This window comes from Stagnihabitans lacustris, assembly GCF_025950525.1.
In the GTDB taxonomy this organism is placed as follows: domain Bacteria; phylum Pseudomonadota; class Alphaproteobacteria; order Rhodobacterales; family Rhodobacteraceae; genus Stagnihabitans.
The window spans coordinates 447,275-504,945 of record NZ_JAPDGS010000003.1; the positions used below are offsets into that span (position 1 = coordinate 447,275).

Genomic DNA, 57,671 nt, shown 5'->3' on the forward strand with positions numbered 1-57,671 from the left:
CCGCAGCCGTGGAACCAATAGGAATGCAGGGCTGCCCCTTTCGAGACATGACTCCGCAAATCCTTTGGCACGATGGCTTCGACCCCAGAGCCAAGCGCCGTCATGATGCAATGGCGGACGATGGTGTTTTCGCTGCTGCCCCCGATGAAAAGCACGGCGTCAAGGTCGTCGGCCGCAAGCCCGGACTTCTCCAACGCGTCCTGAACCGGGGCGAAGACATGGGGGGTCCGATCATCGGTCGGCAGGGGAAAGCGGGTGAAGGGCTCCAGCGCATTGGCAAGGTCGATCAGGGTGGCCCCCGGCTTCGGCACCTGGAATTCGTCTTCGCCGATCCGGAATGGCTCGATGTCCAATGCCGTTACCCGCAGGTCCGTCGCCTGACGCAAAGCCGCGATGGTCTGGATGTTCTTGTCGCGGGCATGCTCCAACAGGCGGATCTTCAAAAGCTCTGCCGTCGGTTGCAGGCGTGGCAAAATACGCTCTTCGATGTCGCGTTCCGAGGGGACCGCCGGGCTGGAGGCCTCCAGCAATTGCGGCAACAAGACCTTTCGGGCGATGGCCAGGTCGATATCGTCGCCGCCCAGTGCCGTGAACCGCGAAATCGCAAGGTTGCGCGATTCGAGCCCCTCTGGCCGCCGCTCCAGTTTCAGGGCGGAGACATCGCAAGTGCCCGCGCCAAAGTCGAAGACGATGACATTGACGGGGCGGTCTTGCAGAAGCGTCAAGAGCTTGGCATCGGACTTCCCCTGCGCGGCCTCGAACAGATAGGACAGAAAGGCCGCGTTCGGTTCGTCGATCAGGGCCACGTGGGTCGAGACGATGCCAGCCTCGCGCAAGGCGACTTCAAGGTCCTTGCGCTGGTTTGCCTCGAAAGAGGCCGGCACCGAGACGCACCATTCCGCCGTTTTGGGCAGGCTGGCCGCCTCGATCGCCTTTTGGGTGCCAAGCTTGATGAAACGGAAGAACATCGCGGCCGCATCTTGCGCTGATTCGATCTTGTTGCCGGATTTCAGCACACCGCTGCGCAGGGCCGTTTCCGGGTAGGTGGGGCCGATGTCGACACCCAGCCGCATCTTGAAAGAGGAAAACACATTGCGTCCGTCGTGCAGCAGGGACCTTTGCCGATAGGCCTCGCGCCCAAAGATCAGGCGGTCGCCGACATAGGCGATGACAGTGTTGACCAGGTGGTGACGGGTCGTGACGCCATATTGGTCGGGCTGTTCGATCACCAAGGCGGCAACCTCTTCGCCAACCGCCCCCATCGAAACCGCGCTGACGACCGTGGTTGACGTGCCGAAGTCCATCCCGAGGTAGGTGCGCCTTGCAAGAGACTTTTCGTCCAGCAGCGGTCGCGGGTGCCGAAGGACCGCAAGCCCACTGCCGGACGATGGTGGTGCAGCCGGTTGCCGAACTGTGGCCCGCGCCGCCATCTCCTTGGCCGCCTGACGCATTTGGTCTGGCAGAGCGGAGGAGGGGTCGATGCAGCCAATGAATGCGGCGCTGGTTTGCAGGTCGCCGATCTCCACCGCGACGGGGACCCCATCGGCCGGTGCATGGGCGTGCCGATTCCGTATGGCTTTCATCTCTTGCAGCAAAGGGGGCCAAGCGGCGGGCGCCCGCTTTTTGAGGATCATCTCATCGCGGCTTGCCAAGGCCACCCGGATCAGCGCTGCAAGGTCCAATTGTCCCAGTGACGCTTCCCCGGCCTTCTGCATCCGCTGGGACTGATAGGGGTTCAGTTGATCAAGAACATAAAGTTTCCACCAGCGGGGTCCGCCGATGTCAGGCAGGGTCCTGGAAAGGAACGCCGCCAAAGCAACACCGATTTCTTTTTGAAAGGCCGACCAATTGTTCAAGTAAAATGCCTCGGACTGTCTGCATGGGGAATGCCGGATGGGATTTCACCCAACCTCCGGGATCGACTTGATCCGAGGAATGCGACCCTGTCGTGTCGACAGAAGGGAAGCCCTGTGGCGTCCGATCATGCGCAGTCCCGGGGCGGGCAATAAATTTTCATCACCGTCAAACTATGGAGTGACCCTTTATGCCATCGGGCGTCAAGGCTCGCCCATATCAGTCCAGCCCCCATTTCGTCCGATGCTGGGCAAGATAGAGGGCTCGTCCCTCCGACATTGGCAGCGCGCGGGCCTCAGTGATGCGTGCCTCAAGGGCAAGGCGCGCGCTCTTTGTCAGCGCGTTGGCGTAGAGCACCTGCCCTTGGGCGGAATAGCCCACCAGCCCACGGTCGAAAGCCGCATCCCACAAGGCCGACAGAAGTATCCCGTTCTCCGGGTCCAGCCGCTCGGCCGTCGTCGTGCAATCCGCCCAGGCCTTGATGTGGCTGGCCCGCAGAAGGGCCGAGTCGGTGATCCCTGTCATCGGGCAGGCAGGCCCCCAGCGGCTGACCAGACGGGCGCGGAAGATATCCTGTCCGATCCTTTGCACCACCAGGCGCTCGGCCTCGGTCGTCTGAGGCAGACCCGCAACCCGCGCATCAAAGGCCGCCGAAGCATCGAAGGGCAGGGTCTTCATCAGGCCGTGAAGCTTGAACAACAGCGCGGTCAAGTCGCCCGCGCCTGTGATCGTCAGCGACCCGCCCTTGGCCCCGATCGCCTCGGCCGCCGCAAGATGGTCAAGCCGCAGCGAAAACAGGCCCGCCGCCCCCGTCAGCCAGATCGTCCCCTCGGCCACAGGGGCGCGGAACCCCATCGGCTCCCCGCCCAGTTCCACGGTAAAGCCGGTGTCCAGCGCCGCCTTCTGGCAGGCCATCGCGTGGTAAACATCAATCATTCTGTCCAGCAATCCCAGTCAACGGTGAGTCGCACGCAGTTTGACACGCCGTCATCCCACAGAGCGCCATTTGCCATCCTGCGCCCTTTCACCGTGAAAGCCGCCTCAATCCTTCAAGAAGACGCAGGAATTGCCGAAGCGTCTCCAGTTCGGTTTCCTCCAGTTGGTCAGGGTGGAAATGCAGCACGCTATTGCGCAACTCCCGCACCGAATCCAATCCTTCGCAAAACGTCTTGCGACAGGCATTGAACTTCAACTTGTCCCAGTTCTCCGGCTTTTCCAGAACGCGCTTGTATTCACCGAATGTCATTTGTGAGGCGTCGGTCAACTGCTCCTTTCTTTCGGCGTCGCCATCAAAACAAGCATCCCGCAGTGTCGGGGTGTCAAAAGTTTCCATTAATATCAGGCGGATGTGGTGTTCGATCTGTCCTATCAACAAGAACGGCTCGGATAGCTCCTGGAACCGCTCACTCAGGTCGGTCGCTGTGACGATTCCGACAATCTTCTTGTCCTTGGCGCGGACGAAGACATAGTCGGATTTGATGATCTTCGGCGTAACCTCTGCAAGATCGTCGTCCTGGTAAACCTCGATCGGCTTCTGATCCATGACCTCGGACACAAGTTCGGGACGCTTTCCCTGGCTGATCCGGCTGCCGATTGTTTTCCAGCTGATCACACCCCTGAGGTCGCGCTCTTTCTCGATCACGGGCAGCTGTGAAAAATCATAAGACATCATCAGAGTGATGGCCTTTGCGATTGTGTCGCTTGGTGCCACCGAGACCACCTTGCGGTTCGCGGCCGCCAGCATTCGGACCAAATGCTTTTGTCCTTTATCCTGGATATCGTCGATCGCCGAGGCTGCGACGGAACTCGTGGCCTTCGCCGGAGGGATAACCTTCTTGAACACGATCTCGGCATCAATCCACGCCGTCCCAAAGTAAGGGTCGGTGCAAAGCCCGGCTTTCGCAAGCTCCGCCTTGATCCGCGACACCACATTGTCGCGACGCCGTTTGGCGTCGAACCAGCTCAACAGAACCCTGACCGTGCGTGTCGGTTCAACATTCTTGTCGACCTCGGCGATGATTTCCCGAAACCCTTTTGGGACGGTATGTGCGTTCATTGTCACAACTCCAGTTTTGCAAATGATCCATCCGACACCATCCGGTCCCAGGCGGCCAGGACCAGTCTTTGGGTGCGGTATTCGCCGTGGTGGCGGGTCTCTTTTTCCTTCAGGACGCGGAAGGTTTCGGAGGGGTAGTCGGGGCCCATGACCTCGGCGGGGTCGAGGATATAGGCCAGGTCCTGACGGGCCAGCCCATAGGCGCGGGCGAAGAAGGCGTCGAGCTCGGCGCGCAGATTTGCCCTATTGGCCTCGTCCCAGGCGAAGGGCGGGCCGTCATAGCCCAGGTCGCGGGCAAAGGGCGCCAGCGCGTGGGAGGTATAGGTGAGCCGCAACACCCGGGGGGTGAGGAAAGCCAACCGCTCGGGCGTGTAGAAGCTGGGGGGCAGGATGGGGAGTTGTGCCATCATGAAAACGGCCAGGGTCGTCGCGCTGACCTTCTGGCGGGCGAGGTAGTCAACCACAAGCGAGTTCAGGCAAGCGGTGAAGGCCGCCTGAACCTGCGGTGCCGCCGGAAGAAAAAACAGCCGGATCTTGTGGTTCACCGCAACATCGGGAACCAATGAGGCAATCAGGGTGCGTTCGTCAGTTGCGCGGGCAATGTCTCGCCATCCGGTGAGCCATTTCCGCCGCCATCCCATCGATTCCGCGCGGGCGTCCCGCAAGGCGGCGTCGATCCAATAACGGGGCGGGGGCTCGAAATCGGGTGAGGCCTTTTTCAGGACATCGAATTCGACCATCTCGCCGGACTCGTCATATCCTGCCCAACGGTGGTCGAATTGGTGCGCCATCTTCGCTTCGAAAAGGGGAAGCCAGGTTTCAAGCGGCGGGGCCTCGTAGGGTGCGTGATCCTCACGCACCCACCCGCGCACCCAATTGGCACCTTCGCGGGCAAAACCCTCGGCCTGCAACTGCGTGGCGGTGCGGAACAAGTGGCTGCTGTCCGCCATGTCGAACATTTTCGTCATGTAGGTGAAACCCCACGGATTCCCCGCCTCGCCCTTGGATTCTTCGATCAGGACCGGGGCGGCCTCGTAGATCTGGGCGGTCAGTTCGGCGTCCTTGCGGCTGCGGAAGACCGGGGCGGTTTTCGTGTTGGGGTTCAGGCGGGCGATGGCGCCGGGGGTCAGGGTAAAGTTCCGCTCGGGCTCGGCCAGTTGGGCGGGGTCGGTCAGGAAAAAGGCAAAGCGCGCCGTGCCCTCGTCCTGGCCAAGGGTCAGAAGCGAGAATTTCATGCGGCTGTCGACGGCGGGGAAAAGGCCGGCGCGGTTCTCGAAATCGACCAGCCGGGCCAGGCGGCGCTTGGCGACCAGATGGGCAAAGAAGGGCGCGGTCGTGGCATCGGTGGCGATGCCGGTGGGCACGATGACCCCGGCGCGGCCCTGGGGTCCGGTCATGCGGGCAAAGTGTTCGGCAAACAGCGCATAGGTGTTGACGTCGCCCCGGCCGGTCAGGGGGAAGCGGCCGCCGACGGGGCGGGTGGTGACCTTGCGGTCGCGGCCCACGAATTCCTCGACCTCGGGCGTGCGGGCAAAGGCGGAGGTCGCCTCGGCGATGCGCTTGGCGGTGACGAATTCGGCGTGAAGCGCGCGGTCGGGGCTGCCCTCGGGGGCCAGGGCCAGGGCCTTGATCAGCGTCTCACGCGCGGCCTTGTTTGCGGCGCCCGCGATGGCCGGAGAGCGGGTGGCAAAGAATTCCTGCTCTTGCAGCTTGATCCGCTCCCATGGCGGGTTGCCCAGGACGGCATCGAAGCCGCCATTTGCGAAGACGTCGGGGAATTCCAGCGGCCAGTGGAAGGCGCGGGCGGTGCGGGCGATCGAGGCCTGGCCCAGAAGCGGGCCCCAGACGGCGCCGTTGTCCAGCGCCTGCCAGAGGTCCTCCGAGGTGGGGACCAGGCGGGCGCCGCGTGAGGGCGGCGGGCCGCCGGTCTTGGGCAGAAGATAGGCCGCGACGTAAAGGTCGCAGGCGGTCTCATATTTGTGGAAGGTCGGGTCGGCGCGCAGTTGGGCATAGCGGCGGGACTTGGCCTCGACTTCCTCGACGGTGTCTTCGGTCAGGTTGCGAAAGCCGGTGTATTCGGTGGCGAGGGGGCGGGTGGCGGGCAGGCGGCGGGAGGCGCCCAGAAGGTCGCCCTGGCCGTCCTTGGCATCGCGATTGGCCTTGGCGTAGTATTTGGCGGTGGGTTTGTCGTCGCCGGCAAGGGGGGCATAGGCCTCGTCGGGGATGCCCAGTTGCAGGACGTTCAGGTCAAAGACGCCCAGCAGCGCGTCGCCGCAGCGGATCTGGGCGTCGAAATAGCCAAGCGGTTTGCCGGGATCGACGGTCTCGATCCAGAGGGCGACCTTGGTGAGTTCGACCGCCATGGGGTTGCGGTCGACGCCGTGCAGGCAGGCGCGGGCGGCATCGCGAAGGGCGTGGCGGAAGTCGGCGGCGGAGGGGGTGCCCCCGGCGCGGTAGCGGGCAAGGCGGGTGGCGATGCGGCGGGCGGCGGCCAGCAGGAAGTGGCCCGAGCCCACGGCGGGGTCGATGACGCGGAGGTCCAGCAGGGCTTTCTCGGGGTCGGGCTTGGCAAAGCAGGCGTCGAGGACAGGGTTCAGTGCGGTGTCCAACAGGGCCTGGACCAGGCTGTCGGGCGTGTAATAGCTGCCGGTGGTCTTGCGCTGGTTGCCCCGGGTCTCGGCGGCTTCGGTGGCAAAGGTCAGGCGGGCGCCGTCCAGCTGCGGTTGCAGTTCAAGGAGGGATTCGTAGACCGAGCCCAGCTCCTCGGTCTGCATGGCGCGCCAGTTGACGGGGACCATGGCATTGCCGTCTGAGAGCCAGGAGAGCTTCCACAGGGCGTGCAGATAGGCGCGGTTTTGCAGTTTGGCGCCGCGCAGGTGGTGTTCGGCGAGGGGGGAGAAGAGGCCGCCCAAAGCGGTAAGGCCAAGGCGGGGTTCGCCGCGCGTGAGGGCGCGGAAGGCGATCTGGGTGGTCTCATAGCGGTCGGTGTGGCGGTCCCAGGCGGCGCGGCGGGTGGCAAGCTTGCGCAGGCGGGTGAGGGAGTAGCCTTGAAGGTAAAGGTCGCGGGCGTCTTGGGGGGTGGCTTCGGCGTGCAGCAGGTCGCGGTCCTCGGCCACCATGACGAAGATCAGGCGGTAGACCAGGCGCAGGAGCTCGTTGAACCAGTCGGTGAGGGGGATCTTGCCCGATAGGACATCGGCGCGCAGCTGGGGATTGGCATCGAGGAAGCCGGTGCCGAGCAGTTTCAGCGCCTCTTCGACCTGGCCCGCCAGGCGGTTGCGGGCGGTTTCGCCGGCCCTTGTGCCCTCGTCGCGCCAGCGTTCCAGGGCGCAGTCGGGGGCGGGGGTTTGGGCTGCGCCAAAACGGGAGCGGTGGATCAACAGCCAAAGCGCGGTGAAGGAGGCGATGTCTTCGGTCGTGAAGATCTGGCGGAGGTCGGCTTCGACATAGGCGGGACGGGTCAACGAGGCATTGTCGCGCATCAGCCGCAGGGTATGGCCGTTGGAGGCGAGGCCCCAAAGCGCCTCGTCATGGGCGTTCAGCTGGTCCTGGACGGCGAAGGCGGCAGAGCGGGGGCGGTCTTCGGACAGCCAGGGGGAGCGTTTGTCGAGCGCGTCCGAGGGGGGGACGACGGCCAGGGGGACGCGGCCCTCTCCGGCGGTCAAGGCCAGCGGGAAGGCGGCAGGGGTCAGGTCGTGGAAGCCGAAGGCCTCGGAGAGCAGGCCTTTCAGGAAGCGGGTTGTGGCCTCGGGCGCGGGCAGGGACAGTTTCGCGAAGTCGTCGAAATGGGCCTGGCCGATGCGGAAAGCGAGGGAGATTTCCTCACGGATCGTCAAGCCCTTGCGCAGGCCGTAGCTTTCGGCGCGCGCGCTTGCGGTTTCGGGGTCGGTGATCTCGGCCAGCATCGCGGGGGCGATGAGGTTGCCTTCGAGGGTCAGGGAGGGCCAGACGATGGCGGAAGAGGGTTTGCGGGCCATGGTCAGTCCTCGGACGGCAGAAGGGTAAAGAGGCCGATGACATCGGGCGGGAGGGCAGGTTCGACGGTCACGCGGGTGACGCCCAGGGCCTGGCGGAGGCGGCCGTGGTCCTCAAGCAGCGTTTCGGCCCTGGCTTGGGCATGGGCAGAGATGGGGGCCATCAGCTCGGCCAGGGCGGCATGGGATAGCGCCATTTGGCGGTCACGGGCCGAGGGGGCGATCTCGCCGCTGACCGGGGCGGCGATCAAGGCGCGGGCGGCGTCTGCGGTGGCGATGATCGTGGCGCCTTGCAGGGCGACGATGGCGGCCTCTTCGGCCAAGAGCAGGCGTTCGCGCCGCCCGTGGATCGTCAGTTTGAAGCGCAGGCGCAGCAGAACGACGCGGGTCAGGCGGGATACCGCAGCCGTCTCCCAGGCGCCGATGCGGCCCATATCCAGGTCGGGCAGCGACTTGGGGTCCAAAGCGCCTTCGACCAGCGCTTCGGCCAGACATTCGGTCAAGGGATGGGTGCGGGTCAGAAGCGTGGCATCCGAGGGGCAGGGCTCGGATACCGCCAGCCGTTTGGTGCCTTTCAACCCGCGTTCTTCCAGCCTTTCGCGCAGAGTTTGCGGCAAGTGGGGCAAGGGCGCCTCGAAGCCCGTCTTGCGCGCCGTCATCGGCGCGTCGAAGAGTTTCAGCGCGGAGCCCACGAAACCCAGAACCGCCGCGCCGTCGCCCATAAGGTCTCGGGCCTTTTGCCATTCCGGCAGGACCTCGGAGGCGCGCATGGCGTTTTGCGCAAAGATCGTGCGGGAGCGTTTTTCCTTTTCCTCCGCGTCATGCCAGCGAACCGCCATGGCCTGGGTTCCATCCTCCAGCCGCAGGTCGAAAGCCATCTGTTTGTGCCCCCGTTTCAGCATCATGGCGGCCATCAGCGCATCGGTCACTGGGCCACGCTCGTCTGGTAGGGGGACGGTGACGCCCGTGGCCTTTTGGATGGCGCGGGCCTTGTTCAGGATGACGTCCAGCACCGCCCCGTCGATGGCGCTGTCGGGCGAGAACATCAGGAGCGAATGGACCTCTTCGGCCGCCTGGCCAAAGCGGTCGACGCGGCCTTCGCGCTGTTGATGGCGGGTCGGGTTCCAGGACAGGTCATAATGCACGACCGTGTCGAAATGCTGTTGCAGGTTGATGCCCTCGGAGAGGCAATCGGTGGCGACCAACAGGCGCTGCGGCGCCTCGCCCATCAGAGCCACGCGGTCGCGGCGGTCGTCAGGGGTAAGCGCGCCTGTGACGGCCTGGATCTCCAGCTTGGGAAAGGCCTTGCGCAACGCATCGCGCACGTGGTCGGCCGTCGCAATAAAGCGGCAGAAGACGACAGGGTTGGCGCCTTTGGCGATCAGCGGTTTCAACAGCGAGACCAACGCCTGGACCTTGGGGTCGGGAGCGGTTTTCAGGGTCTCGGCCAGGGACAGGAGACGGGAAAGGTCAGCATCGCCGGTAAAGGGCACGGGTTCGACATCAGTCCCGTCTTCATCGTCCTCGTCGTCATAGATCTGCGGTTCAAGCCGCTCTTCGGCCCCCGCCCGGGTGCGCAGCGCCGACAGCGCGGCTGCGGGCGAAGACCCCACGCAGCGCATGATGGCGAGCGTCCCCCAAAAGGCGAGGCGTCTTTCGCGCTGGCCCTCGCCCGCGCGGTTCACGACGCCGAGGCAGTAATCCAGCACCGCTTCGTGAAACAGCCGGTGATCGGCGTTCAGACGATAGGGCGCGTCGGTGGACATGTGGCGCGGGAAGGTGCGGCCCTCGTCCCATTCCGGCGTCGTCACATCGACGCGGCGGCGCTGGACGAAATGGCGGGCCAGGCGTTCGCGGTATTTCGCGTCGTCGAAACGCGCCACGGCGAAATCGGGATGGATCAGCGAAAGAAGGCGCGAAAAGGCTTCTTCGTCGCCCGAATGCGGCGTGGCGGTCAGCAGGAGAAGGGCGCGCTGTTCCTTTCGCACCAGACCTTGCAACAGGGCAAATCGCTGGTGGCGACCCTGGGTCGTGCCGGTGCAGGAATGCGCCTCGTCGACAATGACGAAATCCGGGCAGGCGCGGGCAAAATCCTCGCGGCGCTTTTCCGCCTTGATGTAGTCCAGCGACACGACCGTGAAGGGATTGGCGCTGAACAGCGTCTGATCCAGTGGCAAGCCCCGCTCCAGCCGCGCGGCGGAGGAGGAGGTCACGGCAACCGCATCTATGCCAAAGCGGTTCTTCAGCTCTCGCACCCATTGTTCCACCAGATGCGGCGGACACAGGACGGCAAAGGCATCTACCTCGCCCCGGTCGATCAACTCGCGCAGGATCAACCCCGCCTCGATCGTCTTGCCGATCCCCACGTCATCGGCAATCAACAGCCGCGGCACGGGCAGGCGCAGCGCCATCATCAGGGGGACAAGCTGATAGCCCCGCGGCTCGAAGGTCAGGTGGGCGGCAGAGCGGAAGGGACCCGCGCCCCGCCGCAGGGTCAGGCGCAAGGCATCCGCCAGAAGTCCAGCACGCTCCGACCTCGTGGGGATGGCATCCACCGGCAGGTCGAAGCGGGCGGGTTTGACCTCGGTGATCTCCAACCTTGGGTCCAACAGAACGGCATCCTCTTCGCTGCCCGACAGGGGGCGCAACGCCAAGAGGTGATCCGCGGGCGAGGGCAAAGCCACCCATTCGCGGCCACGGGCGAAAACCAGGTCTCCAGGCGAGAAACGATGTCCCATGGGTCAGTCCTTCAACAGATCGGCGAGGCCGGGGGGCAGGTCATCCCCGGTCTGGGCAAGAAGTGTCCAGCCGCGCTCGTCGGCCTCGGCCTGGGCTTCGGGCGGGATCGGGGCGGGGAAAAGCGCCAGGCGGTGGCTGCGCCAGGCCGTCAGCGAGAGCCCGGCCAGGGTCAGTGGCTTGTTGTCAGGCGGGGGGATATCGCCCATGGGGGCCGCCTTGGCCTCGGGACGCAGGTCCCCCCGCGCCAAAGCGATCAGCAAGGCGCGGACTTCGGTGTCGGTGCGGTCGATCAACTCGTGATCGGGCTGGTTGAAGTAAGACAAAAGGCAGCGATAGCAGCCCTTGACGCAGGGCACATCGGTTTCGACCAAAAGGCTGGCATCCTTGGCCGCGATGGCCGCCTCGATCCCGTCCAGGTGCATGATTTTCAGCGCTTCGCGGGCGAGCGCGGGCAGGACGGAAGGGTCCTGGGCCAGACGCGCCAGGACACCGGCGCCGCCTTCGGTCGCCTCGTAAAACAAAAGCGCCCGGCGGTCGGTGCGGGCGGGCAGAGGCTCGCCCAGCATCTCGCCCTCTTCCAGCTGGAAGCTGCGCTCGATGGCGCGCAACAGCGCCTGTTGCACGGTCGCCATGACCCCCGCCGAGGGCGGTTTGCCGGCAAACCGCAGGTGCAGCGCGTTCTTGTTGTCCTTGACGATGGGGACGATGCGCAGCGCCTTGGCCTGGTCGGGAGCTGCGGCAGGTTCTTCTTCGCCTTCGCCGGGCAGGGCCACCCAGCGGCCCGATTGCGGATCAATGCCAAAGCCCGTGAGGTCCTTGTTGGCGCGCCGTTTCAGGCCGAGGTTCAATCGGCTGATCTCGGCACCCTGGCCATATTGCAGCGCCAAAAGCGGCGCGCCATCGGCATGGACCTGCGCCTTCCAGGTGTCGCGCCGCCCATCGCGCAAGGCCCAGGCGAAGACGGTCTGGATCTCGAAGCCCTGGCGGACACGCTCTTCGTCGTTGGCGGTGATGCGATCTGCCGGCAGGGTTTCGACATTGTCGATGCGCAGGGCCTTTTTGATCTCGGGCGCGCCGACCAACGGCGTGCCGCAGGCGTGGCAAAGCTCGCGGTCGTCCTCATGCGCGGCGCCGCACTCCGGGCAAATGATGATCCGCTGCGTCGACAGCGAGGTCCCGTCATCCGAAGCCGCCCCGGGCGCCAGTTTCGCGCGGTGCACGCGGTAGGCGCGGCCTTCATGATAGATCAGGCTGCGAGGTCCGAATTCCGAAATCGCCAAAAAGCGGGCGCGTTGCAAGAAGGCACCTGCGCCACCCGCGCCGGGAACCCAGGCGTAAAGTGGCAGGCGGGGGAAGTTGTAGCCCGGCAGGAAGCCCTCGGTTGCAAGATAGCGGTAAGAATAGAAATCCGACCCATTGCTTTGCTTGCCCTGTTCCAGGATCCCCAGCTGTTCATTGGCCTGGGCCTGGGCCGCCTTGATCCTTTGGCGGTCGGCACCCGAAAGCCCGGTCTGCATCGACCGGTCGTTGGCTTGCTTCAACTGTTCTTGGGCGCTGCCATAAAGCCCGCGCCAGCGGTCGAAGGCGTGGTCGAGCATCCTGGGCGCCTCGGCCGCCACCCGGGCCACGAAGGCTTGCGCGTCCTCCATCCAGGGCGGCAGGGTCTCGCCCATCACCTGGGTCAGGACGCGGGTCATGGCGGGGATCGCCTTGGCAGGAAGCTCGGGCGCCTGGGCCGTTGCTGCGATCTCGGCGCGCAGGGGGGCGCCGGGAAGCGTCAGGTCCAGGATATGCGGGATGTCGGCGGCCAGGACCAGACCCGCTTCGGCCATCCACACGGCATGCAGATGCGAGGTGATCAGCTGTTCGTTCGTGATGTCCAACGCGGGCGCCCGGACAGAGCCCGCAACCATGGCCTGCCGGTCGTTGAAGAAATACTGGTCATGCGGGCTTTGCGCCGCGCAATAGGTGACGACCAACGCCGCCTGGCCGGAGCGCCCGGCCCGACCTGCGCGCTGGGCATAATTGGCCGGTGTCGGCGGCACGTTGCGCAGATAGACCGCATTCAGGGCGGAGATATCCACCCCAAGCTCCATGGTGGGCGAACAAAAGAGCGCGGGAAGGAAGCTTTCGGCCTCGCGGTCGGGCGCCAGTTCGGCCAGGTTCTTGGGGTCTTTCAGATAGGCAAGATCGGCGGTCTCGCGGCGGAACCGCGCCTCACGCCATTGCCGCAGCTTTTGCGTGACCTGGGCTGTGTGTTCCCGACCCTCGAACCCAAGGAAACGCTCTTCGCCGCGGCCAAGCCCCCCTGCGATACCGGTGTAAAGGTCATGGAAATAGGCGTTGCCCTTGGTGGTTGGATCGGCCAGCGCTGGCCCGGGCACCAGCCGCACCGCGGAGGGGGCCAACTGCCAGCCCGGGAGGTCAAGGCCGGTCATGACATCGGTCAAGAGGCCATATTCGCGCAGAAGCGCAAGCAGGCGCTCGACCATGTCCAGGTAATCGTCGGCTTTCAGCTTTTCGCCGAACCATTTCGCCTGATTGATCGCCTTGCCGATCCGCGACCTTGCCCCGCCACGCAGGATCGTCACCTCGTCGCGCAGCCGCGTATCGGCCTTGCCGGGCGGGTTCAGGATCAGCGCAGAGGCCTGGCGCGGGTCCTGGTCACGCTCCATCGACCAAGGGCTGCGCAGTTCGTGGCGGGATTTCTGCGCCAAGGGGTCAAGATGCAGCGGGTTCAGGTCCTCGGTCTGCACGGCCAAGGCTTCCAGCATGACATCCAGCGCCGCCCGACAAAATGCCTTGCGGGCCTCGGGCTTCAGCGCGCCCAGTGCCGGGTGAACCGCGTCAAAGCGTGCTGTCTCGTGGCACAGGTCAGCCAAGGCAGGGTAGTCGACCCCGATCAGCTTCAGGACCGAAAGGCTGGGGTTGGTAAAGCGCCAGCCGCGCCGCAGGTCGGTCCAGACCAGGTGCGACAGGACGCGGGTCAGCGTCTTTTCGGCATCCAGCCGCGCCTGACCGAGTTTTTCGGGTTCAGCCATCCAATAGCCGCGCCGGGCCGCATTTTGGCTGGTGAAGCCCAGCGCCTTGGCGACACGCCGGCCGAAGTCCTCGGGCTCGAGACCCCCTGTATCCTGAACGGCCCGCAGGATAGCGCCGCGCAACAGGCTGACGAAAAGAAAGTCGTTGAAATGGCCCGCCTGCAGCGCTGCATCCTGGCGGTTGTCGGTAAAGCCGAGGAGCTTCCGTTTGGCCTCTGGGATCGCTTGGTCGGGATCGTTCAACGCCTCCAGGATCGCGGTGGCAATCGTCGTCGTGGCAGAGCTGCGCCCCTCGGCCGAGAGGCCGCCCAGTTTCGAACGTTCCCGGGAATTGGGCGAGGGCTGGTCGTGGCAGGCGGGGCAAAAGGCAAAGCGGCCGGGCAGGAACCAGAAAGGCTGACCTTCATCCGTGATCCTTCCGTCGGGGGTGACGTTCTGCGCCAAGGGCACGCGGTCCCGGCGGGAGGGTTTCACCGCCGGGCCGGAGGGGCGGAGCTCTTGCCAATCCTCGGGCAGGCTGGTCGCAGAGCCGTCGAAAAGCTGGTCCTCCGTGCCTTTGGGCATCAGATAGCCCGCAACCACCTCTCCGTCGTTGCGGGGCTCTTCGTCGATGGGCCGGGGCAAATAGATCGCCTGGCCGTCCTCTTCGGCGCGGGTGACCGGGTAGAATTCCTGGCCGCACTCCCGGCAGAAACGCGCAGTATAAAGGCGGTCGGTCGGCGCCTTGGGGTCGTTCAGCTGCCCTTCGAGGTAAACGTTGCGCGGCGCGGGCCGCAGGGTCGTGAAGACCTCGCCCGAGCCCGAGATGAAACGGTGCAGCTTGAAGGCCAGGAAGGCGCGGTCATGGGTGCCACCGCGGGCGTGCTCTGGCAGCGAGGCGCGGGTCAGGAAGGCTTCAAGCGCGGGTCGGCAGGTCTGGGCCGGGATGCCCGAGGCCTGGGACAGCAGCGTCACCGCGTCCCCGAAGGCCACCGGTTTGCGCCGCTTCAACGCGCCGTCATTGTCCAGACCCAGCGCCATTTCGGACCAGATCGCCAAGGGGTGTTGGCGCAAGACCGCATCTGGCAAGTGATCGGGCAGGGGACCCATGGCCGCCGCAAGGTAGGGCATCACCTTTTCCAGCGAGATCGCGTCATCGGTTGCTCGCCGCAGGCTTTCGCCGATCACCGCATCCACGCCGATGTCGGCGCCGAAGATCTTGGAGGCGACAGCGGCCACGGTGGCCTGAATCTCGACCTCGCGTCCTTCGTTGGCCATGGTGGCAGAGGTCCCGATCGACAGCGCCTTTGCCCCGGTCCGGTCGCGCAGCCGCCTCACCAAGACCGCGACATCCGCCCCCTGGCGGCCACGATAGGTGTGCAGTTCATCCAGGACAATGAAGCGCAGGCCCTTGGCATTGGCGATGACGGTCTTATCCTGCGCATCTTGCCGGGTCAGCAGCAGTTCCAGCATCATGAAGTTCGTCAGCAGGATATCGGGCGGATTGGCCGCTGCGGCTTGACGTTCTTCGGCATTCTCCTGGCCGGTATAGCGGGCGACGGTCGGACGGATGTCGTCGGGCAGGCCAGACTCGGTCAGGAACTTGTTGACCTCGCCCAGCTGGCTGTTGGCCAGGGCATTCATCGGATAGACGATGATCGCCCGGGTCTTGGCGCCCTCGCCGGCCTTGCGGGCGCGGATGCAGGCATCGATGATCGGCACGAAAAAGCACAGGCTTTTGCCCGAGCCGGTGCCGGTCGTCACCACAAGGCTTTTCCCCTGTGCCGCGGTAGAGATCGCCTGTTCCTGATGCAGGTGAAAGGTAAAGGGCGCGCCGCCCGCCCGAAAGACCTGCGCCGTCTCGGGCAGGATCACCCCAGAATCGGCCAGTTCATCCGAGGTTTTGCCCCGTTTGAAGGCCGGGTTCAGCGACAAGAGCGCGTCGGGCCAAAAGCGGCCCTCGGCATATTGTGCATCGACGGCGGAGGCGATGTCGGGCGCGCGGATCGTGCTGAAAGAGCGGGAGAAGCCCTGGTAGCTCTCAAGGACCTTGCGGTCGAGGTCAAAGGCCTTCACGGTAAAATCCCCCAGATATCAATCCCCTCTGGGATATGAGCCCAGAGCCGGTCGCCGCGCAACCCCTCGTTGAAGGCCGCGCGGAACGTGCGACCGTTTCTGTCACCCAAGGCCTGGGCGGGCTTGGATCAGGGCATCTTGCCCGGCATTGCTGATGGCTGCTCGTGTGATTGTTGAAAGACAGGCCTCCGGTGCGCGAACGTGTCTTCCCGGATGCCCCTTCGGTACATGGCTACGAAGCGCAAGAGCGCTCCGGCTTGGCAATGGATTGACTTCTCGGGGCGATCAAGGTTCGTATCGCTCTCCTGAAACGCCTCACAGCCCTCGACATCCATTTCACGAAGGTCATTGGGTAAGGCAGTCCCCCAAAAGCAAAGGTGCGGCCGTCAGACGATTTGCGCAATGAAGTCGGTCGCTGGCGCGGGCTAGTTGCGCGCAAGAAATGGCGTCACGGCTACGATCTCTGCCTCGAGCCAGGTGAGGAATTCCGGGCCAGCCAGCTTGAGAACTTCGGCCCGCAGCAGCGGGTCTTCCGTCACAGCCTTTACCGCCGCCACGAATTCCTTGCGGTAGGCGGCCAGTTCATCGAAAGCCCAAGAGCGAATGGCGGAATTGTTGGGCAAGCGGATTGGCGTTTGTCTTTCCACGAGCCGCGGCCAAGGGCTACGTTCCGTCTCTGATGCCGACGCCTCTTCCATCCTCGCCAATACCTCGCTGTATATTTGGCGAAAGCGCAAACTACCCTTTAACCTTCTTTCGATGTCGGCCGATTGCCGGGCTACCCTAAAGGTTGCTTCGACATGTGATCGCTGATCCTGAAATTGGGCAGAGAAGCTGACCTTAGCCTTGGCCTCCTGCATCGCCGCCTCAACGGCCTCTGCCCCGCTTTCGATCACCGATACGAAGGCGGCCAATCCAGCTGCGGGCGTTGCGCGCTCGGCCTTGAGCGAGAGCGCCACAGGTTCAGCCTCTGCGACGGTTTCTTTTGGCAGCATCAAGCCCACAGGAATCCAGATCGTCGCCAGTTGCAAAAGGACCAGCGGGCCGAAATACAGCATCGCCAGCGTCCAAAGTGTCCAGAGGATAGCCACGATCGAAAGGGCTGTGGTCGAAAACAGCCGCGCAATGACCAAAGTGGCAAGGATCAAGAGCTGCCAGCCGAGAATGAGTTCCATGGGTAAAAACCTGAAAGAAAGAGCCATTGCCTCCTTCGGTTGCAATCCAACCGAAATCAGGCGCTTGCATGGCGTTTCAGCAGAGCGCCACGGAAAGTGCAAGCGCACGCCTTGAGGATTGAAGGATTGCGTCTTCGCATGTTAGCCAAGTCGCACCCTTGTCATTCCCGAGATTTCAGATGCCCGTTGCCACGTTCAAGACCAATCCCATCGCCCTCGAAGAACTGCTGAAATCCTGTGGCGCGGGCAAGATCCAGTTGCCCGATTTCCAACGCAGCTGGGTTTGGGACGAGGATCGGATCAAGGGCCTGATCGCCTCGATCTCGCAGGCCTTCCCGGTTGGCGCCTTGATGACATTGGACGTCAAGGCGGGCACGGGAACAGGCTTTGCCCGCCGCCCGGTCCAGGGCGCGGCGCCCGAGGCTGCCAGTTTCACGCCCGAACAGCTGCTCCTTGATGGCCAACAGCGGATGACCTCGATCTACCAAACTTGCCTGCGGGGCGAGGTCGTGCGCACCGTCACCGCTCGGCAAAAGCTGGTGGATCGGTGGTTCTACCTGGATATCCGCAAATGCCTTGACCCGGCAGCCGACCGCGTGGAAGCGGTGGTCTCGGTGCCTGCCGACCGCAAGATCAAGGCTGATTTCGACAAGGTCACCAAGCTGGACCTGTCCTCGCCCGCGCTGGAATACGAACAGCTGATGTTTCCGCTGAACCAGGTCTTCGACTGGGACAACTGGCAAGACGGTTTCGACATGCACTGGCTGGGCAAGGGCGACACGGCAACCCGAACCCTGTTCCGGACCTTCAAGAACGAGATCCTGCAAAGCTTCAAGGCCTATCAGGTGCCGGTCATCACGCTGGGGGCCGATACGACCCACGAGGCGGTCTGCCTCGTCTTCGAGAAGGTCAATACCGGTGGCAAGCCGCTGGATGCCTTCGAGCTGGTGACGGCAATCTATGCCGCCAAAGGGCATCGGCTGCGCGACGACTGGTTGGGGGCGTCCGGCGCGCCGGGGATGCAGACCCGGCTTGCCACCTTTGGTCATGCCGCCGGTCAGAAGTTCGGTGTGCTGGAAAAGCTTGCACCCACCGATGTCTTGCAGGCCATTGCTCTCCTGCACTCGGCTTGCGAACGTCAGAAGGCCGAAGCTCAGGACAAGACGGACAAGGATTTGCCGCCGGTCCGCGCCACGCGAGCTTCGCTTCTGGAATTGCCGCTCGACGCCTATCTGACCTGGCGTGACCCGGTCGAAAAGGGCTTCGAGGCCGCGGCCCGCTTCCTGCGCGAACACCACATTTACCGCGTTCTTGACCTGCCCTATCAGGGCCAACTGGTTCCCATGGCCGCCATCTTCGCCACTCTGGGCGATAAGGCCGAACACACTACGGTGCGCGAACGTCTTGCCCGCTGGTTCTGGTGCGGCATCTTTGGCGAGCTTTATGGCTCTGCCATCGAGACCCGCTTTGCCAAGGACCTGATGGAGGTGCCCGCCTGGGCGCTGGGCCAAGGGCCGGAGCCCGCCACGATTTTCGACGGACGCTTCCGCCCCGACCGCCTGCAAACCATGCGCTCCCGTCTGTCGGCCGCCTACAAGGGGATCCACGCCCTCTTGATGGGGGCAAATGCCCGCGATTTCCGGACCGGCAAGACCTTTGAAGCCGCCAGCTTCTTTGACGACAATGTCGACATCCACCACATCTTCCCCCAGGCCTGGTGCAAGAAAACGGGGCTCCCCGAAGCGATTTATGACAGCGTCATCAACAAGACGCCGCTGACCGCCCGGACCAACCGGATCATCGGCGGTCATGCGCCCTCGACCTACCTGCGGCGTTTGGAAAGCGGCAAAGCCGAGGACGAGGCGGGGCCGGCGCTGGATATCGCACCCGAGGTGCTGGACTCCTATCTGCAAAGCCACCTGATCGCCCCTGGTATGCTGCGCGCCGATGCCTTCGACGCTTTCATGGCCGATCGCGAACGCCAGCTTCTGGGTCTGATCCAGAAAGCCACCGGCCATCAGATCCTGCAAATTGCCCCGGAAGAGGGTGAGGAGGCCGACGCCGAAGCCAGCTGAAGCCCGCGTTGTCTGGCAGCCAAGGCGCCCGGGCTGGCCACGGACTGCAAGCCTGGCGTGGGCTGATCAGAACGCCTGGATCGACCAAGGCTTGGGCCCGGCTCGCGCTGCCGCGTCGGATGGGCTGTTTGCCGGTGCGCTGATGGACCTCGGCGCTGCTTTCCACGGCCGCAATTTCGATGCGCCACGGCGAGGCGCCCCCTTTTGCAAGCCAGCATGCGGCAGGCTGCCTTGATCTCGGAACCCGTCGGTCAGGCGGGAAGGACTGCATTTGCGCCCCCTGTTCGGCCCCCCGCGCTTTGCTGTTGGGGAAAAAGGCGCCAGAGGTCGCTGGTCAACTGCTTTTGAATGTTGATGGTGTCATTCGGTGTCCAGATGTTCAGGAATGCGTCCTGCGCTTGGAGATTGCCGGACCTTACGCCAATATCGCTGCCCGATCCTCATCCGATATTGCCCGCATCAGGCGAAAGATCGCGCCCAGACCTTTGGGCAGCGTGCAGCCCTTCGGGTGCCAGGCCGAGCGCATCAGGCGGTTTATGCGCCGCCTCTGCCAAAGTCAGATGCGCCGCCCCGACTTCGAAATCACCTGGATGTCTTGAGAAACAGGGGGCACTTCATGGCTGCGTCCACCCCCAAATGGCAGGAAACACCCCGGCCCCTCGACGGCTCTTTGCCGTGGGAAGCCTGTTCAGGCAAACGCCCCGGCCGCGCCCAAATGGACCGGCTCACCAGCATCACCAAGGGCGCGTGCTGCAAAGCAGGGGCCCTGGTCGTTTCGTGCGGCTTGATGGTCAGCGTTGTGCGGGGCCGAACAGGCCGCTGTTGGGGCCGCAGGCAAAGGCCTCTCGGGCGGCCAGAAGCGATTGGTGGGCGCGCAGGGCCTCGGGGGTCTCGAAGGCCAGGGTCTCGATCAGGTCGGGGGGGATTCGGCCAGCCACAAGAACCTGGGCGCGCAGGTCGGTCGGGTCGCATTGGGTCAAGTGGGTGGGCCGGTCCGGGCCGGCAAACAGCGCCTGCAACGCCTCGGGATCGGGGCTGGCGGGGTGGCCCGGGTTCGCAAAGAGACAGTCTTCGGTCCAAAGGATGTGGCGCGCGAGGATCAGCACCACCCAAGGCTCTCCGGGCGTCTGGCTGCGGGCCAGGCGGAAGGCGCAGTCGTCGGGAAAGGTGATCGAGGTCGCGATCCGCTCGCCCGCCTCGGGCAATATCCCGTCGCGCAAGATCGCGGGCAGGTTGCGGACCGGGGTCACGTGAGCCAGATGCGGGATCACGCGGGCAATCGCGATCCGTCGCAGCGCAGCGGCGCGCGTCAGGTCGGCTGGGGGGCGCTGCGTGGCAGGGCGGGTCAGGATCGGATTGGGCGCGATTTCGATCCGGCGTTGGATGATACGGATGGCCGGCGCGGGCTTGGCGATGCCCAGAAAGCCGCGCGTGCGGTCGGTTTCCTGCTCCAGCCAGATCAAAAAGCCGGTGCCGCAGATTTTCAGCAGGCCGGTCATCAAGAGATGGTCGCGATCCAGACGCGCGCGGATTTCCGTCAGCGCGTTCAGATGGTTGCGCAGCCAGTCTTGCGCCCAGACCCGGTCGGCAGGCCATGTCAGCCGCGCAGGCCCCGGCGGCAACAGCGTCGCTTGGGCGGCCTCGGCGCCGCGCACCCATTCGGCCTTGAGCCGCTCCAGCATGGCGCGCAGGTCGGGCCCGTCCTTTTCGCTTTGCAGCCGGGCGCCAGCCTCGGCCATGGCCAGATGCGCCCGCAGCGCCGCGCGTTGCGGGGCAAATTGCGCCTCGAAGGCGGCACGGCTGCGGTCGGGCTCGGGCGCACCACCGCGGTCAGGATGCGGCAACCCGGTCACAGAGAGGTCGCGCAGGGCACCCGCGCCCGAGGGCGTCGCGGTTTGCGCCGCGATATGCGGCCAGACTACAGGTTTTGCATCCTGCAAGAGAATCAGCAGGATCGTGCCCAGTTGGATCACCTGCACCTCGGGCGGGGCGGTCAGCACCGACCAAAGCGCCCAGGCGCCAGCAAGACCCGAAAGCGCAAGCGGAGAACTCCGGCGCGCCGCCGTCAGGGTCAGAAGGATGAAAAGCTGCCAAGCCGCGACCAGTTCCATGGCGTCTTTCTCTGCAGGGTTATTCTGCAAATTCTGGCAGGGAACTTGGTCAAAATTCGGGCAAAGCGGCAGCGATTTTCAAGCAGGCCTAGCCGCCTGCCCGTCGTTTGCGCCGCGCGGGCCGGTCCTCGGCGTCGTCGGGCCGGTCGGGGCGCAGCAGGCGGGACACTTTGCCCTCTGCCACCCAAAGCCGCAACGCGCCCGCCGCCACCGGCCTTGGCCGCTTTTCCACCCGTTTCAACCTGATCGCCGCCGCCAGCAGCAAGAGCCCGACGCTAAGCCCCAGCCAGCCGGGGGCCGCGGCATAACGTGGCTCCCACCGGGGGGCGAAGGCCGCCTTGAACTGGAACAGCCCGCGCGCCTTGGCGCTGAGCGGGCGCAGGCGCCGCCCCAGCGCGCCCTTGACGCCGAACCCTTCGCAGGGAACGGCGGCGAGGCTGAGGCGCGCGGCACCGGCCCGGCGCGCGGCCTCGATCGCGGTCTGGACGATCAGGTAAAGCGTGCCATCGGGCGTGTCCTGGCCAAAGCGGATCAGGTCCAACACCCAATCTTCGGCGGTGACGTGGAACGTCGCAAAGGCCAAAAGCCGCCCTTGGGTGTCATGGGCCAGGAAAACCCTTTGCCCGGCCACATATTCCGCGCCCCAGCGCCCCGTCGTCAGCCCGCGTTCGCCGCCGTGTCGGCGCGCCCAATCCTCGGCCACCCCCTGCATCTCGTCCAGCGGTAGGGCGCCGCCGTCGCGCACCACGACCCCCGCCTTGACCGCATGACGCAGCTTCCGCCGCAGGCTGGCGTGGCGCGGCCCCTCGGTCGAATGGGACTTGGGGTCGATCACCGCCTCCAGGGCGATGCGCAACAGGGCAAAGCGCCGCCGCCGCGCCTCGGTCGCCTGGCGCGGCCCGATCTTGTAGAACAGCGGCACCCGCCCCTCAGCACGGCAGAGGTCCAAAGCTGGGTCCAGACTGCGCCGATGCCAGCCCTTGGGGGCAGAAGGCTCCCCCACCAGGACCCGCGCGCGGCCCAGCACGGTCATGGCCCAGACCTGGCCGCGGTCGTCGCGCCGCAAGTCCAGATCGCCTTGACGCGCCAAAAGCACCTCGGCCCGGTCATGGCTGGCCAGCAGGGCCTGGGGGGCCACGGGCTCCATCGGGAGGGGGATCGGCGGCCGCAAGAGGCGATGGCCGACGATAATCCACAGGCCCGACAAAAGCGCGGGCACCACATAGGCCACGCCGCGAAAGGCCAAAAGGCCGGCCACCAGCGCCGCAGGGGCGATATCGGGCATCTGAAGCAGAACCAGCGCCTCGAAGGGGCCGGTGCCGGCGGGACTGCCCGACATCAGCCCGAAGGTCAGCGCCAGGGTGAAAGAGACCACGACCGAGACCCAGTCCATCCCATGCCCCGGCGGCAACAGGACCCAAAAGGCAAAGGACAGGCCCATCAGGTCCAGCCCGACCCAGAACAGCAGCGCCAGCATCGCCGCCGCCCGCGGCAATTCGATCCCGCGCCAGCCGATATCGCCCCAAAGGCTGCGCGCGGCAATGGCGCCCAGCACGCCCGCCGCTGCCAGCCCGGCCAAGGCCGACCCGTTCAGCCCCAGAAAGACCAGCGCCAACATGGCCGCGCCGCTGAAGAACCCGACCGTCGTCGCCGCCGAGACCATGAAACTTTGTCGCAGCCCCAGTTCGGGCAAAAGTCGCGCGCGGATCATCGCGCCGACCACCGGGCCAAAGCCCACGCATTGCGAGACCCCTGCCGTCGCCATGGCCGCTGTCATCAGGTGGCGCCGGTCCAACGCGATGCCGAAATGGCGCAGAATCACCCGCTCTTGCCGGCCAACTGCCAGAAAAGCCACGAAAACCGCCGCGATGCCGAAAGCCCATTGCACCGGCCGCACCGCCGCAAAGCTTTGCGCGATGGCATCGGCATCAAAGGGCCCGAGCCGCGTGGCCAGGAACCACAGGCACAGTGCCACGGTCGCCAAAGTGGCGCCAAGCCGCAGCGCCAGATGCCACAGCCTTGGGGCCGGATCGGGGGAATGGGGGCGCAGGGGGTGACTCCTTCTTTGTGCCCATGCCATCATGGTTTTGCTAAGATTTCGAAAAGATTTGCCCCCGGATCGCCGTTGGATTGCCCCCGGATTGCCCCCGGGCCCCGCTTTGCGCATCCCTGCAGGGGGCCTCTGCGCCCCTGCATCTTTCCCCGCGCCAATTTTGCCGCCATATCTGCACCAAAGGAGAACATGATGGTCGAACTTGGCGTTGATACTTTCGGGGATATCTCTCGGGATCAGACGGGGGCCCTGAAACCCGCCCATCAGGTCTTGCGCGACGTGGTCGAAGAGGCCGTGGTCGCCGATCAATCCGGCATTGATTTCATAGGCTTGGGCGAACATCACCGCACCGACTTCGCCATTTCTGCCCCCGAGATCGTCTTGGCCGCCATCGCCGGTCGCACCGCGCGCATCCGGCTGGGGACCGCAGTCACCGTCCTGTCGACCGACGACCCGGTCCGCGCCTTTCAGCGTTTTTCGACGCTGGATGCCGTTTCGAACGGTCGCGCCGAGGCCATCGTGGGCCGCGGCTCCTTTACCGAAAGCTATCCTTTGTTCGGGTTCGAACTGGAGGACTACGACCAGCTGTTCGAAGAGCGCCTCGACCTTTTCGCCAAGCTTGTGCGGCAAGAGGAAGTCACCTGGGAGGGTCAGACCCGCAGCGGTCTGACCCAGGCGCGCGTCCAGCCGCCCCTGGGTCCCAAGGGGATGCCGGTCTGGGTCGGTGTCGGCGGTTCTCCGGAATCGGTGGTGCGCGTGGTGCGCCATGACCTGCAGCTGATGTTGGCGATCATCGGCGGCGACCCGCGCCGCTTTGCCCCCTATGTCGACCTTTACAACCGCGCCTGCGTGCAGCTGAACCGCGAAAAGCGCCCGGTGGGGGTCCATTCCCCCGGTTTCGTTGCCGCAACTGACGAGGCCGCGCGTGAGCTTGCCTGGCCCGCCTATCAAGAGATGTTCGGCCGTCTTGGACGCGAGCGCGGCTGGCCGCCCACGACGAAAGCGCGCTTCATCGACGAGGTCGAGAACGGCTCTTTGTATATCGGCGCGCCAGAAACCGTGGCGCAAAAGATCGCCGCGACCGTCCGGGACCTGGGGTTGCAGCGTTTCGACATGAAATACACGACGGGGCCGATCCCGCATGGCGCCCTGGTGGATTGCTTGGCGCTTTATGGGGAAAAGGTGATCCCGCGCGTGCGCGAGATTCTGGGTCAGGCGTAAGAGCCTTCGGCAAGGCCCGAGAGCCTTCGGCAAGGCTGACCCTTGCCGAGGCCTTGCCAAAATTCTTCGCTTTGTTGGACCAGCGGAAAGGTTCTGTTAAGCCCTTAACCATAGTGTCCGGTCTACAGGCCGAACGAAGCGGGAACGGGTGCGGGACGTGGCGAAGAATTTTCTCATGGTTGGGGCAGGGCTTTCCGGGGCGGTGATTGGGCGCCACCTGGCAGAGCTTGGCCATGATGTGACGGTGATCGACACGCGGCCGCATGTCGCGGGCAATTGCCACACGGAACGCGATGCCGCGACGGGGGTCATGGTCCATGTCTATGGGCCGCATATCTTCCACACCGACGATGCCGAGGTTTGGGATTATGTGAACCGCTTCCAGACCTTCATGCCCTACAAGAATCGGGTCAAGACCATCGCCCGCGGCGAGGTGTTTTCGCTGCCGGTGAACCTGCACACGATCAACCAGTTTTTCCGCGCGACCATGGCTCCGGCCGAGGCGCGGGCCTTCATCGACACCAAGGCCGACACGTCGATCACCGATCCCCAGACCTTTGAAGATCAGGCGCTGCGCTTTGTCGGGGCAGAGCTTTATGAAGCCTTCTTCAAGGGTTACACGCAAAAGCAATGGGGCGTTCACCCGTCAGAGCTTCCGGCCTCGATCCTGAAACGCCTGCCGGTGCGCTTCAATTACGACGACAATTACTTCTTCCACCAGTTCCAGGGTATGCCGCGGGATGGCTATACGGACATGGTCACGCGCATCCTGGATCATGACCGGATCACGGTGAAGCTGAACACGCGGTTCACCCGCGATCAGACGAGGGAGTGGGACCATGTCTTTTACTCCGGGCCGCTGGACGGGTTTTATGACTATGACCTGGGGCGGTTGGGCTATCGGACGCTGGATTTCGAACGATTCACCCACCAGGGCGATTATCAGGGCACGGCCGTGATGAACTACGGTGAGGTTTCGGTGCCCTGGACGCGGATCACCGAACACAAGCATTTCTCGCCTTGGGAGACGCATGAGGGTTCGGTGCTTTACCGTGAGTTTTCGCGGGCTTGCGGGCCAGACGATATCCCCTATTACCCGATCCGTCTGACGGCCGAACAGTCGCTGTTGCGCGACTATGTCGCCCGGGCAGAGGCCGAGTCTGGCGTGACCTTCGTTGGGCGCCTGGGCACCTATCGCTACCTTGATATGGATGTCACGATCCGTGAGGCGCTGGACTGCGCCCGAAGGTTCGAGACAAGCTTGGCCCGTGGCGCGACGATGCCCGCCTTCACGGTGAAAGCATGACGCGCCTGGCCGCCATCGTTGTGACGCATAACCGGTTGGCCCAACTGCAAATCACGGTGCAGCGGCTGTTGACCGAGGCGGTGGATGCGCTGGTCGTCGTCGACAATGCCTGTGACGACGGGACCTCCGATTGGTTGGCGAGCCTGTCCGATCCGCGACTTCATGTCCTGCGGCTGGGGTCGAACACCGGGGGGGCGGGGGGCTTTGCGGCAGGCCTGGCCGAGGCCGCGGCGCGCTTTGACCCCGATTGGTTCGTGCTGATGGATGACGATGCGCGGCCCCATTCCGGCGCCTGTGCGGCCTTCATGGCGCGCGAGGGGGGCCTTCGCGCCGAGGGGTTCGAGGCTATCGCCGCGGGGGTCTTCTATCCCGACGGCCGGATCTGCGACATGAACCGGCCGTCGCGCAACCCCTTCTGGCATATGGCGGATTTCCTGCGGACCGTGACGGGCGGGCGCGAGGGCTTTCATGTCACCGACGCGGCCTATTCCCCCGCGCTGGCGCCGATCCCGCAGCCGATCGACGCGACCTCCTTTGTGGGGTTCTTCCTGTCGCGGGCCGGGCTGAAACGCGGCGGCCTGCCCGATGCGCGGCTTTTTATCTATGGCGACGACGTCATCTATACGCTGAACCTGGTCAAGCGCGGGGCCAAGATCGCCTTCCTTTCGGCCATCGGGTTCGAGCATGATTGTTCGACCTATGTGGCCCAGGGCGGCGACATCTACCGCCCCTTGTGGAAGGTCTATTACAACTATCGCAACAGCCTGCTGGCCTATCGCCTGGCTGCGGGGCCGGTGTTGTTTTGGCCGGTCCTTGTGCTGGCGGCCGTCAAATGGCGGCTGCGGGCGCGCCACGCCGGGGCGGATCGCGCGAAATACCTGAAACTCTGGCGGCTCGCGCTGCGCGATGTGCTCTTGCGCGACCTGTCGCGTCCCTCCGAATCGATTTTCCGTCTCGCCCAAACCTGAGGTGTCCCAGTGTCCGCCCATCTGCATCAATATGATCTTCACGCCCCGGTTCTGCCAAAGCCCGCGACCCCGCGCCTGAAGGCCGAAGAGGTGACGGGCTGGACCACGCTGCAAAACCTGCTGCTGACCGACTACCCCGTCTCGACCGAGCCGGATTTGTTCTATCATTCCCGCCACTTGCGCCAGGTTGGTGCCTCGTCGTCGGGCCTGCGGATCATGGGGGGCGGCGCGGTCCGGCTGGATGGGGCGATGAACCTTCTGGCGCTGGGCGCGCTGGCCCGGGCCTGCCGGCTGGGGCGGCTGGCGCTGGCACTGCATGGCGCGGGGCGGTTTGAAGTGACCCTGCACCAGGCCTTTTCGAACCGCAGCGCAGAGCGGCTTTTGACCGATGTCGTGACGCTGGAACCGGGGCGCGAAACGGTGATCGAGATCGACCCCGACCACCTGATCCTGCGCGACGGGCTTTTGTGGGTCGAGCTGTCGACCTTGGGCCTTCCCGCCGAAGAGGCCGTGCTTTTTGGCGGCCGCTTCCTGACCGATCTGCGGGGCGAGACGGGGTTTTCGCTGGCAATCTTGCGGATGACGGCGGGGACGGACCGGCTTGCCGGCTTGTTGACCGCATGGGCCACGGCGCGGGCGCACAAGACCACAGTCCTGACCGCCGAGATCGACCCCGACCGGGCCGAGGGGCATGATGCGGTGTTATCCGACCTTTTGGCCCGCGCGCACGGCCATTCCCACGCGCTGATCCTCGAACATGACACGCTGATTTCGGCCGAATTCCTCGACCGCGCGGCCTCTGCTTTGGCGCTGCAATCGGCGCCTTTGCTGCTGGCAGGCGCGCGGCTTGATCCTGCGGAGGCCACCACCCTGGCCGATCTGGGGCTGACCGACGGTCTGCGCGGTCTGACCCCCATTGCGGCGCTGACCGATCTGCACGGGCTGGCGGGCTGCCTTTCCGCGGCCGAGGCCGCGCTTCACGCCGCCTCCGAAGGGCGCCTGGTCCCCCATGCGGCCGCCCTCGGCCTGCCCTTGTCGGCGCTGGACGGGATCGACTGCCCCGTCACTGTGGCCCGCGCCGGGGCCGAGCCTGTTTTGCGCATCGCAGCCGGCCAATTGCGGGCGCAACCCTTGCCCGGGCTGATCCTGCGCAAAGAACATTCGGGCAACCCGTCCAAGGGCTTGACTGCGCTGCAAAATACCATCTTGCCCGAACGCGGGCTTTGCACGGAACAGCGGCTGTATTTCAACCTCAAAGGCGCCGTCACCCATGACGATGTCGCCGATGCTGTGGTGCTGGACGCCGGCGCCAAGGTCTTTTTCGACACGTTCTTCAACAGCCTCTCCATCGGAAAATGGCATGCCGCCTGCGCCTTGGAGGGGCTCTGGCTTGGCCTGCGCGGTCGAGGGCGGGTCGAGGTCAAGGTCTATCACGCCATCCCCGACCGGTCTTGGGAGTGTCTGGCGACCCGCATCGCCAATCTCTCGCCCACCGCGGACCTGTTGATCGACCTGTCGCACTACCCCGAGGTCGCCACCGATGGCGTCATCTATTACGAGGTCCAGGCCCTGTCGCCGACCACGCTGACCGCTGGTCGCTTCATGACCGCGGCGCGGCCGGATCTGGACCGGCGGCTGATGCTGTCGATCACCACTTTTCGGCGTGAGGCGCAGGTGGAAAACACCGCTCGCCGCCTGGCCCGCTATCTGGACGGTTGCGATTTTGCGTCCCAGATCCATGCGTTGATCGTCGATAACGGGCATACGGCGGAGGTCCCGAACCACCCGCGTATCCGCATGATCCGCAACGAAAATCTTGGCGGCGCCGGGGGCTTTACCCGCGGCCTGATCGAGGGTGAGGCGCAGGGCTTCTCCCATGTGCTTTTCATGGATGACGACGCCTCGATCCCGATGGAGGCGCTGCACCGCACCTATGCTTTCCTCGCGTTGGCCCGCGATCCGCGCGCCGCGGTGGCGGGCGCCATGATCACCACGACCGCGCGCTGGCGCATGGCCGAAAACGCCGCCGTCTTTGACCGCGGATGCCGGCCACTGCATGCCGGAACCGACCTGCGCGAGCGCGATCCGGTCTTCCAGATGGAGTGGCAAAGCGCCCGCACCACCCCCGACAAGACCTATGCCGGCTGGTGGTTTTTCGCCTTCCCGGTGGCCCAGGTGAAGCACTATCCCTTCCCCTTCTTCGTGCGGGGCGACGACGTCAACTTCTCTTTGTCCAATGATTTCGCCATCACGACGCTGAACGGGGTCGTCACCTTTGGCGAGGATTTCACCGAGAAAGAGACGCCCTTGAACTGGTATCTCGACCTGCGCAGCCACATGGTCCATCACCTGTCGCTGGACCGGATGGAGGTCGGGCGGCTGGGCCTGATCAAGATGGCGCTGTCGTTCTTTAAGCGTAACATCGCGAAATTCCAGTATGAATCGCTAGAGGCCGTCTATCTTGCCTGGGAAGACGTGCTCAAAGGGCCCGATGTCTTTGCCCAAGGCGCCGATGCCGCGGGGCCAAGGGCCGCGATCAAGGCCCTGGTCCGGCAAGAGGCCTTCAAGCCGCTATCGCAGATCGACACGGTGCCGCGCAAAGGGCTCTTCGACCCTTTCCGCCGCTTTCGCCGGCTTCTCGGCTTCGCCACGCTGAACGGGCATTTCCTGCCCTTTGCGCATCGGCTTTGCGCCCATCGCATCATCCCCGCGGCCGAGCGTGGCAATCTCGGCGCCGTCTGGGGGGCGACGCAGCTGACCTTCCTGAACATCGCGGGCGACAAGGGCTATACGACGCGGAAATCGACGGCCAAGGGGCTCTGGGCGCTGACCCGTTTTGTCACCCTCAGCCTGCGGACGGCCTGGGCCTATGACGACTTGCGCAAAGCCTATCATCAGGGCCATGAGACGATCTGTCGCCGGGCCTGGTGGCGGCCGAAACTGGGTCTCGACCCCGACCGCCAACCCTGACCGCACCCATCCAAGCAAAACCCCGAAGGCGGGACATGATCTTGCGATGCAGGCGCTCCGCCGGGGTGGCGGTTCAGGTCAGATGCGGGCGGAAGGCGGCCACGACCGCCTCGTAAACCGCGCGTTTAAAGGGCACGATTTCGGCCAGCATTGCATCGGCGTGCATCCATTGCCACTGCGCAAACTCTTGGTGCGGCTGGACGATCTGGACCTGATCGTCCGTCCCCAGAAACCGCATCAGGAACCATTTCTGCTTTTGCCCCCGATACTTGCCGCCCCAGACCTTGCCCAAAAGCTCGGGCGGCAGGTCATAGGTCAACCAGTCCTCGGTCTTGCCCAGCACCTCGACCAGATCGGCCGAAACCCCGGTCTCTTCGGTCAGCTCGCGCAAGGCGGCCTCGCGCGGCTTTTCGCCCGCGTCGATCCCGCCTTGCGGCATCTGCCAGGCCGCGGCCCCGCCCTTGGCCTGGCCGCCGTCCAGCCTTTGCCCCACGAAGACCAACCCCGCAGGGTTGATCAACATGACGCCGACGCAGGGCCGATAGGGCAGGTCGCTTACGGTATCACCGCTCACTGGGCCACCGCCGCCAATCCGCGCAGGATATCCACGGCATAGGCCAGCTGGTAATCCTCGACCCGCAGCTTGGCCGAGTCCTCCATCTGCGCGCGTTCCTCTTCCAGCTGCTTCTTCTCTTCCTCGCTCATCGAGTCATTCGACAGGATGCCGGTCAGATCGGCTTCGGACAGCTGCTTGGGCGCCTCTTTTTCCGCCACCGCGGGATCGACGACCGGCTGGTTCACCACCACATCGGGCATGACCCCAAGCGCCTGGATCGACCGACCCGAGGGCGTGTAATAACGCGCCGTCGTCAGCCGCATCGCGCCCTCGCCCTTGATCTGGATGATCGTCTGAACCGAGCCCTTGCCGAAGCTTTTCGTCCCCACGACAATCGCCCGGTGATGGTCCTGCAGCGCGCCCGACACGATCTCGGAGGCCGAAGCCGAGCCGCCGTTGATCAGCACGACCACCGGTTTGCCCTCGGTCAGATCGCCCTTTTCGGCGTTGAAGCGTTCGTTGTCCTGCGGGTTGCGTCCGCGGGTCGACACGATCTCGCCTTCGTTCAAAAACGCATCCGACACCGCCACGGCCTGCATCAGCAAGCCCCCGGGATTGTTGCGCAAATCCAGAACGACGCCGTTGATCTTGTCCAGACCGCCGGCTTCTTCGGCGGCCTTCTTCAGCTCGGATTCAAGTCCCGAATAGGTCTGTTCGGTAAAGCTGGAGATCCGCAGCACCACGGTATTCCCGACCAGCCGCCCCTTGGTCGCGGCCACCTTGATCGTGTCGCGGATGATGGACACGTCGAAGGGCTCGGGCGTGCCTTCGCGCACCACGGTGATCACGACTTCCGATCCCAGAGGCCCGCGCATCATGTCGACCGACTGGTCCATCGTCAGGCCCGAAAGACTCTTGCCATCCACCGCCGTGATGATGTCGCCGGTCTCGATCCCGGCCTTGTCGGCGGGCGTCCCGTCGATGGGCGAGACGACCTTGACCCAGCCTTCTTCCTGCGTGACCTCGATGCCCAGACCGCCGAACTCGCCCTTGGTCTGTTCGCGCATGTCGCTGTAATCGGCCGCCGCCATATAACTGGAATGGGGGTCCAAAGAGGACAGCATCCCGTTGATCGCCGCTTCGATCAGCTTCTGGCTGTCGGGCGGCTCGACATATTGGCCGCGAATGCGTTCAAACGCGTCGCCGAACATGTCCAGCTGTTGATAGACGCCAATGTCCTTGCCGCCATCCTGCGCCACCAGGGGTCCGACGAATTGCGTCGTCAAAAGAACCCCCGCCACCGTTCCGCCCAGAGCGGCCATCAGAACCTTGTTCATGCCTTCTTACTCTCCCTCCGGAACGAACCAGGCCATCGGGTCGATGGGCTCTCCGTCCTTGCGCAATTCCACATAAAGCGTTTCGCTGTCACTTGCACCAGCCCCCTTGGTCGACAGGATGTCCGAGGCCTGACCCTCGCTCCCCCCCATCAGACCCAGGGCCGCGCCCTTTGACACCACCTCGCCCACGTCACCATAGACCTGATCCAGGCCCGCCAGGATCAAGAGATAGCCCTCTCCGGGCTCCAGGATCATCACATTTCCGTAGTCGGCCAGCGGCCCGCGATAGCGCAGCGTCGCGGCCCAGGGCGCGCTGACCAGGGCCAGAGGCCGCGTCGCCAGCGTCACGCCGGGTTTCGTCACGCCGCTGGCATCGGTTTCGCCGGGCCGAAGGATCACCGGACCCAAGGCCGGCCAAGGCAAAAGCCCCTGTTGATCGGCAAAGCCCGGATCGGCCTGCGGATCGGGCGCCAGGCCCGCCGCAAGGTCGCCCAGGGTCGTGGCCGAGGCGCTTAACGCCGCCAGCTGCGCCGGGTCATCGGTCAGCCGCAAGGGCAGGTCGGTCCGGTCCGAGATGGCCTGCGACAGGTCGGCCCGCGCGGTCTGCACCACGCCAAGCCCTTCGGCCAGCACGCGTTCCGCCTTGGTCTGCAGGTCGCGCAGGTCGCGCAGCTCTGCCAGGTCGTCGCGCAGGGCTTCGGCCTGACGCTGCAGGGCGGGGGCGACATCCGTCAGGATCATCCCCGACCGCACCGTCCCCAGCGGCCCCGTCGGATGCAGCAGCAACAAGGGCCCCGGGTCGGCCTCCAGATTGGCCAGCACCCCCAAAAGCTGCGAGACCTCTTGGCGCTTGCCCTGAAACTGCGTCGTCAACTCGGACTCGCGCAGGTCGGCCTGGCGCAGCGCCTCGCGCAGCGCGCCCAAGCCCGCCTCATAGGCGCGGATCGTTTTGGTCAGGGCCGCGACCCGGTCCTTGGAGGTTTCGGCGGCCTGCAGCCCGGCCACCGAATCCTGCAAAGCCTCCGCCGCCTCAGCGGCCTGATTGGCGACCAAAGAGTCCTGACCCCAGGCGGGCCAAGCCGTCAGCAAAACGACCGCAAGCCATCTCATGCCAGAAGCAGGCTCCGCCCGGTCATCTCGGCGGGCTGGTCCAGCCCCATCAGCGCCAAAAGCGTCGGCGCAAGGTCGGCCAGCCGCCCACCCTGCCGCAAAGCTGCGCCCGCAGGTCCGCCCACCAGAATGACCGGCACCGGGTTGACGGTATGGGCGGTATGGGGTTGCAGCGTGACCGGGTCGGTCATCAGCTCGCAGTTGCCATGGTCCGCGGTGACGATCATCGCGCCGCCAACCTTTTCAAGCGCTTGCAAGGCAAGGCCCAGTCCGGCATCCACCGCCTCACAGGCCTTGATGGCGGCGGGCAGGCTGCCGGTATGGCCCACCATGTCCGGATTGGCAAAGTTCACGACGATCAGATCAAAGCCCTTTTCGATCCCCACCACCAATTGCGCCGCCACTTCCGCCGCGCTCATCTCGGGTTGCAGGTCATAGGTCGCGACCTTGGGCGATTTCGCCATATAGCGCTCTTCGCCCGCAAAGGGGACCTCGCGGCCGCCGTTCAGGAAGAAGGTCACATGGGGGTATTTCTCGGTCTCGGCCAGGCGCAGCTGGGTCTTGCCCTTGGCCGCCACCCATTCGCCGATCGTGTTGCGGATGTCGCGCTTGGGGTAAGCGGTCGCCAGATATTCCGAATGGGCTGTCGAATACTCCACCATGCCCAGAAGCGCCGACCAGACCGGCCGCCCTGCCACCGGAAAATCGGCAAAGTCCGGCGCGCCGACGCCCGCCATGATCTCGCGCGCGCGGTCGCTGCGGAAGTTCAGGCAAAAGAACCCATCGCCATCCCGCGCGCCGCGATACCCGCCGATGACCGAGGGCGCGATGAACTCATCCGTTTCGCCCTTGGCATAAGACGCCGCCACCGCCTCCGAGGCTGTCCCGAACGCCGCCCCCTCGCCGCGGATCATCGCGGCATAGGCGCGCTCGACCCGGTCCCAGCGGTTGTCGCGGTCCATGGCCCAATAGCGCCCGATGACCGTCGCCACCCGCGCCCCCACCGGCAAGGAAATCCCCAGCTGTTCCACGAACTCTGCCGCTGAGGACGGCGCCACATCCCGCCCATCGGTGATCGCATGAAGCGCCACCGGCACACCCAGCGCAGTCAAGGCCCGGCAGGCCGCCAGCACATGATTGATATGCCCATGCACCCCGCCATCCGACACGACGCCCATCAGATGCGCCACCCCGCCCGCGGCCTTGACCTTGGCGGCAAAGCCCTGAACCGCGTCGTTCAGCGCGAATGACCCGTCCTCGATGGCCAGATCAATCGCGCCCAGGTCCATGGCGACCACCCGCCCGGCGCCAATATTGGTATGCCCCACCTCGGAATTGCCCATCTGCCCCGTGGGCAGGCCGACATCCGGCCCGAAAGTCGTCAAGGTCGCATGGGGACAGTCCGCCCAGATCCGGTTGAAATTCGGCACAGCCGCCTGCGCCGGCGCCGAATACTGCGGCAGCGCACCAATCCCCCAGCCATCCAGGATGCAAAGAACGACAGGTTTCGGGTTGGGCAAGGTTCCGACTGGCATGGGCAAACTCCTTCAGCTTGCCCCGGTTCTATCCCCGCAACCCTGCCCCGTCCACTGACCTCGCGTCTTTCATACTGATCCAAATACTCCCTTTGCGCTGGAGGGGCCGGCAGCCCCTCCAGCGCTTAGACCCGGTGATAAGGCGTCCCGGCCAGGATGCCCGCCGCCCGATACAGCTGTTCGGCCAGCATCACCCGCACCAGCATATGCGGCCAGACCATCGCCCCGAAGGAAACCGAGACCTCGGCCCGCGCGCGAAGCCCCGGGTCGATCCCATCCGCCCCGCCGATCACAAAGGCCATATCGCGCCCCGTGTCGCGAAACCGCGCCAACACCTCGGCGAATTCGGGAGAGGTCATCACCCGCCCGCGCTCATCCAAAGTCACCAGCGCCGCGCCGGCCGGCAAGGCGCGGGCGATCAACTCGCCCTCGGCGCCCATGCCAAGGTTCTTCTTGTCCTCGACCTCGACAACAGAAACCGGGCCAAGCCCCAAGGCCCGCCCGGTCCGTTCAAACCGCAACAGATAGTCGTCGACCATCGCCTTTTCGGGTCCAGACCGAAGCCTGCCCACAGCGATCAGCGTCAGCTTCACGCCCCGCCCCTTAAGCGCCTCTGTGGGCCGCGCCCGGCAGCCACATCTTTTCCAACTGATAGAAGTCGCGGACCTCGGGGCGGAAGACATGAACGATCACGTCCCGCGTGTCGATCAGGACCCAGTCCCCGGTCTCTTTGCCTTCCATCTTGCAGGAATAGCCGAACTTTTCCTTGATCTTGTCGACCAGGTGTTCGGCAATCGCCGCCACTTGGCGCGAGGACCGGCCCGAGCAGATCACCATGTAATCGGCCACATCCGACCGCCCGCGCAGGTCGATCTGCACGACCTCTTCGGACTTGTCGTCATCCAGGCTTTCCAGCACGGCGGCCAGAACGTCTTCGGAGGAATAATCGGGCTCTGCGCTCCGGGGGGCGCGTGCGCCGGTCGGCAGACCGGTCTTGGGATCGAAGTCAGACAGGGCAGGGCCCTCCTTGGAGCGTTTTGGGGGCGGGGGTTTCGGGCAGTCAAGCCGAAAGGGAAGCGAATCTCAAGAGGGCGCGGATAGACCCATTGGCCACTTTCCGCAAGCGCTGGCCCCAAGGAATCCTTGAACCGCGCCTGATTCCGCTGTATCCGGCGCTGATGATGCGATTTTTCGACATGGATGACCATGCGCGCCTGCCTTGGCGCTTTACCCGCGACACGCGGTCGGTTCTCGCACGCGCCTAAGCGCCCTCATCAAGCGAGAGGTGCGTGAGATCACGCACCCTACCCCGGAACAGCTATCAAACCACAGCCAACCTGCAAGGAGAGAGCCATGGCTCCCCGCACGCTTTACGACAAGATCTGGGACGATCACGTGGCCCACGAGGCCGAAGACGGCACCTGCCTGCTGTATATCGACCGCCACCTGGTCCATGAAGTGACCTCACCCCAAGCGTTCGAGGGTCTGCGCATGACGGGCCGCAAGGTCCGCGCGCCGGAAAAGACCATCGCGGTGCCGGATCACAACGTGCCCACGACCACGGACCGCGCCAATGCCGCGACCATGACCGAGGAATCCCGCATCCAGGTCGAGGCCTTGGACAAGAACGCCAAGGACTTCGGGATCAACTACTATCCCGTGTCCGACGTGCGTCAGGGCATCGTCCATATCGTCGGCCCCGAACAGGGCTGGACCCTGCCGGGCATGACAGTGGTTTGCGGTGACTCGCATACCGCCACGCATGGCGCTTTTGGCGCGCTGGCCCATGGCATCGGGACCTCCGAGGTCGAACACGTTCTGGCCACGCAAACGCTGATCCAGAAGAAGTCCAAGAACATGAAGGTGGAAATCACCGGGTCCTTGCGCCCGGGTGTGACCGCCAAGGATATCACCATGTCCGTTATCGGCGCCACCGGCACCGCGGGCGGCACCGGCTATGTCATCGAATATTGCGGCCAGGCGATCCGCGAGCTGTCCATGGAAGGCCGCATGACGGTCTGCAACATGGCCATCGAAGGCGGCGCCCGCGCCGGCCTGATTGCGCCCGATGAAAAGACCTTCGCCTATTGCCTGGGTCGCCCGCACGCACCGAAAGGCGCCAAGTGGGAAGCCGCTTTGGCCTATTGGAAGACGCTGTTCACCGACGAAGGCGCGCATTTCGACAAGGTCATCACGCTGAAGGGCGAAGACATCGCCCCGGTCGTCACCTGGGGCACCTCGCCCGAGGACGTGTTGCCGATCACCAGCGTTGTGCCTGCGCCCACCGACTTCACCGGTGGCAAGGTCGAGGCCGTTCAGCGCGCCTTGGACTACATGGGCCTGACGGCGGGTCAAAAGCTGACCGATATCGCCATCGACACGGTCTTCATCGGGTCTTGCACCAATGGCCGGATCGAAGACCTGCGGGCGGCGGCGGCCATCCTGAAAGGCAAGAAGATCAAGGTCAAACGCGCCATGGTCGTGCCGGGTTCGGGCCTTGTCCGCGCCCAGGCCGAGGAAGAGGGCCTGGCCCAGATCTTCATCGACGCCGGTTTCGAATGGCGGATGGCGGGCTGCTCCATGTGTCTGGCGATGAACCCCGACCAGCTGGCTCCGGGCGAACGCTGTGCGGCCACGTCGAACCGCAACTTCGAAGGCCGCCAGGGCCGCGGCGGGCGCACGCATCTTGTGTCCCCGGGGATGGCGGCTGCGGCCGCGCTGACCGGCCACCTGACCGACGTCCGCGAGCTGATGTGATGCAGCTGGCCGGGATCGACGGTTGCAAGACGGGCTGGGTCGCCGTCGTGGGCGAAGTGGGGAAACCCGCCTCGGCGCGGCTGATCCATGTCACGGATTTGCCGGCTTTCCTTGGCCTGGTGGATTTCGCGCTGATCGACATGCCGGTGGGCTTCGTCGCGGGGCCAAAGACCCGCGACGTCGAACCGGCGCTGCGGGATCGGCTGAAGGGCAAGGGGTCTTCGGTCTTTCCCACACCCTGCCGTCAGGCGCTTGTGGCCCAGACCTATGCCGAGGCCTGTGCGATCAATGTGCAGGTCCTGGGATCGGCGCTGCCCAAGCAAAGCTACATGATCTTCCCCAAGATGCGGGAACTGGACGCGATCGTGCGCGAGATCGGCCAGAAATCCCTGCGCGAGGGGCATCCTGAGGCCTCTTTCGCGCTGATGGCGGGGGCTCCGGTGCGGTCGAAAAAGCGCGAGGCGGCGGGGCAAGCCGACCGTGTCGCGCTGTTGACCGCGCAGGGCCTGCCCGCCAAGGCGCTTTTGGAGGCGCAGATCAAGGGTCAGATGGCGCCGGACGATATCCTGGACGCGGCGGCGCTGTGGTGGTCGGCCGACCGCCATGCGCGCGGCAAACACGAAACCTTCCCCCCGGTCCCATCGCGGGATGCGGTGGGCCTTGAAATGTCAGTCATCGCCTGAAGTGCGAAAGGACAGAAAATGGACAAGTTCACCAAACTGACCGGCATCGCGGCCCCCATGGCCCTGGTCAATATCGACACCGACATGATCATCCCCAAGCAGTTCCTGAAGACCATCAAGCGGTCGGGCCTGGGCGTGAACCTGTTCGACGAGATGCGTTACAACCTCGACGGATCGGAAATCCCCGAATTCGTGCTGAACCAGCCCGCCTATCGTGAGGCCCAGATCATCGTGGCGGGCGACAACTTCGGCTGCGGCTCCTCGCGCGAACATGCGCCTTGGGCTTTGTTGGATTTCGGCATCCGCTGTGTGATCTCGACCTCCTTTGCCGATATCTTCTTTAACAACTGCTTCAAGAACGGCATCTTGCCGATCGTCCTGCCCCAGGATGCCGTGGATGTGCTGATGGAAGACGCAAAAAAGGGCGCCAATGCCCGTCAGACCGTCGACCTGGAGGCGCAGACCGTGACGACCTCGGATGGCCGCGTGTTCTCTTTCGACGTCGACAGCCACCGCAAGCATTGCCTGCTGAACGGGCTGGACGACATCGGGTTGACGCTGGAAAAGGCGGCGTCCATCGACTCTTACGAGGCCAAGGCCGCGCAGGCCTTCCCCTGGGCGTAACGCTTCGGGCCGTCCCTTAGGGGGCGGCCTTTACGGCCTCAGGCCGCTTGCGATCTTGGTCAGCGCCTGTTTTTGCCGGGGCGATAGGCTGCCGCTGCCCGCCAGGACCCCGTCTTGCAGCAGGTCCATCAGCCCCGCCAGATCCTCGGCGCCGCGCAGCCCGTGCAGCCGCCGCACCCCGCGCGCAATGGCAGGCCCGGCGCCGCCGCATTGCCCCAGCAGCCAGCCCGCCAGGATCACCAGGTCGTCGCTGTCATCCAGCGTGATCAGGTTGTTCTGTGCCAGGCTTGCGCTGATCTTGGCCACCTGTGCGCGCCGCGGCGGGCCGTCAAGCTCGACAAAGGCCATCGCGATCATCGCCGTCAACACGCGCGGGTCCGTCACCCTGTCGACCGGATGCAGGTGGCCCGGCCCGGCCAAGCCAAGGCGCCGGCCCGCCTGCCGCAGGGACTCCACCGCGCCAAGCAGGGTCCGCGCGCCCAAGCCGCCCCGGTCCAGCCAAAGCCACCCGGCCGCAGCCACCACCAAAACCATGAGCAAAAACGGCATCTTCGCGGAACTCCACATCTGGTGTCCGGCCCCAGATACCCCCATAGAGCGCCGCGCCAAAGTCCAAAATTTGGTTCAATCCTGCAACAGTTGGGCCGTCAAAGCGCCCTTAACCCGGCATTAAGTAAACAGACTGTTGCGAGCTTTCAGGAAAGAAGGCAGAAATTGGGCAAGATTGAGGCAATCTCCCAGCAAATCTGGGGCAATACTGGAACAAGGGACCGGCAAAGCACCGGGACCGTCTGGGCAAAAGGGGCAGGCGCTGTGGTTTCGCGTCTAACAGGGGCCGCAGTGCGGTCACTTCTGGTGATGCTTGCCATCGCCACGCCGACCGTCCTTTTGGGCGATGTCAGCACTGACAGCCAGCAGGTCGTGGCCCTGGTCGCGCTGTGCGCCGGGGTGCTGACCTTTGTCGAATACAACTCCGCCTTCCCCTCGCTGGTCGAATTCCGCGACGCGCCGCCCTTTAACCGGCTGCGCTTTGGGATGCTGTTCCTGACGCTGTTTTGCCTGTCGGCGATCGAGCGCGGCCGCATCGCCCCCACCACGATGACCGAGCTGATCCATGCCATCGGCGCGCTGATCGGGATGTCGATGGACTTCCCTTATTCGCCCGTGCGGCTGGCCACCTTCATGATGGCCTCGGGCGGGACCGAGGCGCAGATGGGCGCCGTGCGCACCGCCGCGGGGATGGCCTATCTTATCTCTTTGCTGTCGTTGACGATTTTCGTTATCATTGTGAAGCTGGGCGGCTGGCCGCGCAAGGGCGCGCCCTTTAACGTCTGGGTGAACCTGCCGACCTTCGATCCGACCTCGGGCGGGGATGTGGTCGCCCGCCTGACCCGCGATGCCCGCGTCAACATCGCCATCGGCTTCCTGCTGCCCTTCCTGACCCCCGCGGTGGTTTTCATCGCCAAGTCGGGTTTCCAGCCGCTGAACGCCACCAGCCCGCAAACCCTGATCTGGACCATGACCCTATGGGCTTTCCTGCCAGCCAGCCTTTTCATGCGTGGCATCGCCATGGGCCGCGTCGCCGACATGATCCGCGAACGGCGCGAGATCGCGCAAGCCGTCCCGGCGCTTGTGCCGCAGCCGGCCTGATCACCCTGCTTCTGGCCTTTCCGGCGCTGGCCGATATCAAGCTTGCGACCTGGGACAGCGGCATGTCCCAGACCGGCCCCGGCCTTTTGTTGCACCGCCTGACCCGCAAGGACCGCCCCGAGATCGAGGCAAGCCTTCAGGTCATCGACGCGCTGGATGCCGATGTCCTGCTGTTGACCGATATCGACTGGGACCTGAACGCCGAGGCCTTGGCCGCGCTGAACGCCCGCCTTGCCCGTCCCTATCCGCATGTCATGGGCCTGAAGCCCAACACCGGCATCCCGTCGGGTCTGGACCTGAACCACGACGGCGCGCTTGCCGGGCCGCGCGATGCGCTGGCCTATGGGCTTTACCCCGGCCATTCCGGCATGGCCCTGCTGTCCCGCCTGCCCATCGGGACGCCGCAAAGCCTGACCGACCTGTTGTGGCGCGACCTGCCCGGCGCCAACCTGCCCCCCGACCTGACCGAGGACGAGGCCGCTGTTCTGCCGCTGTCGACCTCGGGCCATTATGTCATTCCGCTGGATCTGGGGACCGGGACCCTGACGCTTTTGGCCTATGCCGCGACCCCGCCGGTCTTTGACGGGCCCGAAGACCGCAACGGCCGCCGCAATGCCGATGAGACCGCTGTGTGGTCGCGCCTTCTGGATGGCAGCCTGGGCACGCCGCCCGCCCCGCCCTTCGTGGTGATCGGCAAGCCCAACCTGGACCCCAACGATGGCGACGGGATGCCGGCCAGCCTGCTTGCCCTGATGGCGCAGCTGCAAGACCCCAAGCCCCGCGGCATGGCCCCGCCCGATGGCGGCAAGGGTGATCCCGCGCTGGACACCTCGATCCTGAAATCCGGGCAGGGGCTGCGGGTCGACATGATCTTGCCGTCGAAGGATATCACCGTGACGGGGGCCGGGGTGCTGTGGCCCGCGGCCTCTGATCCAATCGCCCCGGTGCTGGACCTGGCCTCGCCTCACCGTCCGGTCTGGATCACCATCGCGCCGTGACCCGGCAGGTGATCGCGCAACACCACATCCAGCGGCGTCGCGCGAAAGTCGGGGAACAGCGCTTGCAAGGGCGCCGGGTCAAGGCTGTGGTCATGGTCGAACAGATAGCGCATCTCGCGCAGCTCTCGGGCCAGTTCCCAGAAGGGCGCGGCCAGGGTCATGGCCCACCAGGCAAATCCGACGACCCGGACTGGCTGACCGCCAAGGGCTGCCAGTCGTGCGGCGAGGTCGTCGGGCGACAGGGTAAAGCCCGCAAAGGGCAGGTCGGTAAAGCCGGGCAGGGTGTCGCGCGCCTCGGCCAGCCGGACGCAAAGCCGCCCGAGGTCGGGCAGATAGCCATAGGCCCGGCGCCCCCGCCCCATCGCGGCCACGCGGCCCGGCGTCTTCAGCATGACCATGCGCCAGATCGTCCCGGGTCCGTCGCCCACGAAATCCCCCGCCCGCAAGATCGCGACCTTGACGCCCAAAGCCGCAAGCGCGCGGTAGTCGCGCTCCATCTGCACCCGGATCGCGCCCTTGCGGGAGCAGGGCGCTTGCAGGGTCCCGGGTCCCCATGGGCCGGGCTGAACGCCATAGTTATAGACATTGCCCGGCACGATCAGAAAGGCGCCCGAGGCCTTGGCCGCGGCGCTGACCTCGGCCGTGATGGCGGGGATCGTCCGCGCCCAGTCGTGATATTTCGGCGGGTTCAGCCCGTTGACGATGACATCGCAGCCCATGGCCGCCGCCGTCATGTCGCCCCCGCGCGTGAACCGCAAGACCTCGTGTCCCGCCGCGGCAAAGGCTGCCGCCGCCGCCGCGCCGAAATTTCCGTTGGACCCCAGAACCAGAACTTTCATCATGCACCTCCTGTGATGCCTCCTTTTCGCCCATAAATAGGCGCATGGGGATTGTCGAAATCCGGCGATCCCCTATACATGAATGTATGGATTGGACCCTTATCCGCTCTTTCCTGGCCGTGGCCGACCATGGCTCGCTGTCGGCCGCCGCCCGCGCGCTTGGCCTGACCCAGCCCACACTGGGCCGCCACATCACCGAACTGTCCGTCCAATTGCAGACCCCGCTTTTCACCCGCAGCGCTCGCGGGTTGGAACCCTCCGACGCCGCCCTTGCGCTCTTGCCTGCCGCGCGTCAGATGCGCGAGGCCGCCGCCCGGTTGGAACTGGCGGCGGCGGGCGCCTCGGACCGGTTGCAAGGGACGGTGCGGCTGACGGCCAGCCGCGTGATCTCGCATCACGTCTTGCCTTGGGTCTTGGCCCGGTTGCGGGTCGCAGAGCCCGGCATCGAAATCGAGCTCGTGCCCTCGGACACGCCCGAAAACCTGCTGTTCCGCGAGGCCGACATCGCCTTGCGCATGTTCCGCCCCGATCAGGACGGCACCTTTGCCCGCCACCTGATCGACCTGCCGATGGGGCTTTATGCGGCGAAAACCTACCTGGACCGCCGGGGTCGCCCCCAGGCTCCGCCGGACCTTGCCGCCCATGACCTGATCGGGATGGACCGATCCGACCTTGTGCAGCGGATGCTGGATTTCCTGAAGGTGCCGCTGAAACGTGCGGATTTCCCGGTGCGCTGCGACGACCAGTTGGTCTATCTGAACCTGATCCGCGCGGGGCTTGGCATTGGCGGCGCTCTGCGGCTGATCGGTGATGCCGACCCGCTGCTGGAGCCCGCCGCCCCCTTTCTGGCGCTGCCCGCTCTGCCGGTCTGGCTGACCGCGCCGCAAGCCCTGCGCCACACCCCGCGCATCCGCCGCGTGCTGGATCATCTGGCCGCCGAATTCCTAAGCCTGCTTGACCCTGGCCACCTTGACCCGGGGCCTGTCAAAGGCTAGGCCAACCGCGACCAATTCAGGAGGCGAACATGGCCAACCCTTCCATCCTTATCCTCGCCGGTGACGGCATCGGCCCCGAAGTCATGGCCGAAGTGAAAAAGATCATCGGCTGGATGGGCGCGAAGCGCGGCATCCATTTCGACGTCAGCGAAGACCTGGTCGGCGGTTGCGCCTATGACGCCCATGGCACGCCCCTGACCGATGCGACGATGGCGCGCGCCCAAGAGGTCGACGCCGTGCTTCTGGGCGCCGTCGGCGGGCCGAAATATGACAAGCTGGACTTCAGTGTGAAGCCCGAGCGCGGCCTTCTGCGCCTGCGCAAAGAGATGGACCTTTTCTCGAACCTGCGCCCGGCCCAGTGCTTTGACGCGCTGGCCGATTTCTCGTCGCTGAAAAAGGACGTGGTGGCCGGTTTGGACATCATGATCGTGCGCGAACTGACCTCGGGTGTCTATTTCGGCGAACCCCGCGGCATCTTCACCGAGGGCAACGAGCGCGTGGGCATCAACACCCAGCGCTACACCGAAAGCGAAATCGCCCGCGTGGCGCGGTCTGCTTTTGAACTGGCCCGCAAGCGCGACAACAAGGTCTGCTCGATGGAGAAGGCCAATGTCATGGAATCCGGCATCCTGTGGCGCGAAGTCGTCCAGGAAATCCACGACAAGGAATATCCCGACGTCGAGCTGTCGCATATGTATGCCGACGCCGGCGCCATGCAGCTGTGCCGTTGGCCCAAGCAATTCGACGTCATCGTGACCGACAACCTGTTCGGGGATCTTCTGTCGGACATGGCCGCCATGCTGACCGGGTCCTTGGGGATGCTGCCCTCGGCCTCCTTGGGTCTGCCGCAGGCCAATGGCCGCCCGAAGGCCTTGTATGAGCCCGTCCACGGCTCGGCCCCCGACATCGCGGGCACGGGCAAGGCCAATCCCATCGCCTGTATCCTGTCGTTTGCGATGGCATTGCGCTATTCCTTTGACCTGGGCTCTGAGGCCACCCGCGTCGAGCAGGCCGTGGAAAAGGTGCTGGCCGATGGTGTGCGCACCGCCGACCTGATGGGCCCCGAGGGCGGCACGCCGGTTTCGACCGCTCAGATGGGCGACGCGGTCTTGGCCGCGCTGGACGCCAGCCTGTAAAACAGAGGCCCCGGATCAAGTCCGGGGCGCCTTTGCGATCAAGCGGCCGGGGTCCTCCCCGGCCCTTTGTCATTTCGGCCCCCAGGTCACTTGGGCCCATTAGTCACTTGGGCCCCCAAGTCATTTCGGCTTGAAGTCGGCGATTTCCTTGACCTTGGCGAGGGCCAGTTGCAGCACCTTCAGCCGCAGGGTCACATGTTTCGGGTCCTCGCTTCCGATCTTCAGCGTATCGGAGTCAAAGCCCTTGAACTTCTCGAAATCCTTCCAGAATTCCTTACGATAGATCTCGATGGTCGAAACGCAATTCGACACCGAGCGGCCGTGCTGTTTCACCAGCGTGTCCCAATCCGTCTTGGTGCCCGGCGAGTCCACATAGTCGCCCGCGCCCTTGCGGAACTTGTCGATCGAGGGTTTCAGCTCTTTGACGGCCAGGTCGACGCGCATCTTGATGCGCTTTTCGGCCTCCTTGACCTCGTCTTCAAAGGTGATGCTCTTGCACGTGACCGCGAAAAGATCGGCGGTCTTGGCAATCGTCGCGGCGGCCTTGGCGGCGTCGGTGTATTTCGCCTTGGTCAGGGCGATTTCGGCCTTTTTCGCGGTCGCGACAATGGTTTTCAACTGGCTGATCAGCGGCTCGACCATCTTGGCATAGTTGGACTTCGCTTCCTTGATGCCTGTGGCCAGATCCTCCATCGTCTTGGGCGAATTCACCGTCGGCAAAAGCCTGGCGGTGTCGATCAGCTTGTGCAGCTTCTCGCCCTTGTCCAACTCGGCCTTCAGGCCGGTCTTGACCGTCTTGGCCATCAGGCCCTTTTTCTTTTGCCAATCCTTGTCGGTCAATTCGACCGGGTAGTTTATCAAGTAGGAAACGTTGATGCCCGCCATTGATGCCTTCCCTTAATTTGGATGACGAAAAGTTAACGCGGCATTTTTAATCCGCCAAGGGGGAAGCTTGGGTGATTTTCCCCGGCTCGTCCGGTTCGTGATCCGCGATGGCCTCGGTCTGGCGGACGGCCTGGCCCAGAACGGCAAGGCGTTTGGTGCGGTCGATCTCTTCGGTGCCCTCCAGTTTCAGGGCGTCGATGTCAAAGCTTTGGAACATCTTGAACTTGTGCCAGAACCGCGCGCGATAATCAGGCAGGGCCGAGACGATCTGGCTAAGCCTGTGGCCCTCGGGGCGGATCAGGGCTTGCCAGTCGGCGGCGCGCTGGGGGCCTTGTTCATAGGTCTGGGCTGCGCGGATCAGCCGGGCCGCGGCATCGTCCACCATAAGGTCGGCCTTGTCGCTGGCGGCCTCGATCCGGGCGCGGGTGTCCTCGTAATCCTGGCTCCAGTCGACGGCGGCGCAGGCCTGGGCGAAAGCTGCGGCGCTGTCGCCCAGTTCGGCGGCTGCGGGGCCGGGACCTTGGCGGCTGCGCTTGTATTCCGCAAGGATGCGCCTTGCGATGCGGGCCAGGCTCATCAGCTGATCCTGAAGCGGCAGGACGCGGGCGGTCAGGTGGCTGTGGCAGTCGATTACCGCCAGCTCCAGCGCGGTCAGGCTTTGCGGCTGGCGGGTCGAGGGCAACAGCGCCGCGGGGTCGATCCGGGCGTAAAGCCGTTCGGCCTGCGCCAGTTCGGCCCCCAGCGCAGAGGGGCGCCCCCCGGTCTTGGCAGCCCAAGCCGCTTCGGTCAGCTCGGGCGGGTAGACGCCCAAGGGCAAGAGGCCCGTGCCGGACATGCGTTCCCTTTTTCAGCGGTCGCAGGACGATCAGCCCATGACCGATCTGCCCGATCCTTGCAAGAAATTTGGGCGCAGGCCAAGCGCCCGGCAAGAGCGGGTGGCAAAACCGCCCCACAAAAACGTGAACGCGGGAAAAACGACCCGTGTCTGGCGGAATATGGCAGGATATATTTACCTTTATGCCAGAGGTTGCATCATCATGATCCAATCTCCTTCCCTGCGTGGCAGCCTTTTGGCGCTTGCCTCTTTCGGCGGCTATGCGTGCTGCGACATTTCATTGAAGGCCTTGGGGGCTGCGAACCTGCACTCGTTTCAGGTGGCGTTCCTGTCGGCCCTGTGCACCTTGCCCTTCGTGCTGGGCCAGATCCTCTGGACCAACCGGGCAGAGCTTTCGCCCGCGGCCTTTCGTCCCGCCCTGCCGGGGCTGACGCTGTTGCGCGGGCTGATTACGCTGTGCGGGTCAGGGTTTGTGACCTATGCCTTCACCCATCTGCCCATCGCGGAATGTTACGCGATCTTTTTCACCATGCCCTTGCTGATCACTCTGCTGGCCTGGCCCCTGCTGGGAGAGCCCATCGACGCCAGGCGTGGGGTCCTGATCCTGTTGGGCTTTGCCGGCGTGCTGATCGCGCTGCGGCCGGGGTCGACCGATTTCCAGTTCGCGCATCTGATTGCGGCCTGTGGCGCCGTGACCGGGGCCCTGAACTCGCTGTTGCTGCGCAAGATCGGCCACCGCGAAAGGTCGGGGGTCATCCTGCTGTATCCGGTGCTGTTTCAGGCCGGGGTCGGGGCCTTTCTGGCCTATGGCGTCTGGCAGCCGCTGACGCTGCAGGACTGGGCCATCGGGCTGCAAATCGGCGCGATCGGGACTTTGGCCGGGGTGCTGATTATCGCGGCCTACCGCTGTTCGCCCGCCATTGTCGTGGCGCCGATGCAGTATTCACAGATCGTCTGGGCCAGTGCGCTGGGCGTGATCTTTTTCGCCGAGATCCCCAAGGCCGCGACGATTTCGGGCATCTCGGTCATCATCGCGGCGGGGCTCTTGATGCTGTGGGTCAATGGCCGCGCCCCTGCCTTCCGAAAATCCCTCGCCTGACGGTTTTGCCCTTGCATAGGTCTGCAAAGGGCGCGACACCCAAGGCCTTTCCAGCTCAGGTCCATCATGGCTCCCCGTCAAAACAACCTTCACGGCGCAGGGCTTGCCCTTGCGTCCTTCGCCATTTACGCAAGCGGCGATGCCATCGTGAAATATATGGGGGCGTCCTATAGCCCCTTTCAGAACATCTTCTTTTCCTGCCTGTTCAGCTTTCCCCTGGTCGCGGTCATGCTGGCCGGCGATGGGCGCGAAGGCAATCTGATCCCGAAAAAGCCCGGGCTGATGGCGCTGCGGTCCATCCTGGGGGTGGTGAATATCCTGGCCGGCTTCACCGCCTTTGCCTATCTGCCGATGTCCGAGGCCTATCCGATCTTCTTTGCCGCCCCGATTCTGGTGACGCTGTTCGCCATCCCCATGCTGGGTGAAAAGATCGGCTGGCAGCGCGGGGCGGCCGTGGCCCTGGGCCTGATCGGCGTCGTGGTGGCCCTGCGCCCCGGTGAGGCGGGCTTTGGCATCGGCCATGTCGCGGCCATCACGGCGGCGGTGATCTTTGCCTTCAACTCGGTCTTGATGCGCAAAACCGGCGGTGAGGAACGGACCGTCGTCCTGATGATCTATCCGATGTTCGCCAACCTGATCGTCACGGGCCTGGCCTTGCCCTTCTTTTATGAGCCGATGCCGATCACCCACCTGGGCCTTCTGGCGGGCATCGCGCTGACCGGGTTCTTTGGCGGCATCCTTTCGGTGGCGGCCTATCGTCGGGCCCAGGCGGCTGTGGCGGCCTCGATGCAATATTCGCAGATCATCTGGGCCACGGTCTTTGGCGTGCTGCTGTTTGACGACACATTCGAAACCCGCAAGCTGATCGGCACGGCGATCATCATCGCCTCGGGCATCTGGATCGTCATGCGTGAGGGCACGCCGACGGTGCAATCGAACCGCGTGGTGTCCGAGACCAAGGGCCGCTTCGAACTGGGCGTCTTGCCGCGCCTGTCGCTGTGGTCGCGCCTGCCCGCGCGCCTGACCCGCGAGGACCGCAACGACCTGTCCTAGGGCCTTGCGGGAATCTTCACGCCAAGCCCTCGGCCCCCCTTGCAAATCCTGTGGGGCCGGGGTAACTCCCGCCTCACGGTCGGAGTGTAGCGCAGCCTGGTAGCGCACCTGCTTCGGGAGCAGGGGGTCGAAGGTTCGAATCCTTTCACTCCGACCAGTTTCCCGCAAATCCCCAAGATATCGCCGGCAAACCTGCAGCCCCTAACCGCGGCAAAAGCTTTCGCCAAAGCTTTTGGTTGTCACCCGCCGCGTGCCGCCTCAATCGCGGCGACGTCGATCTTGCCCATGGTCATCATCGCGGCAAAGACCCTTTGGGCCACCGCGCCGCCTTCGGCCATGGCTTCGGTCAGAGCGCGCGGCGTGATCTGCCAGGAAATCCCCCAGCGGTCCTTGCACCAGCCGCATTGGCTTTCGGAGCCACCATGTCCGACGATGGCGTCCCAATAGCGGTCGGTCTCGGCCTGATCCTCGGTCATGATCTGAAAGGAAAAAGCCTCGGACTGCGGGAACATCGGTCCGCCGTTCAACCCCATGCAGGCCACACCCGCGACGGTGAAGTCGACGGTCAGGACCTGGCCCTTTGCCCCGTTGGGGTAATCCCCCGGGGCCCGCATCACCCGCCCCACGGCCGAGTCCGGAAAGGTCGCGGCGTAAAAGGCCGCAGCCTCTTCGGCGCCGCTGTCATACCACAGGCAGATCGTATTTTTGGCCATGATGAATTCCTTTTACATCAAACAATCATGCCAGAAAGCCGCCCGCCTCGCCAGAGGCAAAGGCGCCGGACGATCGCTCTGCCCCTGCGGCTGACCCCGGAAGGGCGTCACACCATCATGACCGCCTCGACGGCCCGTTTCCACCTTGCGTATTTCGCGTTCCGCGTCGCCTCGTCCATCTGCGGCAGGAACCGATGGTTCAGCGCCCATTGCTTTGCAAAGACCTCTGGCGCGGGGCACAGGTCGCGCGCCAGACCCGCCAGATAGGCCGCGCCCAGGGCTGTCGTTTCGGTCACGACCGGCCGGTCGACCGGAGCCCCGATGATATCGGCCAGGTATTGCATCGCAAACCCGCTGGCCGTCATGCCGCCATCGACCCGCAGGACCCCGCCCTTGGCCCCCGCCCAGTCCAGAGCCATGGCCTCCAGCAGGTCCCGCGTCTGATAGCCCACCGATTCCAAGGCCGCCCGCGCCATCTCGGCAGGCCCCGTGTTGCGCGTCAGGCCAAAGACCGCGCCCCGCGTTTCGGGCCGCCAATAGGGCGCGCCCAGGCCGGTAAAGGCCGGCACCAAAAGCACGCCCTGCGCCACCTCGGCCTGTTCGGCCAGGGCTGCGGTTTCCGAGGCCTGCTTGATGATCTTCAGCCCGTCGCGCAGCCATTGCACCACGGCCCCCGCGATGAAGATCGACCCTTCCAGCGCATAGGTCGGCTTGCCGTTCAGCTGATAGGCAATCGTCGTCAACATGCGGTGATGCGAGGTCACACGTTCGCCCCCGGTGTTCAACAGCGCGAAACAGCCGGTGCCATAGGTCGATTTCATCATCCCCGGCGTAAAGCAGGCCTGGCCCACGGTCGCCGCCTGTTGGTCGCCCGCGACCCCGGAAATCGGGATTTCGCCGCCGAAAAGCCGGGTGACGCCGTAGTCGCCCGCAGAGTCGCGGACCTGCGGCAAGAGGCTCATCGGGATGTCCAGCGCGGCGCAGATATCGGCGTCCCATTCCCCGCGACCAATGTCATAAAGCATCGTGCGCGCCGCGTTGGTGGCGTCGGTGGCATGGACGCGACCTTCGGTCAGCTTCCAGATCAGCCAGCTGTCGACCGTGCCAAAGGCCAGCCGCCCCGCCCGCGCCTTGTCGCGCGCGCCCTCGACATGGTCCAGCAGCCACTTGACCTTGGTCCCCGAGAAATAGGGGTCCAGCAACAGCCCGGTGCGGTCGCCGACCATCCCCGCCATGCCCTGATCGCGCAAGGACGCGCAGATATCCGCCGTCCGCCGGTCTTGCCAGACAATCGCGCGGTGGATCGGCTGGCCGGTCTCGCGGTCCCAGATCAGCGTGGTTTCGCGCTGGTTGGTGATGCCGATGGCAAAGGGCCGCCCCGCCTTGGCGATGGCCAGTTGCGCGACCTCAAAGACCGTGTCCCACAGGTCTTGCGGATCATGTTCGACCCAGCCCGGATGCGGGTAGTGCTGGGGGAACTCTTTTTGCGCGCTGGCGATGGGCCGCAGGGCCGCATCAAAGATGATGGCGCGGGAACTGGTCGTCCCCTGGTCGATGGCAAGAATGGTCATGGCTCCCCTCCCTTTTAGTAAAACTTTACCGGAAGGGCGCGCGTGATGCTAGCGTCCCCGCCACTGGTCCAGAATATAGCGCGCCGTCATCAGGTCCAGATGCGCCCCGCCGCCATTCTTGGCGATGGTGATTTCGTCTCCCAGGCGCCGGTAATCGCCCTCGTAAAAATCGGCCACGACGTCCTCTTCGCGCAGCGCCCCCGAGGCGATGGGGTCGATCAGCTCTCCGATATGGTGGATCGTCGTCGCCCGCGCATCGACAAAGACCCGGGCGCGGGCCATGGCCGTGTCGTCAACCTCGCGCATTTGCGGGTTATAGGCGCCGATCAGGTCCAGGTGTTGACCCGGTTGCAGCCACTCTCCCTTGATCACCGGAGATTTCGCCATGGTCGCCGTGCAGATCACATCGGCCGCGCGCACCGCGGTTTCCAGGTCCTGCGCCACGGCGATGCCGCAGTCGGCGGCCATCGCCTCGGCGCCCGCAGGCGTTCGGTTCCAGACGCTGAATTCGGCATCCGGCCACAGGCTGCGATAGGCCTGCACCATGGACCGCGCCACGGTGCCCGCCCCCACCAGCAGGAACCGCCGCGCATCCTTGCGCGCCAGCCGAGAGGCCGCGTAAAGGCTGTCGCCCGCCGTCTTCCACTTGGTCACAAGGTGGAAATCGACGATGCCGGTCAGCTCTCCGGTGACGTCATCGAACAGGTTCACGACGCCGTGGATCGTGGGCTTGCCCCGGGCCGCGTTGCCCGGAACCACGGTCGCCACCTTGACCAAAGCGCCGACCCCGGTGATCCAGGCCGCGCGGTCCAGCATCACATCCTGACCGCGATACAGGAACAGGTCGGCAATCTCGGGCTTGCCGCGGGCATGGCCTGCGTCAAAGGCCTGCAGCAGCCCGGCCCAGGTCAAAAGGCGCTCGGCCTCGGGTCCTACAAATTCGGGTCCCACCGCGTTCATCACAAGCCTGCCTCTTTCCGGGTCAACAATCCCTCGGCGACCAGACGTTCAGCCCAGCCCTGCCAATGTTCGAACAGATGCACGCCCCAGCCGCGGGCCCGCGCCGCCTCGATGTTTTCGGGCCGATCATCGGTGAAAATCAGATCACCGGGCGCGATCCCGCAATCCTCTTCGACCATGCGGTAAATCTCGGGGTCGGGTTTCACCACCCCCATCCGGCCCGAGACATATTCGCGGTCGAATTCCGACAGGAAATCCATCTTGGGCCGCGCCTCGTCATAGGAATAGCGCCCGAAATTGGTCAGCGCGAACACCGGCACGCCCTTGGCCCGCAAGGCCCGCAGCAGGGCAATCGACCCCTCGATCCGGGGGCTGGCAAGCTCGTCCCAACGGTCATACCACATGCGGATCTCGGCAGACCACTCGGGATGGCGCAAGGCCCAGTCATAGATCGTTTCGCGAAACAGCGCGCCCGCATCGACGTCCAGGTTCATCTGGTGCAGGTCCACGGCGCCAAACAGCGCCGCACGTCGATCCGCCCCGATCACCCGGTCGTAAAAGGCCTCTGGCTGCCAAGAGGTCAGCACATTGCCGATATCGAACACCACAGCCTTCATCTTTTCCGCCTCACTGCCTCGCGCCACAGCGTATAAAGCCCGGCCCCGACGATCAGCACAATCCCCAGCCAGCCCCGCGCGTCAGGGAAGGTGCCAAAAACCAACAGCCCCCAGATCACCGCCAGGGGCATCGACGTGTATTCAAAGGGCGCGACCAGGGCCGCTTCGTTCATCCGGTAGGCCTGCGCCATCAGCATCCCGCCCGCGGCCACCGATATCCCGGTGCCTGCAAAGGCCCACAGGTCGCCGGGGGCGGGCCAGACCCAAGGCCGGAACAGGAACTCCAGCGAGGCATCCGACGACCCCGCCATATGCCCATCCCCCGCCCAGGCCCCCATGGCAACCGAGGTCACGATGAACCCGACTTGCGTGTGAAAGTTGATCGTCGCCGCCCCCTCGGTCGCCCGGGCCGACCGCGTCATGATCTGCGTCGTGGCATAGGTGAAGGCCGACATCAGGATCAGCACCGCCGCCCAGCGAAACTCGCCCTCGGGGTTCAGCATGATGATGACGCCGGCCAGACCGACCAGCACCGCGCCCCAGCGGTGCAGGCCGACGCGCTCGCCCAGGACGACGACCGACAGCAGCGTCAGCAGGATCGGCGCGATGAACCCGATGGCCGCGGCGTCCGCGATGGGCAGGGCGGCCAGGCCCAGGAAATAGGTCGCATTGGACACCATGACGATCATGGCCCGGCCCAGGTGGAACCCCGGCCTTGTGGTGCGCCAGATCGCGCCCTGACCCGTGACCCAGGCAAAGCCCAGGATGAAGGCCAGCCCCACAAAGGCGCGCACGAGGATGACCTCGTGCAGCGGATAGGCCCCCGACAGCGCCTTGATGCACAGATCGTTCAGCGACAGGGTGGCCGAGCCGCCGATCGCGCACAGGATGCCAAGCACCGTGCGACGGCGCAGGGCCTCGGAGGAAATCATCGGAGAGGTCATGGGAGCGACCCTATCCCCCTCCCCAGCCCGGATTCTGTCCCGGAAACGACATGGGCCGCCTCACCCCGCGCCCAAGAGGCATCGCATGACCGGCCCCAGCCCCGGGGCTGCGCTGTGGGACCAGAGCCCCATGATGTCATTCGGTCGCTCTGGTGGGGCTGCGGAACCCGGGGCCCTTGCGATCAGCCCGCCTTGACCGCCCGCATGACGCGCTCCATCACCTCCAGAAACCGGGACCGGTCGGCCTTGGAGAATCCCTTGCCGCCGCCCTGACGGAAAGGATCGGCAGACCGCAGGTCCGACATCAAGTCGCGCGTGGCCAGAACCATGCCGATGTTGCGCGCGGTCAGCTCTTCGCCATTGTGCTTGACGACCCGCGCGCCGCCCTCGATGCAGCGCGCCGCCAGCGGAATATCCCCGGTGACGACGATATCGCCCGGCCCGGCGCGCTCGGCGATCCAGATATCGGCCTCGTCCAGCTTTGATCCGACATAGACCGCCTCGACCAGGGGATTGGCCGAGGGGCGGATGCCGCCATTGCAGACCAGAACCATCTTGACGCCGTGGCGCGTGGCGACCTGTTCGGCCTCGGCCTTCACCGGGCAGGCATCGGCATCGACATAGATCATGCCTTCAGGGCCCGGGCGTGAAAGACCACATGATCCTCGATGAAGGTCGAGACGAAGAAGTAAGAGTGGTCATAGCCCTCTTGCCGCCGGATCGTGGCGCGGGGGCCGGCCACCGCCTCCAGCGTTTCGGTCTTCAGCAGGTCCAGGAACTTGTCCGCCTGGCCTTGGTCGACCAACAGGGGCAGATCGACGCCCTTGGCCCACAGAAGGCTGGCGTCATGGGCCGACACGTCTTCGGTCCCCAGATAGGCCGCGAATTGCTTGCGGCCCCAGTCCGACCCCGTGGGATTGCAGATCGGCGCAAAGGCCGAGACAGAGCGAAAGCGGTCCGGAAAGGTCGCCGCGATGGTCAAGGCGCCATGGCCGCCCATCGAATGACCGGTGATCGCCTGGCGCGTCAGGTCCAGCGGGAAATCCGCCAGAACGGCCGGAAGCTCTGCGGTGACATAGGTCCACATCTGGAACTGCGCGGCCCAGGGCGCCTGGGTGGCATCGACATAGAACCCCGCGCCCTGGCCCAGGTCATAGGCGGCATCGTCGGCCACCCCCGGCCCGCGCGGCGAGGTGTCGGGGAAAACCAGCGCGATCCCCTCCCGCGCGGCCCAGGCCTGCGCCCCGGCCTTGACCATCGCATTCTCATGCGTGCAGGTCAGGCCCGAAAGATACCACAGCACCGGAAAAGGCCCCTCACCCGGGGGCAGATACAGCCCGAAGGTCATCTCGCAGTCACAGGCCGCGCTGGGATGGCTGACGACCAGCTGGCGCCCGCCAAAGGCCTTGTTCTCGGCTAGAACCTTCATCGCGGCTTCCTTTTCATCTTTTCATAAATATCCCACGGGGGGTGTGGGGGGTGTGAAACCCCCCACCTCGGCTAGCCAACCGCGCAACTTGCGTCAAGCGGGCCCTCTCAGCCGCCGCCGATCAGCACGCCCGCCGCAAAGACCAGCGCCCCACCCAACACGACCTGCAAGGCGGCGCGCAGGAACGGCGTCTCCATATACTTGTTCTGAATCCAGGCAATCGCCCACAGTTCGACAAAGACCACGACCACCGCCAAAGCCGTCGCCGTCCAGAAATCCGACAGCAGATAGGGCAGCGCATGGCCAAGCCCCCCCAGCGCCGTCATCACCCCCGAGGCCACCCCGCGTTTGAACGGCGAGCCGCGCCCCGACAGGACCCCGTCGTCATGCGCGGCCTCGGTAAAGCCCATGGAGATCCCCGCCCCCACCGCCGCCGCCGTGCCGACCAACAGCGTCGTATGGCTGTCTTGCGTCGCAAACGCCGTGGCGAATATCGGCGCCAGGGTCGAAACCGACCCATCCATCAGCCCCGCCAGCCCCGGCTGCACCCAGGTCAGCACGAATTGCCGATGGGCCGAGCGGTCCTCGTCGGCCTTCACATCGCCGGTCAGATGCGCGGCCTCCAGCCCCTGTGCCGCTTTTTCATGCCCCGCCTCGGCCGCGGCCAGGTCGCCCAACAGCTTGCGCGTCGCCGCGTCTGTCGTGCGTTCGGCGGCCTTCAGATAGAACCGCTCCGCCTGGGCCTCCATCGCCGCCGCCTCGCCGCGGATCGTCTGAAGGCTCAGGTTCTGCGTCAGCCAGACCGGGCGGCGGGCATAGAACCCCGCCACATGTTCGCGCCGGATCAAGGGGATGACCTCGCCGAACCGCGCGCGGTGCAGGTCGATCAGGCGTTGGCGGTGGGTGTCTTCCTCGGCCGCCATCCCGTCAAAGACCGCAGCCGAACCGGGGAATTCGCCCCGCAGCCCCTGCGCATAGCTGCGATAGATGCGCCCGTCATCCTCCTCCGAGGAAATGGCAAGCGCCAGGATTTCCTGTTCCGACAGGTCGGAAAAACGGCGGCGGTTGGTCAGGGATGACAGCATGATGGGCCTCAGTTTGGAATGGTTCTAAACTAGCCATCCCGCGCCGCCATGCAAGCCCTAACCGCCTGCCGCCTTATCCGCGACCCGTGACCCTTTGTCGCCACAGCGTGAAAAGCCCCGCCGCGACGACCAGACCGGACCCGACGATGACCGCACTGCGCAAAGTCTCGCCGTAAAAGGCCACGCCCAGAATGGCGATCCAGACCAGCTGCAGATAGGCAAAGGGCTGCACCGCCGAGGCCTCTGCGGCGTCATAGGCGCGGATCATCAGCCAGTGGCCCGAAGCCGAGGTCAGGCACAAAAGCGCCATCAGCCCCCAATCGGAGGCCTGAAAGTTCACCCAGGCGGGCAGGCCGACAAAGGTCATGGCGACCGCGCCGACGATCCCGGTCCACAGAAAACTGGTCTCGGCGCTGTCTTGGCGCGCGGCCAGCCGGGTCAACAGCGCGTAAAGCCCGAACAGCAGGGCGGCAAACAGCGGCATGACCGACCAGAAGGACAGCACAGACACCCCCGGCCGCAGCATCACCAGGATGCCCAGGAAACCGACGCCAATCGCGCTCCACCGCCGCCAGCCGACGCTTTCGCCCAGCACCAGACCCGACAGGGCCGCGACCCACAGCGGATAAGAGGTCAAAAGCGCCTGGGATTCGATCAGCCCGATCTTGGCGAAGGCCAGGCCCGACAACGAGATCTGCGTGACCAGCAGCAGCCCCCGCGCGATGTGCAGCGGCTTTTGCCCGCTGGCCAGCATCCCGCGCAAAAGCCCGCGCCGCCAGGCGATGCCCCCCATCAGCACCGCGATGAACCAGAACCGCAGCATCACCACCATTTGCACCGGGTAATGCGTCGTCATATGCCGCGTGATCCCGTCCTGGACGGAAAAGATCAGCGTCGTCGCCACCATGAACAGGATGCCGCGGGTGTTGCCAGACAGGCCCTTGGTCACGCTTTGCGCCCCCGTGTCAGCGTATAAAGCCCCGCCAGAATGACAATCCCCGCCCCCAACATGACATGCAGGGTCAAGGCCTCGTCGAAAAAGGCGATGGCGATGGCGCTGGTGAAGACGATCTGCAGATAGGCAAAGGGCTGCACGGTCGAGGCCTCGACGGCCTCATAGGTCTTTTGCATCAGCCAATAGGACAGGACGGACAGGCTGGCATAGGTCAACAGCCACAGCCAATCCAGACCCTGCACCGGCTCCCAGTGTGGCAGGCCTGCGATGGTGGCCAGCACGGCGCCCAGCACAGGGGTCCAGAAAAAGGTCGGGAAAAACGGGTCGATCCCGGCCACCTTGCGCGTCAGCACGGTGTAAAGCGCGAACATGAAGGCCGAGGCGAGCGGGAAAAGCGCGGCCCAGGAAAACACATCCGCCCCGGGGTTCAACAGGACCAGCACGCCGACACAGCCGATGGCCACGGCCACCAGCTTGTCCGTCGTCAGCCTTTCGCCCAGCACCGGACCGGACAGCGCCACGACCAACAGCGGACAGGCGGCAAAGACCGCGTGCGTCTCGATCAGGCCGATGAGGGTGAAGCCATAGACGATGGCGATGATCTCGGCCACCAACAGCGCCGCGCGAAAGGCATGAAGCCCAAGCGCGCGGGTTTTCAGCGCGGCCAGGCCCTCGGGCTGGCGGGTGGCCAGCGCGATGACAAAGGCCGCAAAGACCCAATAGCGGATCATCACGACCATGAACGGGTTATAGGCCCCGGCCAACATCCGCGAAAATCCGTCCTGCACGGCAAAGCCCGCGACGGTGGCGATCATCAGCCAGATGCCCTTGGTCTGCCGGGTCATGTCCGGCCCCCAAAGCGTCCGGCCGACATGTGGCGCTTGGTGCCAAAGCCCGCGCGGCGTTCGACCTGGAACCCCGCCGCGGTCAGGGCGCGGCGCACATGGCCCGCCGCCGTATAGGTGGCAAACGAGCCGCCCGGCGCGGTGTGGCGGGCGACCTGTGCCATCAGGTCATCGTTCCACATCTCGGGGTTTTTCGCGGGCGAAAAGCCGTCCAGGAACCAGGCGTCCGCCGCGCCCTCCCAGGTGGGCAGGGTCTGGCGGACGTCGCCTTCGATCACCGTGACCGCGATGGCGTGGAAGGTGAAGCTTCGGGCGCCCTGGCCCCAGGCGTGAACCAGGGGGGCTGCGACTGCGGCGGCCTGGGGGAAGGCCTGATGGGCGCGTGCCATCTCGGCCGCGGTCATGGGAAAGCCTTCGAAGGTCGTATAGCGCAGCGGAACCCCGGGCGCGCACAGGTGCAGCGCCAGCAGGTTCAGCCCGGTGCCAAAGCCCAGTTCGGCGACGTGAAAGCCGGGGGTCAGGCGGGCGGGCAGGTCATTGCCGGTCAGGAAGACGTGGCGCGTTTCCTCCAGCCCGCCTGCAAGGCTGAAATAGGGGTCGTCGAACCGGGTCGAGACGGGGATCATACCCTCGCGCCACGCCAAGCTTGCCTGTTCCTTGCCCGTCATTTCGCCTATGCCCTTTTGCGGCGGGACCATGGGCATGGGGGCGGGGAATGGCAAGACACGATCTGACGGTGCGGGGCGCCGGCATCATGGGGCTTTGCGTCGCCTGGGAGGCCCTGCGCCGCGGTCTGCGGGTGCAGGTGATCGAGGCGGTGGCGATCGGCGCCGGGGCCTCGGGCGGGTTGGTCGGCGCCTTG

Annotated in this window: 46 protein-coding genes and 1 tRNA gene (2 of these 47 running past the window's edge); 17 read left to right on the forward strand and 30 right to left on the reverse strand. The window is 65.1% G+C overall.

The window, feature by feature from the left end; translation table 11 throughout:
- The 7 genes from NX862_RS10695 to NX862_RS10725 form a co-directional block, all read right to left on the reverse strand.
- Nucleotides 1–1,304, reverse strand: partial view of an Hsp70 family protein gene (locus NX862_RS10695; RefSeq protein ID WP_264493893.1) — the 5' portion only. Its footprint begins 1,018 nt before the window's first position; the window shows 1,304 of its 2,322 coding nt (coding positions 1–1,304); the start codon lies at nucleotides 1,302–1,304; its stop codon lies off the left edge, out of view.
- A gap of 769 nt (nucleotides 1,305–2,073) precedes the next feature.
- Nucleotides 2,074–2,790 carry an HNH endonuclease gene (locus NX862_RS10700; protein ID WP_264493894.1) on the reverse strand — a complete coding sequence of 239 codons (717 nt, stop codon included), beginning with the start codon at nucleotides 2,788–2,790 and terminating at the stop codon, nucleotides 2,074–2,076.
- An 88-nt stretch (nucleotides 2,791–2,878) separates the two neighbouring features.
- Entirely contained in the window at nucleotides 2,879–3,910 is a 1,032-nt protein-coding gene (locus tag NX862_RS10705; protein ID WP_264493895.1) for a CBS domain-containing anti-phage protein, read from the reverse strand.
- A gap of 2 nt (nucleotides 3,911–3,912) precedes the next feature.
- Nucleotides 3,913–7,887: an Eco57I restriction-modification methylase domain-containing protein gene (locus NX862_RS10710; protein WP_264493896.1), complete on the reverse strand. Its 3,975-nt coding sequence runs from the start codon at nucleotides 7,885–7,887 to the stop codon at nucleotides 3,913–3,915.
- 2 nt (nucleotides 7,888–7,889) lie between these two features.
- Nucleotides 7,890–10,622, reverse strand: a complete 2,733-nt coding sequence (locus tag NX862_RS10715; RefSeq protein ID WP_264493897.1) for a DEAD/DEAH box helicase — start codon at nucleotides 10,620–10,622, stop codon at nucleotides 7,890–7,892.
- Between the two features lie 3 nt (nucleotides 10,623–10,625).
- A complete protein-coding gene (locus NX862_RS10720; protein ID WP_264493898.1) occupies nucleotides 10,626–15,719 on the reverse strand; it encodes a DEAD/DEAH box helicase in 5,094 nt (1,697 codons plus the stop codon).
- Between the two features lie 425 nt (nucleotides 15,720–16,144).
- Complete coding sequence (locus NX862_RS10725; RefSeq protein WP_264493899.1) at nucleotides 16,145–16,894, reverse strand: hypothetical protein; 750 nt, start codon at nucleotides 16,892–16,894, stop codon at nucleotides 16,145–16,147.
- 179 nt (nucleotides 16,895–17,073) lie between these two features.
- Between NX862_RS10725 and NX862_RS10730 the strand changes: the two genes are divergently transcribed.
- Nucleotides 17,074–18,969 (forward strand): DUF262 domain-containing protein, encoded by a 1,896-nt coding sequence (locus NX862_RS10730; RefSeq protein WP_264493900.1) that lies wholly within the window; start codon nucleotides 17,074–17,076, stop codon nucleotides 18,967–18,969.
- Nucleotides 18,970–19,760: 791 nt separating this feature from the next.
- On the opposite strand, the gene NX862_RS10735 is transcribed toward NX862_RS10730, so the two are convergent.
- Both NX862_RS10735 and NX862_RS10740 read right to left on the reverse strand, forming a co-directional pair.
- Nucleotides 19,761–21,080, reverse strand: coding sequence for a DUF4433 domain-containing protein (locus NX862_RS10735; protein WP_264493901.1), 1,320 nt, complete (start codon nucleotides 21,078–21,080; stop codon nucleotides 19,761–19,763).
- Nucleotides 21,081–21,168: 88 nt separating this feature from the next.
- On the reverse strand, nucleotides 21,169–23,160 hold the full coding sequence (locus NX862_RS10740) for a phosphatidylglycerol lysyltransferase domain-containing protein (RefSeq protein ID WP_264493902.1): 1,992 nt from the start codon (nucleotides 23,158–23,160) through the stop codon (nucleotides 21,169–21,171).
- A 162-nt stretch (nucleotides 23,161–23,322) separates the two neighbouring features.
- Between NX862_RS10740 and NX862_RS10745 the strand changes: the two genes are divergently transcribed.
- The 4 genes from NX862_RS10745 (at nucleotide 23,323) to NX862_RS10760 (ending at nucleotide 29,598) form a co-directional block, all read left to right on the forward strand.
- On the forward strand, nucleotides 23,323–24,354 hold the full coding sequence (locus NX862_RS10745; protein ID WP_264493903.1) for an LLM class flavin-dependent oxidoreductase: 1,032 nt from the start codon (nucleotides 23,323–23,325) through the stop codon (nucleotides 24,352–24,354).
- Between the two features lie 175 nt (nucleotides 24,355–24,529).
- Complete coding sequence (locus tag NX862_RS10750) at nucleotides 24,530–25,660, forward strand: UDP-galactopyranose/dTDP-fucopyranose mutase family protein (protein ID WP_264493963.1); 1,131 nt, start codon at nucleotides 24,530–24,532, stop codon at nucleotides 25,658–25,660.
- Entirely contained in the window at nucleotides 25,657–26,628 is a 972-nt protein-coding gene (locus NX862_RS10755) for a glycosyltransferase (protein ID WP_264493904.1), read from the forward strand. The genes NX862_RS10750 and NX862_RS10755 overlap by 4 nt, the downstream gene beginning before the upstream one ends.
- A gap of 9 nt (nucleotides 26,629–26,637) precedes the next feature.
- Nucleotides 26,638–29,598: a glycosyltransferase family 2 protein gene (locus NX862_RS10760; protein WP_264493905.1), complete on the forward strand. Its 2,961-nt coding sequence runs from the start codon at nucleotides 26,638–26,640 to the stop codon at nucleotides 29,596–29,598.
- Between the two features lie 73 nt (nucleotides 29,599–29,671).
- Here the strand turns inward: NX862_RS10760 and NX862_RS10765 are convergent, their stop codons facing one another.
- From NX862_RS10765 to rsfS, 6 genes are all read right to left on the reverse strand, one after another.
- Nucleotides 29,672–30,172, reverse strand: coding sequence for an RNA pyrophosphohydrolase (locus NX862_RS10765; RefSeq protein WP_264493906.1), 501 nt, complete (start codon nucleotides 30,170–30,172; stop codon nucleotides 29,672–29,674).
- The gene (locus NX862_RS10770) at nucleotides 30,169–31,491 is read right to left on the reverse strand and encodes a S41 family peptidase (RefSeq protein ID WP_264493907.1); all 1,323 of its coding nucleotides are present in this window, start codon (nucleotides 31,489–31,491) and stop codon (nucleotides 30,169–30,171) included. The genes NX862_RS10765 and NX862_RS10770 overlap by 4 nt, the downstream gene beginning before the upstream one ends.
- 6 nt (nucleotides 31,492–31,497) lie before the next feature.
- Nucleotides 31,498–32,601, reverse strand: coding sequence for a murein hydrolase activator EnvC family protein (locus NX862_RS10775; RefSeq protein WP_264493908.1), 1,104 nt, complete (start codon nucleotides 32,599–32,601; stop codon nucleotides 31,498–31,500).
- Entirely contained in the window at nucleotides 32,598–34,121 is a 1,524-nt protein-coding gene (gpmI, locus tag NX862_RS10780; RefSeq protein WP_264493964.1) for a 2,3-bisphosphoglycerate-independent phosphoglycerate mutase, read from the reverse strand. Before gpmI ends, NX862_RS10775 begins: the two co-directional genes overlap by 4 nt.
- A gap of 140 nt (nucleotides 34,122–34,261) precedes the next feature.
- A complete protein-coding gene (rlmH, locus tag NX862_RS10785) occupies nucleotides 34,262–34,729 on the reverse strand; it encodes a 23S rRNA (pseudouridine(1915)-N(3))-methyltransferase RlmH (RefSeq protein ID WP_264493909.1) in 468 nt (155 codons plus the stop codon).
- 10 nt (nucleotides 34,730–34,739) lie between these two features.
- The gene (gene rsfS, locus NX862_RS10790) at nucleotides 34,740–35,123 is read right to left on the reverse strand and encodes a ribosome silencing factor (protein WP_264493965.1); all 384 of its coding nucleotides are present in this window, start codon (nucleotides 35,121–35,123) and stop codon (nucleotides 34,740–34,742) included.
- 119 nt (nucleotides 35,124–35,242) lie between these two features.
- Here rsfS and NX862_RS10795 point away from each other — a divergent pair, with 119 nt between their 5' ends.
- The 4 genes from NX862_RS10795 (at nucleotide 35,243) to leuD (ending at nucleotide 38,200) form a co-directional block, all read left to right on the forward strand.
- The gene (locus tag NX862_RS10795) at nucleotides 35,243–35,401 is read left to right on the forward strand and encodes a hypothetical protein (protein WP_264493910.1); all 159 of its coding nucleotides are present in this window, start codon (nucleotides 35,243–35,245) and stop codon (nucleotides 35,399–35,401) included.
- Between the two features lie 88 nt (nucleotides 35,402–35,489).
- Nucleotides 35,490–36,893: a 3-isopropylmalate dehydratase large subunit gene (gene leuC / locus NX862_RS10800; RefSeq protein ID WP_264493911.1), complete on the forward strand. Its 1,404-nt coding sequence runs from the start codon at nucleotides 35,490–35,492 to the stop codon at nucleotides 36,891–36,893.
- On the forward strand, nucleotides 36,893–37,576 hold the full coding sequence (locus NX862_RS10805; RefSeq protein ID WP_264493912.1) for a DUF429 domain-containing protein: 684 nt from the start codon (nucleotides 36,893–36,895) through the stop codon (nucleotides 37,574–37,576). Before leuC ends, NX862_RS10805 begins: the two co-directional genes overlap by 1 nt.
- 18 nt (nucleotides 37,577–37,594) lie before the next feature.
- A complete protein-coding gene (gene leuD, locus NX862_RS10810) occupies nucleotides 37,595–38,200 on the forward strand; it encodes a 3-isopropylmalate dehydratase small subunit (RefSeq protein WP_264493913.1) in 606 nt (201 codons plus the stop codon).
- 30 nt (nucleotides 38,201–38,230) lie between these two features.
- Here the strand turns inward: leuD and NX862_RS10815 are convergent, their stop codons facing one another.
- Nucleotides 38,231–38,749 carry a hypothetical protein gene (locus NX862_RS10815; RefSeq protein ID WP_264493914.1) on the reverse strand — a complete coding sequence of 173 codons (519 nt, stop codon included), beginning with the start codon at nucleotides 38,747–38,749 and terminating at the stop codon, nucleotides 38,231–38,233.
- Nucleotides 38,750–39,040: 291 nt separating this feature from the next.
- On the opposite strand from NX862_RS10815, the gene NX862_RS10820 reads away from it, so the two are divergent.
- The gene (locus NX862_RS10820; protein ID WP_319800873.1) at nucleotides 39,041–39,850 is read left to right on the forward strand and encodes a hypothetical protein; all 810 of its coding nucleotides are present in this window, start codon (nucleotides 39,041–39,043) and stop codon (nucleotides 39,848–39,850) included.
- 62 nt (nucleotides 39,851–39,912) lie between these two features.
- Nucleotides 39,913–40,848, forward strand: coding sequence for an endonuclease/exonuclease/phosphatase family protein (locus NX862_RS10825; RefSeq protein WP_264493916.1), 936 nt, complete (start codon nucleotides 39,913–39,915; stop codon nucleotides 40,846–40,848).
- Here NX862_RS10825 and NX862_RS10830 read toward each other — a convergent pair.
- On the reverse strand, nucleotides 40,815–41,687 hold the full coding sequence (locus NX862_RS10830) for a Rossmann-fold NAD(P)-binding domain-containing protein (protein ID WP_264493917.1): 873 nt from the start codon (nucleotides 41,685–41,687) through the stop codon (nucleotides 40,815–40,817). The two genes, NX862_RS10825 and NX862_RS10830, sit on opposite strands and share 34 nt — an antisense overlap.
- 86 nt (nucleotides 41,688–41,773) lie before the next feature.
- Between NX862_RS10830 and NX862_RS10835 the strand changes: the two genes are divergently transcribed.
- Together NX862_RS10835 and leuB are read left to right on the forward strand one after the other, a co-directional pair.
- Nucleotides 41,774–42,682 (forward strand): LysR family transcriptional regulator, encoded by a 909-nt coding sequence (locus NX862_RS10835; protein ID WP_264493918.1) that lies wholly within the window; start codon nucleotides 41,774–41,776, stop codon nucleotides 42,680–42,682.
- A gap of 29 nt (nucleotides 42,683–42,711) precedes the next feature.
- Nucleotides 42,712–43,818, forward strand: a complete 1,107-nt coding sequence (gene leuB, locus NX862_RS10840; protein WP_264493919.1) for a 3-isopropylmalate dehydrogenase — start codon at nucleotides 42,712–42,714, stop codon at nucleotides 43,816–43,818.
- A 120-nt stretch (nucleotides 43,819–43,938) separates the two neighbouring features.
- Here leuB and NX862_RS10845 read toward each other — a convergent pair whose 3' ends face one another.
- Both NX862_RS10845 and NX862_RS10850 read right to left on the reverse strand, forming a co-directional pair.
- On the reverse strand, nucleotides 43,939–44,703 hold the full coding sequence (locus tag NX862_RS10845) for a hypothetical protein (protein WP_264493920.1): 765 nt from the start codon (nucleotides 44,701–44,703) through the stop codon (nucleotides 43,939–43,941).
- Nucleotides 44,704–44,749: 46 nt separating this feature from the next.
- Complete coding sequence (locus tag NX862_RS10850) at nucleotides 44,750–45,538, reverse strand: hypothetical protein (RefSeq protein ID WP_264493921.1); 789 nt, start codon at nucleotides 45,536–45,538, stop codon at nucleotides 44,750–44,752.
- A 202-nt stretch (nucleotides 45,539–45,740) separates the two neighbouring features.
- Here NX862_RS10850 and NX862_RS10855 point away from each other — a divergent pair, with 202 nt between their 5' ends.
- The 3 genes from NX862_RS10855 (at nucleotide 45,741) to NX862_RS10865 (ending at nucleotide 47,847) form a co-directional block, all read left to right on the forward strand.
- Complete coding sequence (locus tag NX862_RS10855) at nucleotides 45,741–46,637, forward strand: DMT family transporter (protein ID WP_264493922.1); 897 nt, start codon at nucleotides 45,741–45,743, stop codon at nucleotides 46,635–46,637.
- Nucleotides 46,638–46,703: 66 nt separating this feature from the next.
- Complete coding sequence (locus NX862_RS10860; RefSeq protein WP_264493923.1) at nucleotides 46,704–47,690, forward strand: DMT family transporter; 987 nt, start codon at nucleotides 46,704–46,706, stop codon at nucleotides 47,688–47,690.
- Between the two features lie 80 nt (nucleotides 47,691–47,770).
- A tRNA-Pro gene (locus NX862_RS10865) sits at nucleotides 47,771–47,847 on the forward strand.
- An 82-nt stretch (nucleotides 47,848–47,929) separates the two neighbouring features.
- On the opposite strand, the gene NX862_RS10870 is transcribed toward NX862_RS10865, so the two are convergent.
- The 11 genes from NX862_RS10870 to mnmC2 form a co-directional block, all read right to left on the reverse strand.
- On the reverse strand, nucleotides 47,930–48,403 hold the full coding sequence (locus NX862_RS10870) for a VOC family protein (RefSeq protein WP_264493924.1): 474 nt from the start codon (nucleotides 48,401–48,403) through the stop codon (nucleotides 47,930–47,932).
- A 107-nt stretch (nucleotides 48,404–48,510) separates the two neighbouring features.
- Complete coding sequence (gene glpK / locus NX862_RS10875; protein ID WP_264493925.1) at nucleotides 48,511–49,974, reverse strand: glycerol kinase GlpK; 1,464 nt, start codon at nucleotides 49,972–49,974, stop codon at nucleotides 48,511–48,513.
- A gap of 48 nt (nucleotides 49,975–50,022) precedes the next feature.
- Entirely contained in the window at nucleotides 50,023–50,925 is a 903-nt protein-coding gene (locus tag NX862_RS10880; RefSeq protein ID WP_264493966.1) for an ornithine cyclodeaminase family protein, read from the reverse strand.
- Between the two features lie 8 nt (nucleotides 50,926–50,933).
- Nucleotides 50,934–51,551 (reverse strand): HAD family hydrolase, encoded by a 618-nt coding sequence (locus tag NX862_RS10885; RefSeq protein ID WP_264493926.1) that lies wholly within the window; start codon nucleotides 51,549–51,551, stop codon nucleotides 50,934–50,936.
- On the reverse strand, nucleotides 51,548–52,495 hold the full coding sequence (locus tag NX862_RS10890) for a DMT family transporter (protein ID WP_264493927.1): 948 nt from the start codon (nucleotides 52,493–52,495) through the stop codon (nucleotides 51,548–51,550). The genes NX862_RS10885 and NX862_RS10890 overlap by 4 nt, the downstream gene beginning before the upstream one ends.
- 182 nt (nucleotides 52,496–52,677) lie before the next feature.
- Nucleotides 52,678–53,124, reverse strand: a complete 447-nt coding sequence (locus NX862_RS10895; RefSeq protein ID WP_264493928.1) for a YaiI/YqxD family protein — start codon at nucleotides 53,122–53,124, stop codon at nucleotides 52,678–52,680.
- Entirely contained in the window at nucleotides 53,121–53,924 is an 804-nt protein-coding gene (gene fghA / locus NX862_RS10900) for an S-formylglutathione hydrolase (protein ID WP_264493929.1), read from the reverse strand. Before fghA ends, NX862_RS10895 begins: the two co-directional genes overlap by 4 nt.
- A 107-nt stretch (nucleotides 53,925–54,031) precedes the next feature.
- A complete protein-coding gene (gene mbfA / locus NX862_RS10905) occupies nucleotides 54,032–55,009 on the reverse strand; it encodes an iron exporter MbfA (RefSeq protein ID WP_264493930.1) in 978 nt (325 codons plus the stop codon).
- A 73-nt stretch (nucleotides 55,010–55,082) separates the two neighbouring features.
- Nucleotides 55,083–55,958 (reverse strand): DMT family transporter, encoded by an 876-nt coding sequence (locus NX862_RS10910; RefSeq protein ID WP_264493931.1) that lies wholly within the window; start codon nucleotides 55,956–55,958, stop codon nucleotides 55,083–55,085.
- Entirely contained in the window at nucleotides 55,955–56,809 is an 855-nt protein-coding gene (locus NX862_RS10915; RefSeq protein ID WP_264493932.1) for a DMT family transporter, read from the reverse strand. The genes NX862_RS10910 and NX862_RS10915 overlap by 4 nt, the downstream gene beginning before the upstream one ends.
- A complete protein-coding gene (gene mnmC2, locus NX862_RS10920; RefSeq protein WP_413694552.1) occupies nucleotides 56,806–57,513 on the reverse strand; it encodes a tRNA (5-methylaminomethyl-2-thiouridine)(34)-methyltransferase MnmC2 in 708 nt (235 codons plus the stop codon). The genes NX862_RS10915 and mnmC2 overlap by 4 nt, the downstream gene beginning before the upstream one ends.
- Before the next feature lie 11 nt (nucleotides 57,514–57,524).
- Here mnmC2 and NX862_RS10925 point away from each other — a divergent pair, with 11 nt between their 5' ends.
- Nucleotides 57,525–57,671: the 5' portion of an NAD(P)/FAD-dependent oxidoreductase gene (locus tag NX862_RS10925; RefSeq protein ID WP_264493933.1), read on the forward strand. It continues 867 nt past the right edge of the window; the window shows 147 of its 1,014 coding nt (coding positions 1–147); its start codon is at nucleotides 57,525–57,527; the stop codon falls past the right edge of the window.

What these genes read in the sequence shown, in the direction of transcription:
- NX862_RS10700 (WP_264493894.1), bottom strand. Translation starts at nt 2,790, where the DNA reads ATGATTGATGTTTACCACGCGATGGCCTGCCAGAAGGCGGCGCTGGAC.
- NX862_RS10705 (WP_264493895.1), bottom strand. Translation starts at nt 3,910, where the DNA reads ATGAACGCACATACCGTCCCAAAAGGGTTTCGGGAAATCATCGCCGAG.
- NX862_RS10710 (WP_264493896.1), bottom strand. Translation starts at nt 7,887, where the DNA reads ATGGCCCGCAAACCCTCTTCCGCCATCGTCTGGCCCTCCCTGACCCTC.
- NX862_RS10715 (WP_264493897.1), bottom strand. Translation starts at nt 10,622, where the DNA reads ATGGGACATCGTTTCTCGCCTGGAGACCTGGTTTTCGCCCGTGGCCGC.
- NX862_RS10725 (WP_264493899.1), bottom strand. Translation starts at nt 16,894, where the DNA reads ATGGAACTCATTCTCGGCTGGCAGCTCTTGATCCTTGCCACTTTGGTC.
- NX862_RS10730 (WP_264493900.1), top strand. Translation starts at nt 17,074, where the DNA reads ATGCCCGTTGCCACGTTCAAGACCAATCCCATCGCCCTCGAAGAACTG.
- NX862_RS10735 (WP_264493901.1), bottom strand. Translation starts at nt 21,080, where the DNA reads ATGGAACTGGTCGCGGCTTGGCAGCTTTTCATCCTTCTGACCCTGACG.
- NX862_RS10740 (WP_264493902.1), bottom strand. Translation starts at nt 23,160, where the DNA reads ATGGCATGGGCACAAAGAAGGAGTCACCCCCTGCGCCCCCATTCCCCC.
- NX862_RS10745 (WP_264493903.1), top strand. Translation starts at nt 23,323, where the DNA reads ATGATGGTCGAACTTGGCGTTGATACTTTCGGGGATATCTCTCGGGAT.
- NX862_RS10750 (WP_264493963.1), top strand. Translation starts at nt 24,530, where the DNA reads ATGGTTGGGGCAGGGCTTTCCGGGGCGGTGATTGGGCGCCACCTGGCA.
- NX862_RS10755 (WP_264493904.1), top strand. Translation starts at nt 25,657, where the DNA reads ATGACGCGCCTGGCCGCCATCGTTGTGACGCATAACCGGTTGGCCCAA.
- NX862_RS10770 (WP_264493907.1), bottom strand. Translation starts at nt 31,491, where the DNA reads ATGAACAAGGTTCTGATGGCCGCTCTGGGCGGAACGGTGGCGGGGGTT.
- NX862_RS10775 (WP_264493908.1), bottom strand. Translation starts at nt 32,601, where the DNA reads ATGAGATGGCTTGCGGTCGTTTTGCTGACGGCTTGGCCCGCCTGGGGT.
- leuC (WP_264493911.1), top strand. Translation starts at nt 35,490, where the DNA reads ATGGCTCCCCGCACGCTTTACGACAAGATCTGGGACGATCACGTGGCC.
- NX862_RS10805 (WP_264493912.1), top strand. Translation starts at nt 36,893, where the DNA reads ATGCAGCTGGCCGGGATCGACGGTTGCAAGACGGGCTGGGTCGCCGTC.
- leuD (WP_264493913.1), top strand. Translation starts at nt 37,595, where the DNA reads ATGGACAAGTTCACCAAACTGACCGGCATCGCGGCCCCCATGGCCCTG.
- NX862_RS10815 (WP_264493914.1), bottom strand. Translation starts at nt 38,749, where the DNA reads ATGCCGTTTTTGCTCATGGTTTTGGTGGTGGCTGCGGCCGGGTGGCTT.
- NX862_RS10825 (WP_264493916.1), top strand. Translation starts at nt 39,913, where the DNA reads ATGTCCCAGACCGGCCCCGGCCTTTTGTTGCACCGCCTGACCCGCAAG.
- NX862_RS10830 (WP_264493917.1), bottom strand. Translation starts at nt 41,687, where the DNA reads ATGAAAGTTCTGGTTCTGGGGTCCAACGGAAATTTCGGCGCGGCGGCG.
- NX862_RS10835 (WP_264493918.1), top strand. Translation starts at nt 41,774, where the DNA reads ATGGATTGGACCCTTATCCGCTCTTTCCTGGCCGTGGCCGACCATGGC.
- leuB (WP_264493919.1), top strand. Translation starts at nt 42,712, where the DNA reads ATGGCCAACCCTTCCATCCTTATCCTCGCCGGTGACGGCATCGGCCCC.
- NX862_RS10845 (WP_264493920.1), bottom strand. Translation starts at nt 44,703, where the DNA reads ATGGCGGGCATCAACGTTTCCTACTTGATAAACTACCCGGTCGAATTG.
- NX862_RS10850 (WP_264493921.1), bottom strand. Translation starts at nt 45,538, where the DNA reads ATGTCCGGCACGGGCCTCTTGCCCTTGGGCGTCTACCCGCCCGAGCTG.
- NX862_RS10855 (WP_264493922.1), top strand. Translation starts at nt 45,741, where the DNA reads ATGATCCAATCTCCTTCCCTGCGTGGCAGCCTTTTGGCGCTTGCCTCT.
- NX862_RS10860 (WP_264493923.1), top strand. Translation starts at nt 46,704, where the DNA reads ATGGCTCCCCGTCAAAACAACCTTCACGGCGCAGGGCTTGCCCTTGCG.
- NX862_RS10870 (WP_264493924.1), bottom strand. Translation starts at nt 48,403, where the DNA reads ATGGCCAAAAATACGATCTGCCTGTGGTATGACAGCGGCGCCGAAGAG.
- glpK (WP_264493925.1), bottom strand. Translation starts at nt 49,974, where the DNA reads ATGACCATTCTTGCCATCGACCAGGGGACGACCAGTTCCCGCGCCATC.
- NX862_RS10885 (WP_264493926.1), bottom strand. Translation starts at nt 51,551, where the DNA reads ATGAAGGCTGTGGTGTTCGATATCGGCAATGTGCTGACCTCTTGGCAG.
- NX862_RS10890 (WP_264493927.1), bottom strand. Translation starts at nt 52,495, where the DNA reads ATGACCTCTCCGATGATTTCCTCCGAGGCCCTGCGCCGTCGCACGGTG.
- NX862_RS10895 (WP_264493928.1), bottom strand. Translation starts at nt 53,124, where the DNA reads ATGATCTATGTCGATGCCGATGCCTGCCCGGTGAAGGCCGAGGCCGAA.
- fghA (WP_264493929.1), bottom strand. Translation starts at nt 53,924, where the DNA reads ATGAAGGTTCTAGCCGAGAACAAGGCCTTTGGCGGGCGCCAGCTGGTC.
- mbfA (WP_264493930.1), bottom strand. Translation starts at nt 55,009, where the DNA reads ATGCTGTCATCCCTGACCAACCGCCGCCGTTTTTCCGACCTGTCGGAA.
- NX862_RS10915 (WP_264493932.1), bottom strand. Translation starts at nt 56,809, where the DNA reads ATGACCCGGCAGACCAAGGGCATCTGGCTGATGATCGCCACCGTCGCG.
- mnmC2 (WP_413694552.1), bottom strand. Translation starts at nt 57,513, where the DNA reads ATGCCCATGGTCCCGCCGCAAAAGGGCATAGGCGAAATGACGGGCAAG.